This window comes from Corynebacterium sp. HMSC074C01, assembly GCF_001814605.1.
In the GTDB taxonomy this organism is placed as follows: Bacteria; Actinomycetota; Actinomycetes; order Mycobacteriales; family Mycobacteriaceae; genus Corynebacterium.
The window spans coordinates 57,672-114,506 of record NZ_KV817260.1 but is presented as its reverse complement, the minus strand read 5'-3'; the positions used below and the strand labels follow the sequence as shown (position 1 = coordinate 114,506).

At 61.4% G+C, this 56,835-nt stretch carries 52 protein-coding genes (2 of these 52 running past the window's edge); 21 read left to right on the top strand and 31 right to left on the bottom strand.

Annotated features, from left to right (window positions below; all coding sequences use genetic code 11):
- Nucleotides 1-583, bottom strand: partial view of an SOS response-associated peptidase gene (locus tag HMPREF2978_RS02175; RefSeq protein ID WP_070743884.1) — the 5' portion only. The gene continues 80 nt to the left of window position 1, outside the view; only the first 583 of its 663 coding nucleotides appear in the window; the start codon lies at nt 581-583; its stop codon lies off the left edge, out of view.
- Here HMPREF2978_RS02175 and aroA point away from each other — a divergent pair.
- Together aroA and rsgA are read left to right on the top strand one after the other, a co-directional pair.
- The gene (gene aroA / locus HMPREF2978_RS02170) at nt 582-1,886 is read left to right on the top strand and encodes a 3-phosphoshikimate 1-carboxyvinyltransferase (protein ID WP_070526216.1); all 1,305 of its coding nucleotides are present in this window, start codon (nt 582-584) and stop codon (nt 1,884-1,886) included. The genes HMPREF2978_RS02175 and aroA overlap by 2 nt on opposite strands.
- The gene (gene rsgA / locus HMPREF2978_RS02165; RefSeq protein WP_070743882.1) at nt 1,879-2,901 is read left to right on the top strand and encodes a ribosome small subunit-dependent GTPase A; all 1,023 of its coding nucleotides are present in this window, start codon (nt 1,879-1,881) and stop codon (nt 2,899-2,901) included. The genes aroA and rsgA overlap by 8 nt, the downstream gene beginning before the upstream one ends.
- 84 nt (nt 2,902-2,985) lie before the next feature.
- Here the strand turns inward: rsgA and HMPREF2978_RS02160 are convergent, their stop codons facing one another.
- The 4 genes from HMPREF2978_RS02160 to HMPREF2978_RS02145 form a co-directional block, all read right to left on the bottom strand.
- The gene (locus HMPREF2978_RS02160) at nt 2,986-3,591 is read right to left on the bottom strand and encodes a hypothetical protein (protein WP_070526220.1); all 606 of its coding nucleotides are present in this window, start codon (nt 3,589-3,591) and stop codon (nt 2,986-2,988) included.
- 53 nt (nt 3,592-3,644) lie between these two features.
- A complete protein-coding gene (locus HMPREF2978_RS02155; protein WP_070526223.1) occupies nt 3,645-3,950 on the bottom strand; it encodes a hypothetical protein in 306 nt (101 codons plus the stop codon).
- An 85-nt stretch (nt 3,951-4,035) separates the two neighbouring features.
- On the bottom strand, nt 4,036-4,542 hold the full coding sequence (locus HMPREF2978_RS02150; protein ID WP_210383625.1) for a DUF6912 family protein: 507 nt from the start codon (nt 4,540-4,542) through the stop codon (nt 4,036-4,038).
- A gap of 12 nt (nt 4,543-4,554) precedes the next feature.
- A complete protein-coding gene (locus HMPREF2978_RS02145; RefSeq protein WP_010189184.1) occupies nt 4,555-4,965 on the bottom strand; it encodes an HAD-IA family hydrolase in 411 nt (136 codons plus the stop codon).
- Nucleotides 4,966-5,185: 220 nt separating this feature from the next.
- Between HMPREF2978_RS02145 and HMPREF2978_RS02140 the strand changes: the two genes are divergently transcribed.
- Nucleotides 5,186-5,590 carry a hypothetical protein gene (locus HMPREF2978_RS02140; protein ID WP_070526227.1) on the top strand — a complete coding sequence of 135 codons (405 nt, stop codon included), beginning with the start codon at nt 5,186-5,188 and terminating at the stop codon, nt 5,588-5,590.
- An 82-nt stretch (nt 5,591-5,672) separates the two neighbouring features.
- Here the strand turns inward: HMPREF2978_RS02140 and HMPREF2978_RS02135 are convergent, their stop codons facing one another.
- The 9 genes from HMPREF2978_RS02135 to HMPREF2978_RS02095 all read right to left on the bottom strand — a co-directional run bounded on the left by HMPREF2978_RS02135 (nt 5,673) and on the right by HMPREF2978_RS02095 (nt 15,665).
- The gene (locus HMPREF2978_RS02135) at nt 5,673-6,032 is read right to left on the bottom strand and encodes a hypothetical protein (protein ID WP_070526233.1); all 360 of its coding nucleotides are present in this window, start codon (nt 6,030-6,032) and stop codon (nt 5,673-5,675) included.
- A 133-nt stretch (nt 6,033-6,165) separates the two neighbouring features.
- Nucleotides 6,166-8,718 carry a preprotein translocase subunit SecA gene (secA, locus tag HMPREF2978_RS02130; protein WP_070743880.1) on the bottom strand — a complete coding sequence of 851 codons (2,553 nt, stop codon included), beginning with the start codon at nt 8,716-8,718 and terminating at the stop codon, nt 6,166-6,168.
- Between the two features lie 273 nt (nt 8,719-8,991).
- Nucleotides 8,992-9,636 (bottom strand): ribosome hibernation-promoting factor, HPF/YfiA family, encoded by a 645-nt coding sequence (gene hpf, locus HMPREF2978_RS02125; protein WP_010189188.1) that lies wholly within the window; start codon nt 9,634-9,636, stop codon nt 8,992-8,994.
- Between the two features lie 171 nt (nt 9,637-9,807).
- Complete coding sequence (locus tag HMPREF2978_RS02120) at nt 9,808-10,488, bottom strand: ComF family protein (protein ID WP_070743878.1); 681 nt, start codon at nt 10,486-10,488, stop codon at nt 9,808-9,810.
- A gap of 21 nt (nt 10,489-10,509) precedes the next feature.
- A complete protein-coding gene (gene lpqB, locus HMPREF2978_RS02115) occupies nt 10,510-12,219 on the bottom strand; it encodes an MtrAB system accessory lipoprotein LpqB (RefSeq protein ID WP_070743876.1) in 1,710 nt (569 codons plus the stop codon).
- A complete protein-coding gene (mtrB, locus tag HMPREF2978_RS02110; RefSeq protein WP_070526242.1) occupies nt 12,216-13,868 on the bottom strand; it encodes an MtrAB system histidine kinase MtrB in 1,653 nt (550 codons plus the stop codon). Before mtrB ends, lpqB begins: the two co-directional genes overlap by 4 nt.
- A 90-nt stretch (nt 13,869-13,958) precedes the next feature.
- The gene (gene mtrA, locus HMPREF2978_RS02105) at nt 13,959-14,645 is read right to left on the bottom strand and encodes an MtrAB system response regulator MtrA (protein WP_010189192.1); all 687 of its coding nucleotides are present in this window, start codon (nt 14,643-14,645) and stop codon (nt 13,959-13,961) included.
- Between the two features lies 1 nt (nt 14,646).
- Nucleotides 14,647-15,267 (bottom strand): dTMP kinase, encoded by a 621-nt coding sequence (locus HMPREF2978_RS02100; RefSeq protein ID WP_070743874.1) that lies wholly within the window; start codon nt 15,265-15,267, stop codon nt 14,647-14,649.
- Nucleotides 15,268-15,311: 44 nt separating this feature from the next.
- The gene (locus HMPREF2978_RS02095) at nt 15,312-15,665 is read right to left on the bottom strand and encodes a DUF4259 domain-containing protein (protein WP_070743872.1); all 354 of its coding nucleotides are present in this window, start codon (nt 15,663-15,665) and stop codon (nt 15,312-15,314) included.
- Between the two features lie 369 nt (nt 15,666-16,034).
- Here HMPREF2978_RS02095 and HMPREF2978_RS02090 point away from each other — a divergent pair, with 369 nt between their 5' ends.
- Nucleotides 16,035-16,982 (top strand): DNA-directed RNA polymerase II, encoded by a 948-nt coding sequence (locus tag HMPREF2978_RS02090; RefSeq protein ID WP_070526252.1) that lies wholly within the window; start codon nt 16,035-16,037, stop codon nt 16,980-16,982.
- A gap of 77 nt (nt 16,983-17,059) precedes the next feature.
- On the opposite strand, the gene manA is transcribed toward HMPREF2978_RS02090, so the two are convergent.
- Together manA and HMPREF2978_RS02080 are read right to left on the bottom strand one after the other, a co-directional pair.
- Nucleotides 17,060-18,289 (bottom strand): mannose-6-phosphate isomerase, class I, encoded by a 1,230-nt coding sequence (gene manA / locus HMPREF2978_RS02085; protein WP_070526254.1) that lies wholly within the window; start codon nt 18,287-18,289, stop codon nt 17,060-17,062.
- A gap of 9 nt (nt 18,290-18,298) precedes the next feature.
- Nucleotides 18,299-19,252, bottom strand: a complete 954-nt coding sequence (locus HMPREF2978_RS02080) for an exopolyphosphatase (protein WP_246818714.1) — start codon at nt 19,250-19,252, stop codon at nt 18,299-18,301.
- A 29-nt stretch (nt 19,253-19,281) separates the two neighbouring features.
- Here HMPREF2978_RS02080 and cobA point away from each other — a divergent pair, with 29 nt between their 5' ends.
- Nucleotides 19,282-20,010, top strand: a complete 729-nt coding sequence (gene cobA, locus HMPREF2978_RS02075) for a uroporphyrinogen-III C-methyltransferase (RefSeq protein ID WP_070526259.1) — start codon at nt 19,282-19,284, stop codon at nt 20,008-20,010.
- 23 nt (nt 20,011-20,033) lie between these two features.
- Here the strand turns inward: cobA and HMPREF2978_RS02070 are convergent, their stop codons facing one another.
- The 4 genes from HMPREF2978_RS02070 to HMPREF2978_RS02055 are packed head-to-tail and all read right to left on the bottom strand — an operon-like array spanning nt 20,034 to nt 23,647.
- On the bottom strand, nt 20,034-21,029 hold the full coding sequence (locus HMPREF2978_RS02070) for a sulfite exporter TauE/SafE family protein (protein ID WP_070517835.1): 996 nt from the start codon (nt 21,027-21,029) through the stop codon (nt 20,034-20,036).
- On the bottom strand, nt 21,022-21,714 hold the full coding sequence (locus tag HMPREF2978_RS02065) for a sirohydrochlorin chelatase (RefSeq protein WP_070517834.1): 693 nt from the start codon (nt 21,712-21,714) through the stop codon (nt 21,022-21,024). Before HMPREF2978_RS02065 ends, HMPREF2978_RS02070 begins: the two co-directional genes overlap by 8 nt.
- An 11-nt stretch (nt 21,715-21,725) precedes the next feature.
- Nucleotides 21,726-21,980 (bottom strand): hypothetical protein, encoded by a 255-nt coding sequence (locus tag HMPREF2978_RS02060; protein ID WP_010189207.1) that lies wholly within the window; start codon nt 21,978-21,980, stop codon nt 21,726-21,728.
- Nucleotides 21,977-23,647, bottom strand: a complete 1,671-nt coding sequence (locus HMPREF2978_RS02055; RefSeq protein WP_070517833.1) for a nitrite/sulfite reductase — start codon at nt 23,645-23,647, stop codon at nt 21,977-21,979. Before HMPREF2978_RS02055 ends, HMPREF2978_RS02060 begins: the two co-directional genes overlap by 4 nt.
- A 229-nt stretch (nt 23,648-23,876) precedes the next feature.
- Here HMPREF2978_RS02055 and HMPREF2978_RS02050 point away from each other — a divergent pair, with 229 nt between their 5' ends.
- A complete protein-coding gene (locus tag HMPREF2978_RS02050; protein ID WP_070743870.1) occupies nt 23,877-25,229 on the top strand; it encodes an FAD-dependent oxidoreductase in 1,353 nt (450 codons plus the stop codon).
- Nucleotides 25,230-25,368: 139 nt separating this feature from the next.
- Here the strand turns inward: HMPREF2978_RS02050 and HMPREF2978_RS02045 are convergent, their stop codons facing one another.
- Both HMPREF2978_RS02045 and HMPREF2978_RS02040 read right to left on the bottom strand, forming a co-directional pair.
- Nucleotides 25,369-26,736, bottom strand: a complete 1,368-nt coding sequence (locus tag HMPREF2978_RS02045) for a phosphomannomutase/phosphoglucomutase (protein WP_070644141.1) — start codon at nt 26,734-26,736, stop codon at nt 25,369-25,371.
- Between the two features lie 67 nt (nt 26,737-26,803).
- The gene (locus tag HMPREF2978_RS02040) at nt 26,804-27,247 is read right to left on the bottom strand and encodes a DUF3499 domain-containing protein (protein ID WP_012714896.1); all 444 of its coding nucleotides are present in this window, start codon (nt 27,245-27,247) and stop codon (nt 26,804-26,806) included.
- 93 nt (nt 27,248-27,340) lie between these two features.
- Here HMPREF2978_RS02040 and HMPREF2978_RS02035 point away from each other — a divergent pair, with 93 nt between their 5' ends.
- Entirely contained in the window at nt 27,341-27,811 is a 471-nt protein-coding gene (locus HMPREF2978_RS02035; protein ID WP_070644146.1) for a metallopeptidase family protein, read from the top strand.
- 83 nt (nt 27,812-27,894) lie between these two features.
- On the opposite strand, the gene HMPREF2978_RS02030 is transcribed toward HMPREF2978_RS02035, so the two are convergent.
- The 3 genes from HMPREF2978_RS02030 to HMPREF2978_RS02020 form a co-directional block, all read right to left on the bottom strand.
- On the bottom strand, nt 27,895-28,143 hold the full coding sequence (locus HMPREF2978_RS02030; RefSeq protein ID WP_005528147.1) for a WhiB family transcriptional regulator: 249 nt from the start codon (nt 28,141-28,143) through the stop codon (nt 27,895-27,897).
- A gap of 534 nt (nt 28,144-28,677) precedes the next feature.
- Complete coding sequence (locus HMPREF2978_RS02025; protein WP_070743868.1) at nt 28,678-29,772, bottom strand: mannose-1-phosphate guanylyltransferase; 1,095 nt, start codon at nt 29,770-29,772, stop codon at nt 28,678-28,680.
- A 56-nt stretch (nt 29,773-29,828) separates the two neighbouring features.
- The gene (locus HMPREF2978_RS02020; protein WP_210398330.1) at nt 29,829-30,740 is read right to left on the bottom strand and encodes a glycosyltransferase family 2 protein; all 912 of its coding nucleotides are present in this window, start codon (nt 30,738-30,740) and stop codon (nt 29,829-29,831) included.
- Between the two features lie 53 nt (nt 30,741-30,793).
- On the opposite strand from HMPREF2978_RS02020, the gene HMPREF2978_RS02015 reads away from it, so the two are divergent.
- The 3 genes from HMPREF2978_RS02015 to HMPREF2978_RS02005 all read left to right on the top strand — a co-directional run bounded on the left by HMPREF2978_RS02015 (nt 30,794) and on the right by HMPREF2978_RS02005 (nt 33,996).
- Nucleotides 30,794-32,446: an LCP family protein gene (locus HMPREF2978_RS02015; protein WP_210398327.1), complete on the top strand. Its 1,653-nt coding sequence runs from the start codon at nt 30,794-30,796 to the stop codon at nt 32,444-32,446.
- A 92-nt stretch (nt 32,447-32,538) separates the two neighbouring features.
- A complete protein-coding gene (locus HMPREF2978_RS02010) occupies nt 32,539-33,249 on the top strand; it encodes a TIGR03089 family protein (RefSeq protein ID WP_070743864.1) in 711 nt (236 codons plus the stop codon).
- A 24-nt stretch (nt 33,250-33,273) separates the two neighbouring features.
- Nucleotides 33,274-33,996 (top strand): sulfite exporter TauE/SafE family protein, encoded by a 723-nt coding sequence (locus HMPREF2978_RS02005; protein ID WP_070743862.1) that lies wholly within the window; start codon nt 33,274-33,276, stop codon nt 33,994-33,996.
- An 88-nt stretch (nt 33,997-34,084) separates the two neighbouring features.
- Here HMPREF2978_RS02005 and HMPREF2978_RS02000 read toward each other — a convergent pair whose 3' ends face one another.
- Both HMPREF2978_RS02000 and HMPREF2978_RS01995 read right to left on the bottom strand, forming a co-directional pair.
- Nucleotides 34,085-35,137 carry an endonuclease domain-containing protein gene (locus tag HMPREF2978_RS02000; protein ID WP_143342256.1) on the bottom strand — a complete coding sequence of 351 codons (1,053 nt, stop codon included), beginning with the start codon at nt 35,135-35,137 and terminating at the stop codon, nt 34,085-34,087.
- A gap of 60 nt (nt 35,138-35,197) precedes the next feature.
- The gene (locus HMPREF2978_RS01995) at nt 35,198-36,079 is read right to left on the bottom strand and encodes a LysR family transcriptional regulator (RefSeq protein ID WP_246818713.1); all 882 of its coding nucleotides are present in this window, start codon (nt 36,077-36,079) and stop codon (nt 35,198-35,200) included.
- Between the two features lie 129 nt (nt 36,080-36,208).
- Between HMPREF2978_RS01995 and HMPREF2978_RS01990 the strand changes: the two genes are divergently transcribed.
- The 5 genes from HMPREF2978_RS01990 (at nt 36,209) to HMPREF2978_RS01970 (ending at nt 42,567) form a co-directional block, all read left to right on the top strand.
- Nucleotides 36,209-37,855, top strand: coding sequence for a thiamine pyrophosphate-dependent enzyme (locus tag HMPREF2978_RS01990; RefSeq protein WP_070526291.1), 1,647 nt, complete (start codon nt 36,209-36,211; stop codon nt 37,853-37,855).
- A gap of 12 nt (nt 37,856-37,867) precedes the next feature.
- Nucleotides 37,868-39,205, top strand: a complete 1,338-nt coding sequence (locus HMPREF2978_RS01985) for an aromatic amino acid transport family protein (protein ID WP_070526294.1) — start codon at nt 37,868-37,870, stop codon at nt 39,203-39,205.
- Between the two features lie 13 nt (nt 39,206-39,218).
- Nucleotides 39,219-40,259, top strand: a complete 1,041-nt coding sequence (locus HMPREF2978_RS01980) for a histidinol-phosphate transaminase (RefSeq protein ID WP_070526297.1) — start codon at nt 39,219-39,221, stop codon at nt 40,257-40,259.
- 148 nt (nt 40,260-40,407) lie between these two features.
- Nucleotides 40,408-41,784, top strand: coding sequence for an NAD-dependent succinate-semialdehyde dehydrogenase (locus HMPREF2978_RS01975; RefSeq protein ID WP_070512293.1), 1,377 nt, complete (start codon nt 40,408-40,410; stop codon nt 41,782-41,784).
- Nucleotides 41,785-41,793: 9 nt separating this feature from the next.
- The gene (locus HMPREF2978_RS01970) at nt 41,794-42,567 is read left to right on the top strand and encodes a nuclear transport factor 2 family protein (protein ID WP_070743860.1); all 774 of its coding nucleotides are present in this window, start codon (nt 41,794-41,796) and stop codon (nt 42,565-42,567) included.
- A gap of 193 nt (nt 42,568-42,760) precedes the next feature.
- Here HMPREF2978_RS01970 and HMPREF2978_RS01965 read toward each other — a convergent pair whose 3' ends face one another.
- Nucleotides 42,761-43,990 carry an aromatic amino acid transport family protein gene (locus tag HMPREF2978_RS01965; protein ID WP_070743858.1) on the bottom strand — a complete coding sequence of 410 codons (1,230 nt, stop codon included), beginning with the start codon at nt 43,988-43,990 and terminating at the stop codon, nt 42,761-42,763.
- 68 nt (nt 43,991-44,058) lie between these two features.
- Nucleotides 44,059-45,387, bottom strand: a complete 1,329-nt coding sequence (gabT, locus tag HMPREF2978_RS01960) for a 4-aminobutyrate--2-oxoglutarate transaminase (RefSeq protein ID WP_070743856.1) — start codon at nt 45,385-45,387, stop codon at nt 44,059-44,061.
- Nucleotides 45,388-45,503: 116 nt separating this feature from the next.
- Between gabT (HMPREF2978_RS01960) and HMPREF2978_RS01955 the strand changes: the two genes are divergently transcribed.
- Nucleotides 45,504-46,949, top strand: a complete 1,446-nt coding sequence (locus tag HMPREF2978_RS01955; RefSeq protein ID WP_070743854.1) for a PucR family transcriptional regulator — start codon at nt 45,504-45,506, stop codon at nt 46,947-46,949.
- A gap of 15 nt (nt 46,950-46,964) precedes the next feature.
- Here HMPREF2978_RS01955 and HMPREF2978_RS01950 read toward each other — a convergent pair whose 3' ends face one another.
- On the bottom strand, nt 46,965-48,377 hold the full coding sequence (locus tag HMPREF2978_RS01950; RefSeq protein ID WP_371326353.1) for a helix-turn-helix domain-containing protein: 1,413 nt from the start codon (nt 48,375-48,377) through the stop codon (nt 46,965-46,967).
- A gap of 225 nt (nt 48,378-48,602) precedes the next feature.
- Between HMPREF2978_RS01950 and gabT (HMPREF2978_RS01945) the strand changes: the two genes are divergently transcribed.
- The 4 genes from gabT (HMPREF2978_RS01945) to HMPREF2978_RS01930 all read left to right on the top strand — a co-directional run bounded on the left by gabT (HMPREF2978_RS01945) (nt 48,603) and on the right by HMPREF2978_RS01930 (nt 53,816).
- The gene (gabT, locus tag HMPREF2978_RS01945; RefSeq protein ID WP_070743850.1) at nt 48,603-49,928 is read left to right on the top strand and encodes a 4-aminobutyrate--2-oxoglutarate transaminase; all 1,326 of its coding nucleotides are present in this window, start codon (nt 48,603-48,605) and stop codon (nt 49,926-49,928) included.
- 36 nt (nt 49,929-49,964) lie between these two features.
- On the top strand, nt 49,965-51,413 hold the full coding sequence (locus tag HMPREF2978_RS01940) for a flavin-containing monooxygenase (protein ID WP_070743848.1): 1,449 nt from the start codon (nt 49,965-49,967) through the stop codon (nt 51,411-51,413).
- A gap of 13 nt (nt 51,414-51,426) precedes the next feature.
- A complete protein-coding gene (locus tag HMPREF2978_RS01935; RefSeq protein ID WP_070743846.1) occupies nt 51,427-52,407 on the top strand; it encodes an alpha/beta hydrolase in 981 nt (326 codons plus the stop codon).
- A 98-nt stretch (nt 52,408-52,505) separates the two neighbouring features.
- Nucleotides 52,506-53,816 carry a YkvI family membrane protein gene (locus HMPREF2978_RS01930; RefSeq protein WP_070743844.1) on the top strand — a complete coding sequence of 437 codons (1,311 nt, stop codon included), beginning with the start codon at nt 52,506-52,508 and terminating at the stop codon, nt 53,814-53,816.
- Nucleotides 53,817-53,880: 64 nt separating this feature from the next.
- Here HMPREF2978_RS01930 and HMPREF2978_RS01925 read toward each other — a convergent pair whose 3' ends face one another.
- Nucleotides 53,881-55,347 (bottom strand): helix-turn-helix domain-containing protein, encoded by a 1,467-nt coding sequence (locus HMPREF2978_RS01925; RefSeq protein ID WP_070743842.1) that lies wholly within the window; start codon nt 55,345-55,347, stop codon nt 53,881-53,883.
- A gap of 191 nt (nt 55,348-55,538) precedes the next feature.
- On the opposite strand from HMPREF2978_RS01925, the gene HMPREF2978_RS01920 reads away from it, so the two are divergent.
- Nucleotides 55,539-56,835 carry the 5' portion of a hydantoinase/oxoprolinase family protein gene (locus HMPREF2978_RS01920; protein ID WP_070526335.1) on the top strand. Its footprint extends 761 nt past the window's final position, so the window shows 1,297 of its 2,058 coding nt (coding positions 1-1,297); the start codon lies at nt 55,539-55,541; its stop codon lies beyond the right edge, outside the window.

Here is a 56,835-nt window from a genome sequence, read left to right as displayed (position 1 = left end):
GGCGTGCCTGAAAGCCGCGCACGGAGCTCGGCTCCAGCAGTGCCTCTCCCGCCAGCCAGGGCGCGATCTCTTCTGTAGACAGAAACTTGGGCAGGCGGTGGTGCAGCCACGCCATCTCCTCCGTGGCATCCGTGGTCACCATAGTGGCCGAAAGCCTATCCATCCCCGTGGCCCACAAACCAGCCGCCCACAGCAGACCATCGGGCCCGGTCACATAGTAGGGCTGCTTCTTGGCTTTCTTGTCCTCTCCAGCCTTCCACTCGTAGTAGCCATCCAGCGGGATGACACAGCGCTGCGCCTTGAAGGCATCGCGGAAGGAAGGTTTCTGCGCCACAGTTTCCGCGCGGGCATTAAACAGCAGCGGGCCATCGAGGTCTTTCTTCCAATGCGGGATAAGCCCCCAGCGGGCTGGCTCCACGCGGGCGGTCTCCTCCGCAACCCGCACGATGGCTATGGGCTGGGTCGGAGCAATATTATAGCGTGCCGGCGGCAGGCCTTCCGGCGCGTGGACCTCCGTGATGGACTCCCACGCTCCGATTTCCTCCAGTAGGGACTCGGTGAACAGAACAAATCTTCCGCACATGCCCTTTATTATGGACTACATGTCTGCATTCTGGAGTGCTCCCCAACCCACCGGCCCGCTGTCCTGGACTCAGGAAGTTCCCGGGTCAAAGTCGATGACCAACCGCGCCCTCATCCTCGCTGCGTTGGCTGACTCACCTTCTATCATCTACAACCCGCTGGTGTCCCGCGATACTGACCTGATGAAAGAAGCTTTGAAGGCCATGGGCGTAGGTATCTCCGAGTGGGGACCGCACCTGCGCGTGACGCCGGGTCAGCTCCATGGGGCGACCGTGGATTGTGGCCTGGCTGGCACGATCATGCGCTTCTTGCCTCCGGTGGCAGCGCTGGCGGATGGGCCTGTTGTCATCGACGGTGACCCTTATGCCCGGAAGCGCCCCATGTCCACGATGACCACGGCCTTGCGTGAGCTGGGGGTCGACATCGAAGGCGATAGCCTGCCGCTTAGCATCACGCCTCATGGCACTCCGGAGGGCGCCGAAGTCACCATTGATGCCTCCGCTTCTTCCCAGTTCGTCTCCGGGCTGCTTCTGGCCGGGGCGCGCTACCGCAACGGAATCAGCGTGCGCCACGAAGGCGGCACCGTCCCTTCCCAACCGCATATTCTCATGACCATTAGCATGCTGCGTGAGGCCGGCGTGCACGTGCTCGCGGGCGACGACAATTGGGTCGTCCGGCCCGGGAAGATTAAGGGACGCGAGTGGTACATCGAACCAGATCTCTCCAACGCCACTCCGTTCCTTGCCGCTGCCGCCGTCTCAGGCGGCAGCGTGAGCATTCTGAATTGGCCGGAGGAAACGACCCAACCAGGTGATGCTTTCCGCGGCATCCTGGAGCAGATGGGGGCACAGGTTGAGTACGTCCCGCAGGCCCCTCGCCAGGATCCCTACCTGCAGGTCACCGGCCCGCAGGAGGGTCTAGCAGGCCTGCGCGGCATCGATCTCGATATGGGAGATATCGGTGAGCTCACCCCTACCGTGGCTACGCTGTGCGCTCTGGCTTCAACGCCGTCGACGCTGACCGGCATCGCGCACCTGCGAGGCCATGAGACGGACCGTCTGGCGGCCCTCGCTACGGAGATCAACGGCCTTGGCGGCAACGTCACCGAGCTTGACGACGGCCTCCGCATCACCCCTGCCCCACTCCACGGCGGCCAGTGGCACTCCTACGCCGACCACCGCATGGCCACCGCTGGCGCCATCATCGGCTTGGCAGTCGACGGTGTCGAGGTCGAGGACATCGACACCACGTCCAAGACTCTGCCCGGCTTCGCCAAGATGTGGGAGGCCATGATCCATGGCTAGGCGCGCGAGCAGCTACGACGAATCAGATGTCCGCATCCGGCCGGGTAAAGGCTCGCGCCCTCGCACGAAGGACCGTCCGAAGCACAAGGATGCCAAGTTCGGCATGGTCATCACCAAGGACCGCGGGCGCTGGGGAGTTGCCCTTGATAATGATGGCCCGGTTGTTACCGCCATGCGCGCCCGCGAGATGGGCCGCACGCCCGTAGAGGTCGGTGATCGGGTCGGCGTCGTGGGCGATACTTCTGGTAAGAAGGACACCCTCGCGCGCATCGTGAAGCTAGAGGAGCGCACTTCCGTCCTTCGGCGCACCGCGGATGATACGGATCCTTATGAGCGCATCGTGGTGGCCAATGCGGACCGCCTCCTGATCGTGAGCGCCGTGGCGGATCCACCGCCGCGCTCCGGATTCGTGGAGCGTGCTCTCATCGCGGCCTTCGCCGGCAATATCCAGCCCGTCCTGTGTCTGACGAAGACCGACCTCACCGACCCCACTCCGTTCGCCCAAGAGTTCGCGGACTTGGATGTCACCGTGGTGGAAGCTGGCGTGGACGATAGGCTGGAGCAGGTCTGTGCCGCAATTGATGGACATGTCACGGCCCTCATCGGCCATTCGGGCGTAGGAAAATCCACGCTGGTGAACCGGCTGGTACCGGATGCCAACCGCGAAACCGGCGAAGTCTCCGCTGTGGGCAAGGGCCGCCATACATCGACGCAGTCGGTGGCGCTGCGGTTGCCTGCTGAAGGGAGCACCCCGCATGGCGGATGGATCATTGATACCCCAGGCATCCGCTCCTTCGGCTTAGCCCACATTGATGCGGAAAACGTCATTGAGGTCTTCGATGACCTTGCCGAAGCAATTGAGGATTGTCCGCGTGGATGCACCCACGCCGGGCCACCCGCGGACCCCGAATGCGGATTGGACCTCAGCATCGAAGAAGGAACGGCGTCTGCGCGCCGTCGCGACGCAGTGCGGGGCCTTTTGGCTTCCCTGCGCACCAACGTCGATTGGGCCTAAAGCCTAAAGGCCTTAGGCGTAGCGCTGGAAAGGCCTTACGCGTAGTACAGGAAGAGCTTTACGCGCTCTAATGGCACCTAAGTTTTAGAGCGGAAGCATTGCCGCCAGCTGCGGCGGCAGAACGGTCTTAAGGAAGGGACCAGCCGCGCGGAGAACCATAAGGATCACGGCCAAGCCGCCGGAAACGCCGAGGATGATAGCGCCGCCGGTATCGATATTGGAGGAGGTGTTGCCACCGGTCTCCTCTTCCTTATTGAACTCTTCTTTCTTCGCACAGGCGTTGAGGGCCTTGACGTAGTCCGGCGCAATCCCACGGAAGGCCTCTACCACCGCAATGTTGTTCTTTGCGCGCTTGACGGCGTCCTCATCACCGAGCTCGACCTCTGCCTCATAGCCAGCCAGAGCACGGTAGAGCTCGTCCGATTGGTTCTCTACGTCGCGAGCACGCTTCTCCGCGTCCTTGGGCGAAATCTTCAGGCCATTCTTCAGCAAGCTGCTGTCGACGTCATTATCCTTCGACTCCGCATTCTTCAGGTCGCTGGCTTCCTCTTCGTTCAAGGTGATGGTGCACTTATCGTTCTTGATGGAGGTGGTCACTGCACCGGCAGTCGGGGCAACGACACCGCCAGCCACAAGCGCGACGGACAAGGTCGAGGTAGCCACCACACGGCGAAGACGGGAGGAAGACATACTGAGTAAACCTCTCGATAGAGCTGAGTTTTACCCCCGCAGAATATCAGCAATCAGCCCAACTTGGGCAGGTAATCACCAAACTCCTTGTAGGCGGCGAAGCCAATGCTGATGATGCCGAAGAGGATGGCGATAACGACGGCCACTGGCCCCTGCGAGGAGCCCTCGAGGATTCGCAGCCATGGGGTCGTTACACCCATATCAGGATCCGGATTTTTGGGGTCTGGGTTGCTGCGCTCCGCGTGCTCCTGCACGATCGGCGCTGCAGGCTCCTCTGCGCCGGCAACTGGTGCGGCGACAAGCGCAGCGGTGCTCAGGGCAGCGGCGGTGACAAGGCTAGCAAGACGGGCTCTCTTCACGGTGGTGCTCCTTCTTAAGCGATGGCGTTAGAGGCTTAGACTAGCACCACGCGTGAGGCACCGGTGATTGTTGGCAAGAAGATCCCTAAAGAAGCTCCACAAGGATGGGTAGTTCGGTGGGGTCATAAAAAGCCATGAAATTATCCAAAGCATCACCGACTACGAGCTCAGCGTCCTCATCCCCGAGATCAGCGTTGTCGATAGCGTTAATAGCCTTGGCCGTAGCGGCTTCGGATTCCTCGATATCCACGTGGATGGCCTGCAGGTTAGCCTTCGTGATCGTGGCAGGATTGAGGGCCACGACAGGCTCGCCCATGTCCGGTTTCGGAGTCACCACGGACTCATCCACGTCGACGGAGATGACCACGCGTCGGTGGGGAAACTCTTCTTCATCCCCGACAGCCAACAGGCGCAATGAAGCCATGGACGCTTCAAGGAAGGCAGAGTACTCAATTTCTTCCTCGTCGCCTTCGGTGTAGAACTCACGCAACGCGGGCGTTAACGCAAAACCCCAACCACTGCGGGCGGCGAGCTGGCCGGTCTCCTCAAGCTCAGCCAGCATGCCGAAGGTAGCCGGCAGGAAGACGCGCACATCCTTCGACACTTAGAACTCACCTTCAATGTCGAAGACTGCCTGGACCTCAACGCTTGTGCGATCGAAGACCGTGTAGAGCATGCCCACCATGCCGTTCTCCACAGCAGCGCGCACGTTAACGATGGAATCATCCACCATGACGCAATCATTAATCGGCAGGTCGATAGCATCTGCCGCGGCTTGGAAGGCAGCACGGTCCGGCTTCTCAGCGCCAACCTCGCCGGAGAGCACCACGGCATCCACGATGCCGCGGTATTCCCACTCACGGATGTGCTCCGCGCCTGGGCCGCCCGGATCGTTGGAAAGGATAGCGGTGGCAACTCCGTTGGATTTCGCGGCGGCGAATAATTCCCTCCAGCGCTTGACGTCCTCCTCGGTGCCGTCAAGCACGCCTACAAAATCGACGATGAGTCCACGCATTTTATCTACCCTTCGCATTGAACTGTGTTTATCGTCCGAAAGTATAGCGAACATACCGCCCGCCTGCTCTCACCGGCCGATGCGCTGCAAAGCTCTAGCCGCAGACGGGGCTGCCATGGCACAATGAACGTGCATCCAGCTTCCTTCTCTGTGCCCTTTCCCATTCGTTGCTTCAGCGCCTTCCTCCGTACCGCGCATTGCGGAAGAGGACGCGATTGACATGTACACCCCCATCCCCGGCATGAGCCACCTACAACTGTATGTTGCCCCGCAACGCATCCGCTACGAGCGCGAGCCCACAGCTCGCGACCTAGCCACGCGGGAAGAGATCCGTGGTCTCGTTGTCATAGTTCTCGAAGTCGCCGCCGCCTTGCGGCCTTTGAGTCATCTCAATAACCCGCGCTTTGCCCCGGAAATCACTAAGCATGTGCGCGCCTGGAGGAAAGCCCAGGCAGCGGCGGAATCACACGGAGGAATGACGCTGCGCAGCTTACACGCGCGCTCAAATGGTGAGTTCTTCGGTTCGGTGCTCTTAGGCTCAACACGGCGCGCTTTTACCGGCGCTGCAACCGGCCGATACCTGCGGTCATTCCGCTTACTTTCGGGCGGCCTGCAAACCCACTGACTCAAGAGAAAGAGGTTCTGAGGACGAGGTTCTTGAGGTTTTAGAGAGGATTAGAAAGCAAACCTATGGCTTAGCCTTGGTCTTAGAACAGCGATCCCAGCTTGATCAGGATGGGTGTCCAATCGATTCCGGCGAAGGCCGCAGAAGCGCTCACCAAAGCTAGGCTGATGCCGCCAAACATGGTGGCCCCAACCACGGGAAGCTTCGCAGTAGCTTCATCAAAGCTTTCCGGTTCAGGCACCGCGCCACACTGAGTGGAGACAACATCCTGTGAGCTAAGTGCAGCGTCCTTCAAGGAGTCATCGCTCTGAGAGTCCAATACGGAGGCCAGCTGACACTGCTCTTCCGGGGTTAGTTCCAAAGCCGAAGCAGCTGCGCCGCCACCCAGCAGGGTGGCAGATGCGAACACGGATAGACCTACTCGCAGAGACAAGCGACGCATACTAACTCAACCTCCGAAGAAAAACAATTAACGTTCTGCCAGTATATACCTAACTACTTCCAATAAAAAGACGCCGTGGGGAAAGATTCCCACGGCGTCTTGCGTTGGCTAACGCTGGCGCTTCAGTGTTGTCCTATGCTTCCGCTTCACCCGCGGCATTCGCCTCTTCCTGCGCCTTGAACTGCTTGCGCAGCATAAACAGCTGGCGCACGGTTTCTTCCTTGACCGCGTCATTCATGGCATTGAACATGTCGCCGCCTTCCTTCTGGTACTCCACCAGAGGATCGCGCTGCGCCATGGCACGCAGACCGATACCTTCCTTGAGGTAATCCATCTCGTAGAGGTGCTCGCGCCACTTCTGGTCAATAATCGGCAGGATGATCATGCGCTCGGTATTGCGCATCTGGCTTTCGCCGCCGATGGCGCTCACGGCTTCTTCGAGTTGGTCATACTCAGAGTTCGCATCAACCAACAGTGCATCGCGCAGCTGCTCCGCAGAGATCTCGCCGGCGGAGCCGTACTCGGTACCGTCGACAAGCTCCTCGTGCGTCATAGTCGGCCCGTAGAGGGACTCCAGCGCATTCCACAGCTCGTCTAGGTTCCAGTCCTCCACGTATCCGGTGGCTGTCGCGCCCGCCACGTAAGCAGACACGGTATCGTTGATCATCTCGCGGATGTTGTCCTTGATGTCGCTGGCCTCGAGGATGTCGTGGCGGGTGGCGTATACAACCTTGCGCTGCTCATTGAGTACCTCATCGTACTTGAGCACGTTCTTACGCATCTCAAAGTTCTGGTTCTCCACCTGCGCCTGTGCACCCTTGATGGAGTTAGACACCATCTTGGCCTCAATCGGCACATCATCCGGCACGTTGAGGCGGTTCATCATATTTTCCATGGATTGGCCCACGAAGCGCACCATGAGCTCATCACGCATGGACAGGTAGAAGCGGGTCTCACCCGGGTCACCCTGACGGCCGGAACGGCCGCGCAGCTGGTTATCAATACGACGCGACTCGTGGCGCTCAGTGCCCAATACGTACAGGCCGCCGGCCTCGCGGACCTCGTCGCCCAGGCGCTTGGAGCGTTCCCTCTCCTGATCGATCTCTGCGTCCCAGGCCTCCTGGTACTTTTCTTCATCCTCGAAGGGATCGAGGCCGCGCTCGCGCAGCTTCTCATCCAGGATGACCTCGGGGTTACCGCCGAGCACGATATCGGTACCGCGGCCGGCCATGTTGGTGGCTACGGTTACGGCGCCGGGGCGGCCGGCACGGGCGACGATCTGACCCTCTTCCTCGTGGTGCTTCGCATTGAGCACCGAGTGCTTGATTCCGCGCTTGCTCAACAGCTGCGAGAGGTACTCGGAGCGCTCCACGGAGGTGGTACCTACCAGCACCGGCTGGCCTTCGGCAACGTGCTCCTCGATGTCATCCACCGCCGCAGCGAACTTGGCTTCCTGGGTCTTGTAGATGCGGTCGGAGTGGTCGGTACGCTGGTTCGGCTTATTAGTCGGAATCGGCACCACGTCTAGCCCGTAGATGGAGTGCAGCTCAGCAGCCTCGGTCTCTGCAGTACCGGTCATGCCGGAAATCTTGTCGTAGAGACGGAAGTAGTTCTGGAGCGTAACGGTGGCGAGAGTCTGGTTCTCGTTCTTGATCTCCACCTCTTCCTTTGCCTCAATGGCCTGGTGCATGCCTTCGTTGTAGCGACGACCAGCCAGAACGCGACCGGTGAAGCTATCCACGATCAGCACTTCGCCGTTGCGGACAATGTAGTCCTTATCGCGGGTGAAGAGCTCCTTCGCCTTCAAAGCATTGTTGAGGTAGGACACCAACTGGGAGTGCTCCGGGGCGTAGAGGTTTTCAATACCCAGCTGATCCTCGACGAATTCGACGCCCTCCTCCAGCACACCAATGGTGCGCTTCTTGTGGTCCACCTCGTAGTGGATGCCCTCGCGCATCTTCGGCGCCAACTTGGAGAAAACGCCGTAGAACTGGGAGGAGCCGTCGACCGGTCCGGAAATAATGAGCGGGGTACGGGCCTCGTCGATCAGGATGGAGTCAACCTCATCCACGATGCAGTAATTGTGGCCACGCTGGACCGTGTCATTGAGCGAGCGGACCATGTTGTCGCGCAGGTAGTCAAAGCCCAGCTCATTGTTAGTGCCGTAAGTGATGTCGCAAGCATAAGCTTCCTTGCGCTCCGCAGGGCGCATTTCGGAGAGGATGACGCCAACAGTGAGGCCCAGCCAGCGGTGGACACGGCCCATCATCTCGGCGTCACGCTTGGCCAAGTAATCGTTGACCGTCACGATGTGTACGCCCTTACCCTCCAGCGCATTGAGGTAGGCCGGCAGCAGCGAGGTCAGGGTCTTGCCCTCACCGGTGCGCATCTCAGCGACGTTGCCGAAGTGCAGGGCGGCACCACCCATAATCTGCACCTTGTAGTGCTTCTGATCAAGCACACGCCAGGCGGCCTCACGCACGGTGGCGAAGGCTTCGAGCAGGATGTCATTCATCTTTTCGCCATCCGCCAGACGCTTCTTAAACTCATCAGTCTTAGCCTTGAGCTCGTCGTCCGACAGCGCCGCGAATTTATCTTCTAGGGCAATAACATCATCTGCAATTTTGGCCAGGCGCTTGACGGTGCGTCCCTCACCGGCACGGAGCAGCTTGGAAAGTCCAAACACGTCTAGATAGTCCTTCTTGTCGCGACAAATAAGTTAACTCGTCGCCATTGTACTCACTAGCTTTTCCCTTACAGTTCGCCACCCAGACCAAAGCGTAATTCTGCCCCCCACCCCGGCGTTTGCAGGACGCCCCCTCATCCGTCACGAAAAAGAGAAGATCAAAGATTAACAATGCTTAATAGAGAAATAAGAAGGCTCCCTGTCTCGCTGCGCGTGTGCGCTGCGGGGCAGGGAGCCTGTGCACTAGGCCCCAAGGCCTTTAAGGCTTAGGCCTTAAGCATCAGCATCCGTGAGGGAGATGAGACCGTAATCGAATGCGTGACGGCGGTAAACCACGGAAGGCTTGTTGTTCTCCTCGTTGATGAAAAGGTAGAAGTCGTGGCCGACCAGCTCCATCTCGCTGAGCGCATCATCGACAGACATCGGGGTTGCCGGGTGCTCCTTGAAGCGGACGACCTGGCCCGGGCGAACATCCTCGACGGTCTCGGCGTAGGGATCGATGTAGCGCTCTTCCTTAGCAGGCTTAGCTGCCTCAGCTTCAGCGACCAGCTCAGCAGCGATCTGGCCAGTACCCTTCTGGGCGCGGTGGCCGGACTTCACGTTCTCACGGCGCACCTTAACCTTGCGCAGGGAGCGCTCCATCTTGCCCAGGGCAGTCTCGAGTGCCGCATAGAAAGAATCTTCCTTCGCCTCGGCGCGAGCGATGTGCCCCTTACCGGTAGCGGTGATCTGCAGACGCTCTGCCTCGGACTCGCGGCGCGGGTTCGGCTCGTGCTGCAGCTCCACGTGGAAGAAGGTCAGGGTCGGATCAAGGCGCTCGATCTTGGCTAGTTTTTCAGTGACACGTTCCTGGAAGTGCTCCGGAACCTCCACGTTACGGCCGGTGATGGTGACCTGAGCGTTGGTCTGCTGGGACATGAAATGCCTCCCTATACTCGTGGGGACTGAATGACTGCACATTCTGCGGACTTCCACAAGCCTGTGATGAGGGGCCGAAAGCCCGCTTCCCTGTGACACCCCTCATGCTACCACTGGTCATAACCAACGCGGTGACTGGCCCCCTCCACCTAAGCTCGATAGCGGCCCACCCTACGCATCTGCCAGCACAATCGCGCCCGCAACGTCACCCCCGATAGCCCACACACGCGCGGCGCTGGCGCGCAGCGTTGCGCCGGTGGTGATGACGTCGTCGACAAGCAGCACGCTCTTCCCCACCAGTTCGCGGGCGGCGGGACGCAACAGCACGGCTGTCCGCATGTTATCAGCGCGCTCCACGGCGCTGAGCTCCGATTGGTCCGCGCTGCTTTCAGCCGTACTCAAGGCATTGACCACAGCCCAGCCCGGAAGTCTGGCAGCCGCTGCCTGGCACAGCGAAGCAACAGGATCGCCACCGCGGCGACGCGCCGAAGACACACGCGTCGGCGCCGGCACAAGCAACCCGGTCTCCGGGATATCACCTCGGGCGCGCAAGTAATCGATGCCGGCGGCGAACACCGCCCCGAGATGAGCACGCACTGCGCGGTGCCCACGTTCCTTCATGGCAATGATGACCCCGCGGCGAGTATCGGAATAGGGTCCAAGAGCCCATGCCGGAAACCCCAAAGGTTGCGGCCGTTCCACCCGGCGCGGAACCTGCCGCAAGTGTTCCTGGCAGGACGTGCACAACACCCCGCCCGCAGCTGTTTCTCCCCCGCACCCGGCGCAGGGACGTGGCAAGAAAAGCTCCACGAGAGCGACCGTGGCCTCCCCTATCCCCCGATTCTTCGGCATGCACCCCACTGTAGCGCGACTCTAGCGCGCGATAATGGGGGAAGAGCGCACTCCCTGCAGACCTTCGACTTCACGCCAATACGAGCGTTCAGATCCGCCTGCGGGAAGCTGCAGTAGGGCATGCGCATCGGTGACGTAGTGCGTCGACGGTGAGGAAGCCACCGCCACCACAGGCGCGGTGATATTTCCGGTGGGCAAGGTGGTAGCAGAAGAACCGTCTTGCTCGATACGCCACACGGGCGAGTTCGACGCCGAGGTACCCACGAGCAAAGAACCATCCGTCTGCCACTCCACGGACAAGGCCGAGCCAGTCAGCTCTGGGCCAACTTGGTGGATGTTGACGATGCGCCGCTCGCCCGAAGTCGCGCGGGCCACCACGCCGGTATAAATGCTGCCGTCGATGATCATGGCGATGCGGGCTCCCGTGAGGGACAGACGGATGACCGAGATTTCTCCCTCTACGTTCTCCAGTGCGGAGGTGTCAACCTCGGCAGTGCTCAGTTCGCCAGTCGCCGGCGAACGCGTCACACGGACTACATGTTTGCCATCGACGACGGTCCACGCCACCTGGCCGCCCACCTCGAAGGTGGGGCGGGCTAGGGTTTCGCCCTTGACCGAATCCTTGAGTTCGTGGCCGAGCTCGCCCATCGCCAGCTGCGATTCCTTCTCAGAACGCTTACGCACCGCGGCCACCATCCCCTCATCCGAGATATCGGCAGACTGGATGTCGTGGATCTGGCCGGCCATGCCCTGTACCTCGGTGCTACCTTCGCCCTTGACTTCCAGCAGCGAGCCGTCGTTGACGGCGTAGAGCTTGGGCACGGATTGGGCAGCTACCTCTGGGTTAAACTCGGCGAAATCATCGATGGTCATCTCCTCCATGTTGTCAACCAAGGGGCTGCCATCGATGGTGGCGCGCACCGAACTAGTGATCTCCGCATTGTTGAGAGTCCAGACCAACTGGGAGGCAAATTTGAGGCGCTCCTCCTGGCTCATTGCTGACATACCACTGAATTCATACACGCCATCGTTGATGCCTAAGAAAGTGGCATCCTTCGGGATCAGGGTGGACGTCGCCGGAGCAATATCGGAAGACGGGCCCTGTAGCAAGAGGGTGACCAGCTCTGAAGCGATCGAGTCCTTCCCTGAGTAGAGCCACCTGCGGTCCGCCACTAGTAGGCGCTGGGCTATACCGAAGAAGTACAGCGACTGCGGGCGGTAGCGGTTGCGCAGTTCCGTGCGCTCGATCACCGCGCCGGTGGGCAGGTCCGTAATGCGCCATTGCCCATTGAACTGGCGCAGTCGGACAGTCGCCTCAAGGCGTGAGTTATCCGGGACATAGGCCCCGCCATTCGCCAGACGGCCGATGATGTTGCCGCGCACCGAATACTCGAGGGCACCGTCTTCCATGTTTGAGGTCACAAGGTCGATGGAGTCCACGACGAGCACGGTATCCGTGGGATCCCAAGAATTAGCGATTTCGGAAGAAAGGAAGGTGCGGGCAGCAGCGTAGTTACCAGTGGGAATCGCCACGGCCGAATAAAAGTCACGGACTAAAAGGTCCGGTTCGCTATCGGTGCGGGGCTCCACGACGGCATCATCTGCCCGCTCATGCGGTTCAAAGGTGCCGATCACCTGGGGTTCGGTGTTATGTGGCAAGGTCGAGCACCCGACGAGGGTAGTAAGCGCAACGCAGCTGAGTACTGCGAGTGGGCGGCGGGCCGGAATCATCGCTGGGCCTCCTCGTCGAAATCGGGGACGATGTCTTGATTGAACGGTGCTTCCGCGCCACGCGCTTCGCGCTCCGAGGGCCACACTATCCCGTTATCTGGCTCTGCCTTTACTGCAAGGGCTCCTGGTTCAGTGCTCACCTCGAACGCAGACTGTTCCTCCGCTTCGACGGGCTTCGAAGCACCGGGGACCTCGAGGGCAATGGGCTCAGATTCCACCGCTTCCCCCGGAGTGCGTGGCAGGATCAGACGGAAGCGCGAGCCAACGCCGAAGTAGCCGATGGCATCCAGAGTGCCTCCATGGAGCACGGCATCCTCGCGAGCGATGGCTAAGCCCAAGCCGGTCCCGCCTGAGTGGCGCTTGCGCGAGGAATCCGCGCGCCAGAAGCGGTTGAACACCAGTTCCTCCTGGCCTTCTTTGAGTCCCACACCAGAATCGGTGACGGCGATGCCAACGGCATCCTCAGTCGCCCCGATATCCACGGTGACGGGGTTGCCTTCAGAGTGATCAATGGCGTTCGCGAGAAGGTTACGCAAGATGCGCTCGACGCGGCGCGAATCGCATTCCACAGCCACGGGTTCCTCTGGGGCATGAACGATTACCTCCACCCCCAACTCTGCGGCGAGGTGCTCCACCTGGCTCAGTGCGGAGTCCACGCAGGAGCGAATATCGATGGAGGCAGTGGACAAATCAGCAACGCCTGCATCGTGGCGAGAGATCTCCAACAGGTCCGCGAGCAAGTCTTCGAAACGATCCAGCTCCTTGATGAGCAGCTCCGCCGAACGTTTGGTGTAGGGATTGAACTCTTCTGCGTCTTCCGCGATGACATCCGCCGCCATGCGCACCGTCGTTAGTGGCGTGCGCAACTCGTGAGAGACATCGGACGTGAATTGCCGCTGGAGGTTGCCGTACTCCTCCAGCTGGGTAATCTGTTTTGACAGCTTGTCTGCCATGTCATTGAAAGAGGAAGCAAGGCGGCCCATCTCATCATCCGAGTTGACCACCATGCGCTCGCGCAGGTGGCCGGCGGCAAATCGTTGCGCAATGCGGGATGCGGAACGAATCGGAACGATCACCTGCTGGGTGGCCAGCCAGGCAATGCCGACGAGGAGGACCACAACCACCACTCCGGCGGCCGAGAGCAAACCCCGCATAAGCGCCATCGTGGATTCCTCGGATTCCATGGACAATACGAGGTAGACCTGGGTATTCGGGATATCACTTTCGATGGGCGTGCCCACCATCAACGCGTTATAAGTCGCCCCCGACTGCTGGTCCACCGTGGCGTATTGCTGGACAACCTGACCGCGGCCGACGAGCTCGCGCATGCCATCGGGAATGCGGTAGCCCTCCGGCGAGGTCGTGGCCGTGCCGTCTGAGTTTTCAACGACGATGACCGGCTCATACACAGCTTGGGCATCGGGTTGCTGCGCCGACATTTGGCCCAAGGCGGCGCGAGCAGAGTTGATGCGCACCTGCGTTGAATTTGCTGTGCCGGTGGCGTCGATCTGCTGTTCCACGGCCACGCGGGCGCGGTCGAGCTCCTGCAGTGCAGTGTCTTCCTTCTGGCTCACCAGCTGTTGTGTCAACACCGACACCAGCGCATAAGCCAGGATGATCATGACCACCGTGGAGGCGACCAGCATCATGCCCAAGACGCGTGTCTGCAGGGACGTGCGCCAGCGCTCGACGACGCCATCCCGGGCTCGCCTTAACCAACCAAAAATAGCGGTAGTCCTTTACTCGGCGACTTTTCCAGTCTTGTATCCCACACCGCGTACCGTGAGCACGATGTGCGGATCCTCTGGGTCATGCTCGATCTTTGCGCGCAGGCGCTGAACATGCACGTTGACCAGGCGAGTATCGGAAGCGTGGCGGTAGCCCCAGACAGATTCGAGCAACGCCTCGCGGGTGTGCACCTGTCCGGGCTTTCGAGCCATTTCCAGCAGGAGGTCGAATTCCAGCGGGGTCAGCGAAATCTCCTCGCCGCCCTTGCGGGTGACGGTGTGCTCGGGGACGTCGATAAGCAGGTCCCCTACCTCGATAATTTCGCCTGTACCTCCGTCAATCCGGCGCAGGCGCGCACGGATGCGGGCGATGAGCTCTTTCGGCTTGAAGGGCTTGGTGATGTAGTCATCCGCCCCTGATTCGAGGCCAAGGACCACATCGACGGTATCGGTCTTTGCGGTCAGCATCACGATGGGCACCGAGGACTCGGTACGGATGGCACGGCAGATATCAACGCCGTTCATGCCCGGAAGCATGAGATCCAACAGGATCAGATCCGGGTCGTGCTCGCGGAAGGCCGGGATGGCCTCATTACCATCGTTGACGGCAATAGGCTCCAGCCCTTCTGCCTCGAGCACGATGGTGAGCATTTCGGCAATTGCCGGGTCATCATCCACGACCAAGATTTTCGGTGCCACGTTATTGTTCTCCTACAAGCTCCTTGACAGCTTGGATAATCATATCGGCATCCGCTGTAGCGATCCACCGCCCTGCCCACTGTTGCTCTGCCAAGCGGCGGTAGGCAGCCGCCGTGCGTGACTGCAATGCGGCATCGCGCTCATAGCGGTCGCGATTGCGTCCTTCACCCTCGGCTGCACGGGCCACGGCACGCTGGCCGGCAAGGGCAACGTCGGTATCCAAAAAGATCTGCAGTTGCGGCACTGGTAGGCCGAAGCGCTCGAATTCGAGCTCATAAATCCAATCGACGATGAGCTCCCCTCCCACTCGCGCGGAGGAGTACGCGGCGTTGGAGGCCACATAACGGTCCAAAATGAGCAGAGTATCCGTGGATTCAGCGGCGGCGAGGAGCTGCTCCTTGGCGCCCCGCCGATCCAGCGCAAAGAGCGTGGCCATCCCGTAGACCGAATCGGTGAGGTCACCCATACGCCCGTAGAGTGCCTCCTGCGCGAGCTGAGCATGGATGGAGTCTTCGTAGCGTGGGAAGCTTAAGACTTCGACATCGCAGGCTAGTTCTTCCCGCAAGCGCTGGGTGATGGTGTTTTTACCCGCGCCGTCAATTCCTTCAATACTGATCAGCATGTTTGGTGTATCTGGTGCTCGAGCTGTGTCTAGGAAAGCTGCCTCTACGACAGAGCCTCAATGAAGGGCTCGAGATCATAGTCTTCCTCCACGCCTTCGATGAGCTCGAGGGCATTTTCGTTCAGGTTCTCGCTGCCGGATCCGGCGAGATCCCGGATGAAGGGGTAGTCCTCAACGACCTCCCCGGCGCTGAACGGAGCACCTGCCCAGATGGCGGCGATCGTGGCCGCTGCTAGGGCGTTGCGCTGTTCCTCCTCAGTCTGCGCCTCGCCTGAGACCGCGAGCGCGCAGGCATCATCGACCGCAGCAACGATCTCTTTATCCTCTAGATCAGCCAGTTCATCCAAGAAGTCGACGTTGGCCTCGTCAGCGAAGATGTCTTCATCCCATGAGCTCATTGTTTTCTCCTTAATGCTCTGGTGAATTAGGGGTCTGTGTTCTTTTATCCACGGTTGCCGGTGCGGATTCGCGGGCGGGGCACGCCGCGCAGCCGCTATCTAATCCAATTTCTACCATTCTTTAGGCGCACGTATGCAAGGCTTGGTCCTGCAGTCCCGTTTTATTACAGAGCTACCTATTTACCTTTCCTTCCTCTTTCACATTTCTCTCCTTCTACAGCGCTCCGAATACCGGCTTGCATAAGAAATGCACGGGGATTATTGCCCAGCCCATTTACTATCCTCAGTTTCGTGTTATCGTTGTTACCGTCTTGTGACATTTGAGCAGGCTTTTGCGCAGCATTTTAAGTAGGAAGGAGAGCGCCCCGCATGACGAGCACCCCTCGCCGCATTGTGGCTTTCGTCGTGGTAGGCCTCCTGTGTGCCGTCGCCGTTGGCATCGCAGTGTGGCGCATGAGCGCGCCGGATTCCGTGGTCTCCAAGCCCTCCGCCGCCACCGCTGCGTCGAGCGCTCCGGCCACGTCATCCTCGGCAACGCACTCCTACACCACCACGGCCTCCCCGAGCTCGACGCGCTCCAAGCAGTCCCAGACCCAGGTTGCCGCACCCGCGGAGGACCCGTACTTGGCACCGAATGCCGTAGTAAACCGCACGGAACCGGCTGCACCCACGGCTGTCTACCGCCCTGACAATGTCTCCTCGCTGCAGAACCAACAGCCACAGGTAACCCCGAACACTCAGTACCCGCAAGCGCCGCTCAGCACGGCGCCCACTGCGCCGCCATCCGAGGGTTCCGCTACGACTGCCCCTGAGTCGCCAGCACCGGGTTCTCCTCAGCCGAGCTCAGAGCCGACGCAGCCGCCGACCACACCGGAATCACCGACCGTCGTTCCGCAGGAGAGCCCAACGGAGGACCACCACGCTGGCCCGCAGTCCTCCGGGCAACCTCAGCCACAGCCTGAGGAACCCACTCCCCCGCGATCAGAACCTTCCGACTCCCCTGGAACCTTCAATCCGCGGCCAGCTGGGTTCACCCACGAAGCTCCCGCACCTTATGAGGAGCGGAAGGATCCCGCAGACCCCCGCGAAGCTGGCAAGAAGCCGTGGGAAGGAACCGCCCCACAAGGCGGCAATGGTGTGAAAGCGCTGGGGCGCGAAACCGAAACCCACCGAAGCAACGAGGCTCCCACCCCAGCTGCACCGACGGATGATGCCCCCGTTGCCGAGGAACCTTCTGCAGCAACCCCCTCCGCCACTGCTCCAGCTGAAAGCTCCCCCGAGCCAACTGCCAGACCGGCGTTCACAGAGTCTGCTTAAATTCCCCCATAGCTGCCCAGGCGCAAACAAAGCCTGGGCAGCTCTGCAGTTTTAAGGCTTGCCGCCCCGCCGCGGGCTTAGACGCGGGCGATGAATACCTCAGTGTCCTCGGCACCGGCAGCGCGGACGGTGGCTGCCGGGTCGCTAGCAGGGATCCACGCAGCGTGGCCCGCGCTTAAGCTGAGGCTCTCTCCCTCTGCGTTGCTCAACGCAGCTGCGCCGGAGGTACACAACAGAATCATCGGGCCATCGCTGTCGACGTCGACGCTCTCCTCGCCGGAAAGCTCCACACGGTCCAGCAGGAATTCCTCAATCGGTACCGGATAAGACCATGCCTTAGCACCCTTCACGTTTCCGGTTTCGGAGGCATCCACCAGGTCCACGCGCGGGTCTTCAGCCGCCTCGTAGGTAAGGACCTTGACCAGTTCAGGAACGTCAACGAACTTCGGGGTCAATCCGCCGCGCAGCACGTTATCGGAGTTGGCCATGATCTCCACGCCTAAGCCGGAGACATAGGCATGCAGCTGCCCGGCGTCGAGGTAAATCGCCTCTCCCGGCTGCAGGACAATGTGGTTGAGCAGAAGCGCTCCCAGAACGCCGATATCACCTGGGTACTGTTCATTGAGCTTGGCCACGGTACCCATTACGGTGGCCATCCACGGCTCACCAGCCTGGGCGCTGCGGAGCCGCTCACCAGCGGCCACTACCGCGCTGATCAGCTCCTTGCGCTTGGCGCCAGGAATAGTAATCCACGTGGTAAACAGCGCACGGAGGCTATCGCCTTCGGCGGCTGGATCCGCGTCGAGCATGCCTTCATAGTGCGCTAGTTCTTCGCATTCCAAAGCCGCGAAGAGGCTACGGGTCTGCGCGAGGGGGCGGAAGCCCGCCATGGCATAAAACTCGGTGAGCGCCACGATGAGCTCCGGCTTGTGGTTGTCATCCTTGTAGTTCCGGTTGGCTGCCGTGAGTTCGATTCCCGCCGCGTTCTCACGGGCAAAACCTTCCTCGGCCTGCATCTTCGAAGGATGCGCCTGCAGCGATAGCGGCTCAGCGGCCGCCAGAATCTTCAGCAGGAAGGGCAGGCCGGCGCCGTATTTATCCGCCACCCGCTGCCCCAGCTGTCCTTCGGGGTCGGCCGCGATGATCTCATCCAGCTTCTCCTCCCCAATCGTTGAAGGGTCAGCCGGATGCGCACCGAACCACAGCTCAGCTACCGGGCTGTGGGCTTCTGGTTCGCCGAGCAGCGTCGGGATAAGCGTGCGCGAACCCCACGAATAATTGCGGGCAGCGCTGGTGAGCAACTTCATTGAAATCCTCTATTTCACGTCGTAGGCGGTCGCGGCATAACTGCGCGTAATCAGCTGCAGCGCGCGGGCCAATTCCCCACAGGAGGTGTCGGCGCTCGCTGCTGCGAAAGAGTGGGGAAGGTTCGCCTCTTCCTGTCCCCATAAAACAACTTTCAAGGGTACCAAAGGCTCTTCCGTTTCAAACGGGTCATAGAAGATGTCAGTCGGGTCTGTCTGCAGAATCGGCCCTAAGCCTTCCGCATCAACAACGGTCCCTCCCAGCCCGTGGGCTGCCCACAGCGCGCCAGCCATGCGGGCAACAAGCGCGTCGAGGTGCACGCGCGTGCGCTCCTCCGACAGCGCATAAGGATCGGGCCCACAGCTGTGGATGACTCGCCCGCCCTCTACGAATTCACGCAACGCGCGCCCAGGGTTCGTCGTGGAGTCACGTTGCGGGGATAGTGCTTCCAGCTCACGGTCCACGGCATCGGCGATGTCCTCCACGCGGCGGGAAACGAGAACTGGGTCCTCACTCAGCACCGCGTACACGGCGTGCACAGCTGTAATCACGCGCACCGGGGAAATCCCTTCGGCGGTGGGCAAGGTGTCGATGACGATGGTGTCCTCGGGAGCATCCTCGATCTCATTGAGAAGGACTGTCGTGGCACCCCGGCGCGCAGCAGTATGCAGCGCACGCTCCGCCCACGGGCTATCCCCCGCCACCACCACGACATCGAGTGCACCAGTAAAGTGCGGCAGTGATTCGCTGACCATGATGGGGACTTCAGCGGGCTCGGCTAGGCCCACAGCAACATGCGCGGCGGCGCGCGAAATCTGATCCGCGGCCAAGATGACGAGGCTGCGCGGGCGCAGCCCACCCAGGAGCCGGGCCAGCTCCGGCACGGATGCAGCCACCACGCGCGCTTGGGCGCCTTCGTGGGCGATGTCAAAGAAGCCCACGGTTTCGGGGTCATAGGAAGTCATAGGCCCGAGCATAGCTAGGATTAGTGGCCATGAGCATTCATCCGGTAGTCCTTGTCGGCGGCGGCCCCGGCGCGTGGGATCTGATCACCGTGCGTGGCATGCGGGCGCTGCAGGATGCTGAGGTCATCGTGGCAGATCACCTCGGCCCTACCGCCCAGCTGGATAAGCTGTGCGATATTGACGCCAAGGAGCTTATCGACGTCTCCAAGATCCCCTACCGCGCCCAGGTGGCCCAGGAGCGCATCAACGAGATTTTGGTTGACAACGCCCGCCAGGGGCGCCGCGTGGTCCGCCTCAAAGGTGGGGACCCTTATGTGTTTGGGCGTGGTTTCGAAGAACTCACTGCGCTCACTGCGGCAGGCATCCCGGTGGAAGTCGTCCCCGGGGTGACTTCGGCGGTCGCGGTGCCCGCACTGGCGGGGACGCCGGTGACGCACCGCGGCGTCGTCCATGCCTTCACGGTGGTCTCCGGGCACCTGCCGCCAGGCCACCCCAAGTCCTTGGTGGATTGGGCAGCACTCGCGCGGTCTGGGGCCACGCTTTCGGTCATCATGGGTGTGAAGAACGCGGCGGCCATTGCCACCGCGCTGATCGACGCCTCCCTCTCCCCCCACACCCCCGTGCGCATCATTCAGGAAGGCTCCCTCGATGGCGAGCGGGCATTCCAGTGCGAGCTGGCTGAGTTAGGGACCACGATGGAGGAGAACTCAGTGGCTCCCCCAGCGGTCATCGTCATCGGTGAGGTTGCCGGGCTCTAGCCCCGAGTTCTAGTCAACTCCTTCTAATCAACTCTGACGCGCTCTTCCTCGGATTCCGCGGAGCTGCCTGCATGGGCGCCCTCGCGGCCAGTCGGCTCCGTCGTTTCGACGACACGGCTGCCAGTGCGCTGCTGCGAAGTGCTATCCCCCTCCTCGCCCTGTGCGGATCGAGCCCGGCGTTGGTTCGCCCATACCGTGAGAGCAACTCCGAGGACCAGCGCAGCGACCTGCAGAAGAAGGATCTGCTGATGCGCCAGCGCCCACCCTAGGGCCTTAGGAATGTTGAGCGTCACGATAGCCGTGCCCACGAAGCCGCCAAGGAGCGTGGGGTTGATGCGCGAGATGAGCCACGCTGCAATCGGTGCGGTGATGACTCCGCCGATAAGCAACGCTACAACCGCGGCAGCGTTAGCCACGATCTCTTCCCAGAGGCCAACGATGAAGCCTGCCGTGGCTCCAAAAGTAACGAGGAATTCTGCGGTGTTAACAGTGCCGACGATGCGCCGCGGCTGCTCGCGGCCGACCGCCATGAGCGTCGAGGTGGAAATCGGCCCCCAGCCACCGCCGCCCGAAGCATCGACAAAGCCTCCCACCACGCCAAGCCCCGCGAGGAAGGGAGTGGAGTGCTGTCGAGTCTCCTGCGATGTGCTGCTCCGTGGGCGCGAGAAGCGCCAGACGAGGTTGATGCCTAGGACTAAGAGAATCGCGGAGGTCACGGGTTCGGCGGCCTCGAGCGAGAGGTTAGACAGAATCGTCGCTCCGATGAAGGCCGACAGGCCTCCCGGCACACCGAGCTTGAGCACCGTGGGCCAATGCACATTGCCAAAACGCCAGTGGCTAATTCCGGAGACCAAGGTGGTGCCTAGCTCCGATGTGTGCACCACGGCGGAGGCCGTCGCAGGCCCCAATCCCGCCAGTAGCAGGATGGTGGTGGAGGTAACGCCGAAGCCCATGCCGATGCCGCCGTCGACAAGCTGCGCGGCGGCACCCGCAATCGCGATGAGGATGAGGCTACGCATGGGCCACCTCCGTATAACGGTGGGAAACAATGCCGGCGAGCGCCTCACCCAGCGGAGGGAGAACCTGCCGGGGCTCCCCGCCGCCGTGCTCCGCCTCCTCGTCGAGGCGATCTAAAAGCAGGCCGGGGCTCACAAAGAGTGGCACGACGACCTCCTGATTGCCATCTGGCTCAACGGGCTGGCGCTCACCGCGCGTGGCGTAGGCAACCTTCGCCGTGCAACCGGCCAGCTCGCCGACGCGTCGCGCTAGATCAGCGACAGCGGCGTTGGCACGCTCATCGGAGGAGCCGACAGAATAGAGGACAACGGTATCTGTTCCCTCGGGAACTCGCTCTGCCAGCAGACGCGCCATGTCCTCGCCGGTACCGAGTCCACGGGCTTGGTGAAGGCGCACTCCCGACGCCGCAGAAGCCTGGGCCAAAGCTTCAGGAACGTCGATGCGCTGGTGGTAGCCCTCGGTAAAGAGCAAAGGCACAACGACCGCCTCGCGTATTCCTTGCACTGCTAGGCAGCGCGCCGCCTCATCGAGTGGCGGGTCATTGAATTCTAAGTGTGCGGCGGTGGCCGGCACACCAGCAAGCTCACCAGCGGCATGGGTCAGCGCCATAACGTTTGCTGCAGCTTCGGGGTGGCGTGAGCCGTGTGACAGGGTTAGTAATGCAGTGGTAGCGGTCGGGGCGGTCATGGTGGGTTTCCTTAATCCTGAGTTTTCGCGGTGGAATGGCCGCGGCGAGCGAGAGAGCGCTGCAGCGCCTCCGCGGAGGAGACCGCCGGCGCGGGCGCTACGGGGGCATCGTCTTGGCCGTGGAAGCGTACGGAAAAGATGCGGAGGCATTCTTCGCACTTCCAGGCAAAATCATCTTCCTCATCTGGAAATAGGTTTGTTCCGGCGCAGTAGGGGCAAAAGGCTGGGTGGTTACGGTTCGGGTTAGGCTGACGACGAAAATTCACTGCAGGTCCTCCTCGTCCGCGCGCAGGACCCAGTGGCGGAACTGCTCGCCGTCTTCGCGCTGCTCCTTGTACTTGTTGACCAAGCGAATGACATAGTCCGGGACCTCATCCGCCACCACCTTGTGTCCGCGCAGCTTGCGGCCCCAGTCCGGGGAGAGGCCAAGGGCGCCGCCAAGGTGGACCTGGAAACCCTCGACGCGGTTGCCATCAGCATCGGTCACGATCTGCCCTTTAAGGCCGATATCTGATACCTGCGAGCGCGCGCAGGCATTGGGGCAACCGTTGAGGGCGATAGAAATCGGGACGTCGAGGTCACCGAGGGTATCTTCCAAGATGTCGACGAGCTCGATGGCGCGGGCCTTGGTGGTCACGTGCGCGAGCTTACAAAATTCCAGGCCGGTGCAGGAGATGACGCCGCGACGGAATTCCGAGGGCTGGGAGTACAGGCCCGTCTCATCCAGGGCGCGCGACAGCGCAGGGATGTCCTCTTCTTCCACGTCGAGGAAGAGCAGCTCCTTCATCGGCGTCGTGCGGATGCGGCTGATGCCGAACTTCTCGGCCACGTCCGCGATGGCGATGAGCTGCTCGCCGGTGGCATGCCCGACGGTGGGCTTGACGCCCACGTAAAACTTTCCGTCCTGCTGGCGGTGCACGCCGAGATGGTCACGGTTGCCGGGAGCGACGGGAAGCGGGAGGCCGTCGAGAAGCGGTGCGTCGAGGTATTCCTCTTCCAGTACCTTTCGGAATTTCTCAATGCCCCACTGCGCCACCAGGAACTTCAGGCGCGCACGGTTGCGGTTGCGGCGGAAGCCATAGTCGCGGAAGATGCGTGCGACTCCAGCCCACACCTCTGGGACGCGCTCGAGCGGGATCCACGCGCCGAGGGATTGCGAGAGCATCGGGTTGGTGGACAGACCTCCGCCCACGAAGCAATCGAAACCCGGGCCATACTCGGGATGCTCCGTACCAACGAAGGCGACATCCTGAATCTCGTGGGTCACGTCCTGACGCACATTGCCGGAGATGGCGGACTTGAACTTGCGCGGAAGGTTATGGAATTCATCGCGCAGGAGGTAGTCATTCTTGATCTCCTCGATGGCCGGGGTGGCGTCGATAATTTCGTCAGCAGCCACTCCCGCTACCGGTGAGCCCAGGATGACACGGGGGACGTCGCCGCAGCCCAGTAGAGTATCTAGCCCCACGGAGCGCAGCTTTTCCCAGATGGCGGGGACATCTTCAATCTGAATCCAATGCAGCTGGATGTTCTGGCGGTCCGTAAAGTCCGCGGTAGAGCGCGCATAATCGCGCGAAATCTCTCCCACCGCGCGCAGCTTAGCGGGATCCGCGTGGCCGCCATCGAAGCGCACGCGCATCATGAAGTACTCATCCTGTAGCTCGGTGTTGCTGAGCTTGGAGGTCATCTCACCGCCTAAGTTCTGGTTGCGCTGGGTATACAGGCCCAACCACTTGAAACGTGGGGCGAGGTCCTCTGCGGGAATCGAGGAAAATCCTTGCTTGGAGTAGATATCGATAACGCGCTGGCGCACTGCTAGGGCATCATCGGCCTGCTTAATCTCCTCGTCGGAGTTCAGCGGCGCGGTGCCATCAATCTTCCACTGGCCTTCTGGCTTCTTTGCGCGGGGTGGTCGCTTCGTCGCGGTGGTCATAATCTGCTGCCTTTCGTCGGTTAGTGAAAACCTACCGGTCTAGCTAAAACAGACAAAGCAGTCTTTTTTATTTTCTCCCGAATATGCAAAGCACGCTGGGTTTATGCCACAATGTTCTCCGAATGTAATTAGGCCCAGTTGCCCTACAGCAGACAAGCCGGTTCAATGAAACCCACGCTTGTTTAGACCTAAGCTTTCGTTAGTTACTACAACATTCCGAAAGGCCATCATGACCCAGCAGCCCCTGAAAGTAGCCGTCATCGGCGCCGGCCCAGCCGGCATCTACGCCTCCGACATCCTGGTGAAGAAAACCGGCGGCAACGTTCAGATCGATCTCATCGAGCAGATGCCCGCCCCCTTCGGGCTCATCCGCTACGGCGTGGCTCCGGACCACCCGCGCATTAAAGGCATCGTCAACTCTTTGCACCGTGTGCTCGACACCGAGCAGATTCGCCTTCTCTCCAACATCAACGTGGGCCGCGATGTCACCGTCTCCGAGCTCGAGGAGTACTACGACGCCATCGTCTTCGCCACCGGCGCCGTCGGCGACCTAGGCATGCAGATCCCCGGCTCTGACCTCGAAGGCATTCATGGCGCCGGCGAATTCGTTGGCTTCTACGACGGCAACCCTCGTTTCGAGCGCTCCTGGGATCTTTCCGCTACCGACGTCGCGGTGATCGGCGTGGGCAACGTGGGCCTGGACGTGGCCCGCATCCTGGCCAAGACCGGCGATGAGCTCAAGGAATCCACCGAGATTCCCGACAACGTCTATGAGTCCCTGGCCAAGAACCAGGCCACCACCGTGCGCGTCTTCGGCCGCCGCGGTCCGGCGCAGGCGAAATTCACCCCGCTGGAGCTCAAGGAGCTCGACCACTCCCCGACCATCAACGTGGTGGTGGACCCGGAGGATATCGACTACGACGAGGCCTCCCTCAAGGCCCGCGAAGAGGCCAAGTCCTGCGACCTGGTGTGCCAAACTCTGGAAGGCTACGCCATCCGCGAGCCCAAGGATGCCCCGCACACCCTGCAGATTCACCTCTTTGAGCAGCCGGTGGAGTTCATCGGTGAAAACGGCAAGGTTACTGCCGTGAAGACCGAGCGCACCGCACTCAACGGCGATGGCTCCGTCTCCGGCACCGGCAAGTTCACCGAGTGGCCGGCCCAGGCCGTCTACCTGGCCGTGGGCTACCGCTCCGATGCCATCGAGGGTGTCCCCTTCAACAAGCAGAAGAACGTCATCAATAACGACGGCGGCCACGTCGTTGACCTCGACGGTGAGGTCGTGCCGGGCCTCTACACCACCGGCTGGATCAAGCGCGGTCCGGTGGGCCTTATCGGCAACACCAAGTCCGATGCCACGGAGACCATCGGCATGCTGCTTGCCGACGCCGAAGCAGGCAACCTCTCCCACTCCCGCGAGGAGGACATCGTCGAGCTCTTCGAGTCCAAGGGCCTGGAGCACCTGACCTGGGAGGGCTGGAAGAAGCTCGACGCCGCCGAGCGCGCACTGGGTGAGGCCGAGGGCCGCGAGCGCAAGAAGTTTGTCGAGTGGGAAGAGATGGTCAACCACTCGCGCGACTAAGCCGGCTCGTCCCAATTAAAACTGCCCTATCTGACGAAGTTATCGCTCCCGCCGCAATGAACGCGGGGAAAATCGTCAGATAGGGCAGTTTTCGTCTCAAGGCTCGAGGCCTTCGTGTGAAGGCACGTGCCTTCACACGCTAGGCGCGGATGATGCCGAGGACCTCGTCGACGATGGCCTGCACCTCGTCTTCAGTCTTAGCCTCAACGTTGAGGCGCAGCAGCGGCTCGGTGTTGGAGGCGCGGACGTTGAACCAGGCCTCGGTGCCCTTCAACTGTACGGTCACGCCATCGAGCTCGTCGACGGACTCAATCTTGTCCGCCAGCTCATCCAGCACGCGCTGGGTCGTTGCCTTCTGATCCTCCACGGTGGAGTTAATCTCTCCCGAGGCTTCGTAGCGCGAATACTGGGCCATCAGCTCGCTCAGCGGCTTGTCCTGCTCACCCAGGGCTGCCAGCACGTGCATGGCCGCGAGCATGCCGGAGTCCGCATTCCAGAATTCCTGGAAGTAGTAGTGAGCGGAGTGCTCACCACCAAAGACCGCCTTCTCCTTGGCCATCTGGGCCTTAATGAAGGAGTGGCCCACGCGGGTGCGCACGGCCTTGCCGCCCTTCTCCGCGATGAGCTCCGGAACCGTCTTCGACGTAATCAGGTTGTGGATGACCGTGGAGCCTGGGAACTTGTCCAAGTAGCGCTCCGCCACCAGTGCACAAATAGCAGACGGCGGCACCGGCTGGCCCTTCTCATCCACCACGAAGCAGCGATCCGCATCGCCATCAAAAGCCAGGCCGATATCCGCCTTCTGCTCAACGGTGAACTTCTGCAGGTCCACCAGGTTCTTCGGATCTAGCGGGTTCGCCTCGTGGTTGGGGAAGGTGCCGTCCAGCTCGAAGTAGAGGTCACGCACGTCGAAAGGCAGCCCCTCAAAGACCGCCGGGACGGTGTGTCCACCCATGCCGTTCGCGGCGTCGACAGCCACGACCAGTGGGCGGGAGTTCTCCAGCGGCACCAAGCCGCGAAGGAATGCCGCGTAGTCCGGCAGAACCTCACGCTCAGTGACGGTGCCCGGCTCGCCGTCGAAGGCCGGGATGCCGTCGATCAGCATGTCCTTGATCTGCTCCAGACCTGTCTCCTGGCCCACCGGAACAGCACCCGCGCGGCACAGCTTGATGCCGTTGTACTTCGCCGGGTTGTGGGAGGCGGTAAACATAGCGCCCGCGCAGTTCAGGTGGCCGGCGGCAAAGTACAGCTCATCGGTAGACGTCAGACCGAGATGGATAACATCGAGGCCCTGCGCAGCAGCGCCCTCCGCGAAAGCAGCGGCCAGCTGCGGGGAGGAAGGACGCATGTCATGGCCCACCGCCACGGTGCTCTCCCCTTCCCCACGGAGAATCGCGGCAAAGGCCGCACCAGTATCACGCACGAGGTTCTCATCGATGTCCTCGCCCACGACACCACGGACGTCATAGGCCTTGATCACTGCATTGAGCTGTTCACGAGTTCGCATAGCCCACAAGCATACCCCCGTCGGACGCGGTGATCTGCGTCCGACGGGCTAGAAAGCGCCCGAATGGCTACTCTGCGTCCGGCACCACAGTCAGGTGAGCGCGGCGGCGCTGGCGGGCATCGTGCACTCGGCGGGTGCGGAACACAGGGTGGTTGGAGTTACGCGGATCGGCGCCGTCGAAGGTGGCGGAATAGTCAATGGGATCGGCACCGGAACCAGCAGTGGAATCATCCACCAAGCCCGTGGTCACGCGCCCGGCCTCGCGGACAGCTTCCGCGAGCGCGGTGAGGTCATCATCCTCATCGAGTTCGATGCGGTCAACGCGCACCATCTCCCAACCTTGCGGGGCGGTGATGCGGGCGCTGTGCTTTTCGCACAGGTCCCAGGCGTGGGGATCGGTTTCTTCAGACAGTGGGCCCACGACGGCGGTTTGCTGCGCGTAGGCATAGGTCAACGTCGCCACGGCGGGACGGCCGCAGCCGGGGCGGGAGCAATGGCGAGAGCTATTCACGGGCCCAAGTCTAAACCCTAACTTGAGATTTAGATAGTCCAGCGCGGCGCGTCTCGCCGCAAGCCCTGTTCCGGGCGGCTTAAACTAAGCCGCATGAGCACGCCCCGCCCGCATATTCGCCCGGCCCGCCACCGCCATGGCCGCGGTGCACGCGGACCCCTGCTCCCCCACAACACACCGCGCTATCGCAGCAGCGCTGAGCGCTTCGACATGGCCGTGCTGGAGGCCTACGCACCCATCCACAATGCTTTCGCGGAACAGCTCACCGGGCTCGATCTCGCGGTCGATACCGTGCCCCGAATGCGCCTATCCGTGGATATGACCGTGATGCCGGATGAAATCATCGCCGATGGCCCGGTTCCGCTCGGACGCATTGTCCCCGCAGGGGTCGATTCCGATGGGCAGCCCACACGCGCACGGTTGGTCATCTTCCGCATGCCCGTGGAGGAGCGTGTGCATTCTGCCCAGGAGCGCGAAGAACTACTGTCCACAGTGCTCACCGCGCTGGTGGCACATTATCTCAATGTCGATCCAGGAGATATTGATCCGCGCTTTACCTGGTAAAACCACTATTCCCCCTTACTGTTGAACTCTAAGCCCAACAACAAAGGGGAAGTAAGGTTGTTCGCTCGCGGTTGCGCTACGCTCTAACCAATTTCACGCTTGAGGCGGCGACGCTCACGGTCTGACAGTCCACCCCAGATTCCGAAGCGCTCATCATGCTCCAGGGCATACTCGAGGCATTCATCACGCACCGCACAGGCCTGGCAGATGCGCTTAGCCTCGCGGGTAGATCCTCCCTTTTCGGGAAAGAATGCTTCCGGGTCCGTTTGGGCGCACAGCGCCTGGTCTTGCCACTCCTGCTCGACGGCACCAAAGAGTTCATCGAGCGACATCTCTGCAGCAGCACCGCCACGGAGAATAGCGCCGTTATTCGTTGTATTGTCCACGCTGCTTCCTTTCTCCGAGGTCGTTTTTCTCTTAATTCGGTGGCACCGACCCTACACCGAAAAGATTTCTCGGTGCCGCGCCCGCCGTGCCGTTGATTACACTGATGTCATTTCACACCGAATCACTAAATATCGTCAACCTGTCGCGGAAGATTTTTGCGCAGCTCCAGCGAAAATGCTGTACAGAGTCCCCAACTTTCACATCAGTCACAGATCTCTTAGTCGGGGGGTAATCGTCGGGGGTACTACATGTAGTACCCTTCCCCTATCCTGTGAACAATTCCAAGGTTTCTTCGGCGTGTCGCCACCCAGTCCGGCAAAACACATGGATCTCATTCGCACCACGAAAACCACGAGTCACGGCCACGTGTATCGCTTAGCCTTCGGCGCCGTTACTCATACACAAGAAAAGGAAAGCGCCGAGAGACACCCCCTGCTCTCCGCGCTTTCCTATCGCTTTATTCCACTGCGCGGCAGCACCTAGGCGTCGGAGCTAAAACGCACGCCCGCGTCCGGAATGCTCACGCCCGGGAAGACGCGCATGCCCCCCTGCAGCTCACAGCGCGCACCAATGATTGCACCCTCACCAATGACACAGTTATCGATGTGCGCGTTCGCACCAATGTGAGCACCCGAGGCGATGATGGAGTTGTTGATGATGGCACCCGGCTCAATGGTCACGCCATCAAAGACCACCGTGCCATCCAAACGCGAACCCGCCCCAATGACGGAACCGCGGCCCACCGCCGTACCGGACAGAAGGAGCACGCCACCGGCAATGCCCGCGGACTCATCCACCACGGACTCACCCGTGCGGCCGACCAACAACGGCGAATGCGCAATACCGCGCACCAGATCGGAGGAACCGCGGACGAAATCATCCGGACGGCCCATATCGCGCCAGTAGGAGTTGTCCACGTGTCCGACCACAAGGCGGCCCGACTCCAGCAGCTGCGGGAAGGTCTCGCGCTCTACAGAAACCACGCGGTCAGCCGGGATGGTCTCAATGACATCCTTCTTGAACACGTAGCAGCCAGCATTAATTTGGTTCGTCGGCGGATCCTCCGTCTTCTCCAAAAAGGCCGTCACCCGGCCCTCTGAATCCGTCGGAACGCAACCAAAGGCGCGAGGATCAGCAACGTTGAGCAGGTGCATCGTCACGTCCGCATCCTTGGAGTGATGCGAATTGAGAATGCCGTTTAGATCCATTCCGGACAAAACGTCACCGTTGAACACCATGACCGTATCTTGGCGCAGCTTGTCATAGACATTGCGGATACCGCCACCAGTGCCCAGAGCGGTCTCCTCCACCACGTACTCAATCTCCAGGCCCAGCTCGGAGCCGTCCCCGAAGTACTCCTCAAAAACCTCCGCCTTATAGGAGGTGGAGAGCACCACGTGCTCAATCCCCGCGTCCTTGATACGCGCAAGCAGGTGCTGCAGGAATGGGTAGTTGGCCGTGGGCAACATCGGCTTCGGCGTGCCAATCGTCAGCGGGCGCAGACGAGTGCCGCGACCTCCCACCAGAATGACGGCATCGGCCGTCGATCCCCACTGGGGCGCTGATTCAGTCATATCGTTCCTTAATCTCTTTTCAGATAAGCCACCGTTAGTGTATAAGCGCCCCAGCCCTAGGAGCCGTCGCGGCACGCGCTTAAAACCAGCCCGCGCACCCGCAATCCCAGCCACAAAGCCGCGCGCAGTGGCGCTTGGTACCAGTGCGGGTGCCTATCCGCTTGGAAGCGATAGGCAGAATCATGGTGGGCACGCAGCATCGCGCCGCGATGGGCCTGCGTCGAATGGCCCTTGGCGTGGGTAATCACCGCCGTGGGACAAAAGATATTCCGCCAGCCGGCGCGAGTGAAGCGGTCGCCTAAGTCCACGTCCTCCAAATACATGAAGTAACGCTCATCAAAGCCACCGATCTGCTCAAAAGCCTCCCATCGCACCAGCAGGCAGGAACCGGATAGCCAGCCGGCGGGGCGCTCGCTGTCCATGTCGGCATCATCGCGGTAGGCACGCGACCACGGATTGGAAGGCCAGATCGTGCCAAAGAGCGCATGTCCCACACCCGTCAACAACGTCGGCACCGCGCGTGCAGAGGGATAGTTGCTGCCATCCGGCTCCACGATGCGCGGCCCCACCGCCGCGGCATCTGGGTGGCGGCGCGCGCACGCGATCAGCTCATCCAGAGAACCTTCGATAAACGTCACATCCGGGTTAGCAATGAGAAAGAACTCTTCATCGACGCCTTTCGCTCGAGCGAAACGCGCGCCGGCATTCATTCCGGCGCCATAGCCAAGGTTTCCCCCAGTATCGAGGAATTCCACGTCCGCGTGCTCCCGCGCGGCAGCTTCCGGCACCCCGTCGGTCGAGCCGTTATCGGCGAGGATGGTGAGGGTAGGCTGGGACGTCGCCAAGCGCAGCGATGACAAGAAGTCGCTAAGGTAACGGCCAGGAGAAAAGGTCACGGTGACCACGGCCAGGGGTTTCTGTATATTCTTCACGATGAATTTGAGCGTACCCAACGCCAGCGCGCGCACGCGCCCGCGACACTGCTTCACGTTTTTGCAGCGAGCTCACCTAAACTAGTCCCGTGACTTCCCCGAACTCCCCGCGCGCCGCCCGCCATATCCAGGCCGCGCCCTCGCAGTCCGCGCCCACCGCCCAACGAGGATCGACGCCGGTGAAAGCCATCGTCGCTTTCTTGTCCGCCGTCGTCCTCGTGGTCTCCGGCGTGGGCTACTTCACCGTGGGAAAGCTGGGAAATGATATTTCCTCCGCATCCAACCTGGCGCTGGGCAACCAGGGTGGTTTCAAGGACAGCAGTCTCGATGGCGCGGTCGATATCTTGCTCGTGGGCAAGGACTCGCGCACCGATGCCAAGGGGAATCCGCTTTCCGAACAGGAGCTGGCAGATCTGCATGCCGGCGTGGACGAAGGAGAGGAAAACACGGACACCATCATGGTGATCCGTATTCCCAACGATGGCTCGCGCGCCACGGCAGTATCCATTCCGCGCGATACCTATGTCCACGACGAAGACTTCGGTAACACGAAGATCAACGCCGTCTTTGCGCAACACAAGCTAGCCAAGATGGAGGAGCTGCAGCAGGACAACGCGGAGGCTGAGGCAGCGGGCGAGAAGGCACCTCACACGGACAAGGAGATCGAGAAGGAAAGCACGGAAGCCGGCCGTTCTGGTCTCATTTCGATGGTGCACCAACTCACTGATGTCAGCGTTGATCACTACGCTGAGGTGGGTTTGCTGGGCTTCGTGCTGCTTACCGACGCCGTCGGGGGCGTCGACGTCTGCCTCAACGACGCCGTCGATGATCCGATGTCGGGCGCCAAGTTCCCGGCCGGGCGCCAGACCTTGCAGGGCTCCGAGGGCCTCTCCTTCGTGCGCCAGCGCTATGATCTTCCGCGCGGTGACCTTGACCGCATCGTTCGCCAGCAGGCCTACATGGCATCGCTGACCTCGAAGGTACTGGACTCGGGAACGTTGACCTCCCCGGGCAAACTCAACAAGATCGCCGATGCCGTGGAGCGCTCCGTGGTCATCGATGACGGTTGGGACATCATGGGCTTCGTTACCCAGCTGGCTGGGCTGGCCGGCGGCAACGTGACCTTTACGACGATCCCGGTGACCTCCATTACCGGCGTGGGTGATTATGGCGAATCGGTGGTGACCATCGATACCGCGGAGGTACATCGCTTCATGGAGGATCTGGCCAAGTCCCAGGAAAAGGCCGAAGAAGACGAAAAGTCTGAGGATGCCGCCACGGACGAGGGCAACGACAATGGCGAAAAGCCCGTGGCTGAGGACCTCAATCTGCACGTCCTCAACGCCGGCAACGTCGACGGAATGGCCGGCGGAATCGGCGCATGGCTGAAGAACGTGGGCTACACCGTGGAGCGCACGGCCAATGCGCAGTCGGGCCTGTATACCGAGTCCCAGATTGTGGCTGCGGATGCTAACGATGAGCGCGCCCTGGCCCTAGCCGAGCAGCTCGGCGGACTGCCGGTCACGGCCAACGAGGAGCTCGAGCCGGATACCTTCATCGTGGTGGCCACTGATGATTACGCCGGCCCGAAGGATGATTCCGCACAGGAAGAAGAGGCTGCTGCGGAGCCTGACCAAGGCGGTGAAACCCAGCAGGTAGGTACCCCGGGCGATGACTTCGGTACCGCGGAGGTTTCGCCTGAGATCGACGCCGGCGGCGACGGCCCGCGCTGCGTCAACTAAACGTGCCGCGAGTGAAGCTCGCCGCGCGCCCAAAGGCCTAGTCACCGGCCGTTCGTGGCGGGCTGAGCGCCTGCCACCTACGATGGGCGGACATGGAACTCCTACAGCATCTCCTGTCCGCCGATGCCTCTGCTCCCCGGCTCAGTGTTTATAACGAAACTGACGGCACCCGCATGGACTTCTCGGCGCAAACGCTGGAGAACTGGACCTCCAAGATCGCCAACATGCTGCTGGAGGAGCTCGACCTCGAACCGGACACGGACTCCCGTATCCTCATTGACCTTCCGGTGTCCTGGCAGGCTGCCGTCATTGCGCTTGGGGCGCTAGCCGCCGGCATCCCCTTCGACGTAACAGACGGTGCGGCCGCTACCGAGCCGCACGCCGACGATATCGCCGTGGTTTTCACCTCTCCGGAGGCCTACCTCAAGGCTGCGGCGGACGCGGGCGCCGGCTCTGCATCAGCACCGCTGGTCGATACGGTGCTAGTCACCCAGGATCCTTTTGGCCGCGGCGTTGTCGAAAGCGGCGGCGAGCTGCCATTGGGCACCATCGACTTCGGCCCCACCGTACGCTTTTATGGCGATCACTTCTATGGCACCACTACCCCGCTACCGGAGCTTTTCCCCACGAATTTAGGCGCTGAGCGCGTACTTTCCCAAGGCTGGACGGACAGCCCCTCCTTCGAGCGGGCCGTCCTTGAACCACTGGCTGCGGGCGGCTCCGCCGTCATTGTGGCGGGCTTGTGCTCAGCCGACCGTTTGCAGGAAATCGCAGACAACGAGAAGGTCACCGTCCGCTCCTAAAGCTTGCCGTGAGATAGTAGAGCAATGTTCAGCTGGCTCTACGTCTTCATCGGCCTGCTCATCCTCGTGGGCACAATCTGCCAAGGAACCATCGGTTTCGGCCTAGGCACCATCGCCACCCCGATCTTGGCGCTGATTAAGCCGGAGCTTGTTCCCACGCTCATCCTCCTGCTGGCCTTCGTCATTTCCACCACGACGATGCTCAAGTCACGCTCGGCAGTGTCGTGGGACATTGTGGCCATTTCCTCCATCGCACGAATACCCGGCTCACTCGCGGGTGCGTGGGCGATTGCCTCGCTCTCCCATCGCGGGCTCTCCCTTTTCATTGGATGCGCCGTCATCTTTGCTATGACCTTGTCCAGCCTCGGCTGGTCACCCAAGCGCACTACGACCAACATTGCTGTCGCGGGCGCTACTTCCGGATTCCTGGGCACGTCGACCTCCATCGGTGGCCCGCCCATGGCGTTAGTGCTCAAGGGATACGACCCCACCCGTGTGCGCGGCACCCTGTCGGGCACATTCATCATCGGCTCCACCATCTCACTGGCCATCTTGGCCTTGAGTGGACAAATCACCAGCCTGCAGCTCACTGCCGCCGCGGCCTACCTGCCGGTGGCCATCGTGGGCCTCATCGCCGCCAGCTACCTCAACCGTTTCATCAACGCCACGGTGCTCAACCGCATTGTCATCGTCGTAGTTATCAGCGCGGCATTGGCGCTCATTGTTGAGGGGCTGGTTGCTGCCTAGCGTCCGCGACCTGCTGCCAGGACCACGCTCCACACTGTCCGTTCTGCCAAAGTTCGCGGCTCCGATTCAAGATCTGGCAATAATTTCGTCATCTAGGGCAGTTGGGTGGCCCCGGAAAGTCTGGCGGTTCCGGCGGCACAGGCGGCAGATACCCCAAATGCTCGCTGTACTCCCAGGGCTTTGGTTTGGGCGGCAACACTCCCTCGTGCCAAAATCCGATGAATTTGAAGTAGCGCTTCTCAAAGTCCGGATTCCTGGCATTAGCTATCTGGTCGATTACATAGTCCAGATGATGAGCCACGCAATGACCTGTGTAGCGCAGCGTTAACCACCCAATCAGAGCACCTTCGTTGTTCTTCCAGTGGTCCCGCAACCATGACTCTTGCTGGGAATGGAATTTCATCCCGTTGATTTCTACCGCGATCTTGAGCTCTGGGAGCACGATATCCCAGGTGTAGTGACCGATAACAACGTTGCACTCGACCTTGAGCCCACGCCTTTTCAGCCCCTTCGCCACTTTCACCTCCGCACCAGAATCGGTGAATAGCGCGGCTTGGTCCAGCATGCGTTGGCTTACCACAGGGATAACATTGAGTGCTTCGCGGTGACTATCCAGTCGGGCTCGTCCGGCTTTCGAGGAATAGATGGACTCAAAAACGCGAATCCCCATTTCAGGGCTCACGGACTTCATAGCGACAAGAGGATTAAGAATCCGGATCCCAGACGAGGTAACAAAGCTTTCGACGCTCACCCGCGAGTGCACATAAAAAGTCGATGCCGGCATTCTCTCCACACTGGCGAGCTTCAGTGGAAAAGTAACTGTCTCTCCAAGAAGCACCTGGGCAGCCGTTGTTCCTGTCGCCTTAAGGAATGGCCGGTGCTCCTGTAGCAGCTTCAACAGTTCTAATGGCTCGGGCCTGCCCCAGACATAGAGCCCCTTGGCCAGTCGCGTTACTTCTCCTCGGCGCACGCGAGTTGCAAGCACACCTTTAGACAGATCGCGCACAATGCCATGTCTCATGTCATTTCCCCCCGGAAGATTAAGCCCCAAGGTAACACGGTTCACCGCTGAGTGTTGCGCAGCTGCCATTGCTGCCAAAGTTATCGCTTCTGATTCAAGATCTGGCCAGAACTTTGGCAACTGGGGCAGTTTTATCCACCGCACACCAAGCGCACACCGCCCAGCGCCCAGAAGCAGACCCTAGCGAAGCGAACCCTCAATAAAACTCCGGAACCGCCGCGCAATCTGTGCAATCTCCTGCCCCGCGAAGTGCCCCGGGGACCAGGCCGCGACCAGCGGCACCCCGCCCAGGGTCTTTTCACCATCGACCACGTCGAAGCCCACCAGCCGCGGAGGCTGCAGCTCTGTCATCAGGGCCACGGCTCGGCCCGAGCGGGCCAAGGCACTCAAGGTTGCGGTGTCATCGCACTCGGCATGCGAGCCCAAGGCACAGCCGGCCGTGCCCACGAAGGAATCCACCACCCCGCGGGACACGCTGCGCCGCGAGGGCAGAGCCACCTTTTCTTGCAATAACCGTCTAACCTCCACGCTGGTCGAACCCGCACACTCCAATGCCATTGGGTGCGTCGGCGGCACCCAGGCACGCACCGGAATCGTGCCCAAAGCCAGTGAGGCCACGTCATTGCCTGGCGGGATGGTGGCAATCACCACGTCGGCGGAGCCTTCCAGCGCGTCAAAGACGTCGTAGTGCGTGACCGGGGTCGTTGTGAGCAGAGGGATAGTCTGGCCAGCGGCCTCAATAAAGGGCGCAAGCAGAGTCGAAATCGTCGTCGGCGTAGCAGCCACACGCAGTGCCGGGATACTGCCCGCGCGAAGTGCCTCCACTGCCTGCCCGGCGCGCGCAGATTCGGCGAGGAGGCGGCGGCAGGTCGGGATGAGGGCATGTGCAGCGTCGCTAAGCACTAGTGAGGACCCTGCCCGCACGAAGAGTTGCAGGTCCAGCTCTTTTTCAAAGCGCCGCAGCTGGCGGCTCAGCGCCGGCTGGGTAATACCCAGGCGCGCCGCGGCAGCGGTCACCGTGCCAGCCTCAGCCACCGCAAGGAAATATTTGGCCTTCACCATGTCCATTCCCCCACTTCTACCACGGCACATGCCTTTAGGGTATGGGTTTCCAGCTTTCTAGACATTAGACAACATGACATCAGCAAAGAATAATGAGACCACCACCACAACAACACCAGGGAGGTTTCCATGTCACATGTCGGCGCCGCTATTGCCGAATCCCTCGCCGCGCACAACGTCACCCGCGCTTTCCTCGTGCCCGGCGAAAGCTTCCTTCCCGTCCTCGACGGCCTCTACGATTCCCCCGTTAAGGCCATCGTCACCCGCCACGAAGGCGGTGCCACCTACATGGCCGAAGCCCACGGCAAGGCTACCGGCCAACCGGGCGTCGCCATGGTTACCCGCGGGCCCGGGGCGGCCAACGCCTACGTGGGCATCCACACCGCCTGGCAGGATGCCACCCCGCTCGTCCTCTTCGTGGGCCTCATCCCCACCTCCGACCGCGACCGCGAGTCCTTCCAGGAATTCGACCCCAAGGCCTGGTTCGGCACCCAGGCCAAGCAGGTCTTCGTCCTCGATGATCCCTCGCGCGCCTCCCGCGTCGTGGCCGAAGCTTTCTTCCAAGCCCAGCAGGGCCGCCCCGGCCCCGTCATCGTGGGCCTGCCGGAGGATATTCTCCACCAGGAGTACACGGGCACCATCCATCCGCCCATCCCGGTTGCGGAAGGCGCGCTTTCCGACGATCACCTGGACCTCCTCTCCCGCGAGCTGAGCCGCGCAGAGCGTCCACTCATTTTTGCCGGCGGTCCGCGCTGGACCCCGGAGGCCGCAGAGAAGATCACTCGCTTCGCCGAAGAGCACCGCATCCCGATCATTCAAGACTTCCGCGCCGCTGACCGCGTGCCTTTCGACTCCCCCGCCAACGCCGGCTGGCTCGGCTATGGGCGCGACCCACGCGCGGCACAACTTTTGGAAGCCGCCTCCCTCGTCATCGAAGTCGGTGCCGTTCTCGGTGATGTTCCCACCGATGGCTATACCTTGCGCCAGTCACCTCAGGCACGCAACATCGCGATCAATCCTGATACCAGCCTCCGCGGCCACTCCGTGGCGCTGCTAGAACACATCGTGGCGAGCCCCGTAGCCTTCGCTAACACCCTGGACCGCTTGAGCATCGAGGGCAAGGACAAGCGCGGCGAGTGGTTTGATAACGCGCACGCGAACCACCTCGACTTCGCCACTCTCCCCGAGCCAGCGGACTACCGTCCCGGAAAAGAAGGCACCGCCCACATGGAGGCCATCCTCGCAGCACTCCACGAACAGCTGCCGCAGGATCCCATCTACACCTTCGGCGCCGGAAACCACTGCATCTGGGCCCAACAATTCCTGCGCTCGCAGGTCTACCCCTCCCAGTTCAGCGTGCGCAACGGCTCGATGGGCTATTCCATCCCGGCCGCAGTAGCCACCAAACTGCAGTTCCCGGAGCGCACCGTCGTCACCATTGCTGGCGACGGCGAATACCTCATGAACGGCCAAGAGCTGGCCACCGCACTGCAATACGGCGCGCCCTTCCTCATCATCGTCATGTCCAATGGCGAATTTGGAACCATCCGCGACCACCAGAAGAAGCACTTCCCTGATCGCGTCTCCGGCACCCAGCTGGTGAACCCAGATTTCGCGGCGGTAGCCCGCGGCTTCGGCGCTCACGGTGAGCTCGTTACCGACGACTCGCAGGCACAAGAGGCAGTAGCCCGGGCCCTGCGCGCCATCGCCGAAGACGGCGTACCAGCTCTCATCAACGTCATCACTGACCAGGACCACTCCCTACCCATCGACTAGAGGAGGCTCACCATGAGCTCTACCAATACTCCCTCAACAACATCCACACCGCCCACCAGTGACCTGAAAGAGGGCGAGCACATCGTGGGCGATGGGGTCGTCGCCAAGCAGCGCCCCGCCGCCTCCACCGCATCGTGGATCATTACGCTCTTCGGCACCGCCGTAGGTGCCGGCATCCTCTTCCTGCCGCTTAACGCCGGCGGATTTGGGTTCTGGCCGCTCGTCTTCGCTACGGTTTTCATCCTTCCGCTGGTGTACTTTTCACACCGCACCTATGCGCGCATCGTTGCCGGCGCACCCAAGGAGGACCACGGCAAAGACATCCTCGAGCTGGTTTCGCAATACCTGGGCAAAGGCCAAGGAATTGGCTTCGCGGTGCTGTACTGGATCACGGTCTTTTCCACCGTCCTGATCTACGGTGTCTCCATCACCAACGCGGTGGATAGCTTCATCGTCAACCAGCTGGGCGGGCCTTCCATCGACCGCTGGCTGCTGGCCACCATCTGCGTCGGAATCATGACCGGTGGTTTCGCCATCGGCCGCAAACCTATGATTTGGCTGGCCCAAGTGCTGGTCTACCCGCTGATTATCGCCCTGGCCATCACGTCCATCTACCTCATTCCGCGCTGGGACCTGCACAGCTTCATCCATTTTGACGATGGTGCCGATGGCTGGGGCCAGATGCTCAAGGGCATCTTCCTCATCCTTCCGGTGCTGGTCTTTTCCTTCTCCCACATGGCGGCGCTTTCGCAGTTCGCCATCGACATGCAGCCGCAGTACGGCGAGAAGACCGAGAAGCGCGTCTCCCGCACGGAGTTCTACACCGCCATCCTGCTCGTCGTCTTCACCATGTTCTTCGTGTGGTCCTGCGTCCTCGCGCTCGGCGCCGACGGTATGAATGAGGCACTCGAGCAAAACATCCCGGTGCTCTCCTATTTCGCCAACGTCACGGGCACTCCGTTCATGGCTTACATGGCCCCCATCGTGGTCATCTGCGCCATCGTCTCCTCCTACTTCGGCCACATGCTCGGTACCGAAGAGGGAACGGAATACCTGCTGAAGAACGCCGCGCCAAAGCTGGCGGAAAAGGTCTCGCACCGCACGCTGCTCAACATCATTTATCTCATCGCCTTCGTGTGCACCACGCTCGTGGCGATCTTCAACCCCTCCATTATTTCGATGATTTCCGTGGTCTCCGGTGTCTTCGTGGCGTTCATCGTCTACCTGGTTCCGGTGTACATGTTCAAGAAACTGGACGTGTACAAGCAATTCCGCAATGACCCGTGGAACTACTTCGTCTTCGGCATGGGCCTGCTGATTATGGCCGTGACCATCTGGGACATGATTTAGAAAGGACGTGATTATGCTTCGTAGTGATCTCTCAAGCTTCCCCGAGTACAAGGTGGGCAAGGATTTCCCCAATGCCTTGAAGCTCTCTTCCAACGAGGTCCCCTTCCCGCCTGCCGAGGACATCATTGCCGCGGTTGCCGACGCCGCCCGCACCACCAACCGCTACCAACAGCCCGGCAGCCTAGAGCTCACCAACGCCTTGTGCAATTACCTAGATGTCCCGGCGGAAAATATCTTCGTCTCGGCGGGTTCCACGCCCATCCTGCAGGCCACCATCTTGGCTTCTTGCCAGACGGGTGATGAGGTCATCGTGCCCTGGCGCAGCTTTGAGGCTTACCCCCTCTACGTGCGCATGGCCGGCGCGGAACCGATTCTGGTCCAGCTCACGGAGGATTACCGCGTCGATCTGGAGGCAGTCCTTGCCGCCCTGACGGAGAAGACCAAGCTCATCATCCTGTGCAACCCCAATAACCCGACGGGCACCGTCATCACGCGCGGTGAATTCCGCGCCTTCATGGACCGGGTGCCCAAGGACGTCGTCGTACTGCTGGATGAGGCTTACTGGGAATACAACGACGCCCCCGATACCCCGGATTCAGTGGAGGAATACCAGCGCTACCCCAATTTGCTCGGTGTACGCACCTTCTCCAAGGCATGGGGCCTGGCCGGCATGCGCGTGGGCTACGCGGTGGCTGGCCCAGAAATCATCAATGCTCTGCAGCTGCTCTCCCTGCCGCTAACGGTGACCGCCATGGCAGAAACTGCCGCGGTGGAGGTGCTCAAGCGCCATGACGAGCTTGACGACGCCGTCGAAATCACCAAAACACAACGCGACCGCGTCTGCGCAGAACTAGGGGCCGAGAAGTCCTACGGCAACTTCGTGTGGCTGCCGCGCGCGGATGCCGCGGAGGTGGAAACGAAGATGCTCGATGAAGGCGTGGTCATCCGCCGCTACCTCGATGAGGGCGTGCGCGTGTCCATTACCGATGAAGCCGAGACTACCCAGTTCTTGGAGGCCTGGCGCCGCGCGGGCATTCAGCCCTGGCGGGGCTAAGTGGCCTCCTTTCACCCCCTCAGTCCAAGTACCCCATAAGCCAATACTGAGACAAATGACATAAAGTGCAGAACCCTTGCAATAAGTCACAATCCGCCCCATAATGGGGTGCAACCCATACACACTTCAATCATTGGAGGATGAAGCAATGTCCGGATTTCGCGTAGAAAACCCCGCTACCGGTGAGGTTCTTGAGACTTTTGACCACGCCACTGACCAGGAAATCCTGGCCGCCGTTGATGGCGCGCACGAGGCATTCCTCAGTTGGCGCGATACCCCGATCGAGGAGCGCGCCAAGCTAGTCACGCGCGTTGCCGAGCTCTTCGAAGAGCGCAAGGATGAGCTCGCTGAGATCATTGCAACCGAAATGGGCAAGCCGGTCTCCGAGGGCCTCGAGGAGGCTGAGTTCAGCGGCGCTATCTTTGCCTACTACGCCGACAACGGCCCGAAGTTCGCCGCCGACGAGGAAATCCCCGTCGAGATGGACGGCAAGGGCTACATCCAGCGCCTCCCTATCGGCACTCTGCTGGGCATCATGCCGTGGAACTTCCCTTACTATCAGGTCGCGCGCTTCGCCGCACCAAACCTGATGTTGGGCAATACCATCGTCTTGAAGCACGCCACCATCTGCCCGCGCTCCGCGCTTGCCATCCAGAAGATCATGGATGACGCCGGTGTGCCCAAGGGCGTCTACACCAACATCTTCGCAACCCATGAGCAGGCAGAGAAGATCATCGAGCACAAGGAGCTGCGCGGTGTGTCCCTCACCGGCTCCGAGCGCGCAGGTGCCGCGGTGGGTTCTCTGGCTGCGAAGAACCTCAAGAAGGCAGTACTCGAGCTCGGTGGCTCCGATCCTTACGTCATCCTCGACACCGATGACGTCAAGCAGGCAGCCAAGGATGCGTGGGAGACCCGCATGTACAACACCGGCCAGGCGTGCAACTCCAACAAGCGCCTGATTGTGATGGAGGATATCTACGACGAGTTCGTCGCTGAGCTGGTCGAGCTCGCGAAGGCCATGAAGCCGGGTACCCCGCAGGAGGCTTCCGAAACTGTCTACACCCCGTTGTCTTCGCGCAGCGCGGCAGAAAACCTCAAGGATCAGATCGACCGCACCGTGGCGGCCGGCGCCACTCTGCACGTCGGCGGCGAGCTCGTCGATGAGAAGTCTTCCTACTTCAGCCCCGCCGTGCTGACCGATGTTCCGGTTGGCTCTGATGTCTACTACGAAGAGCTCTTCGGCCCGGTGGCCACCGTGTTCAAGGTCAGCAGCGACGAAGAGGCGCTGGAGCTGGCCAACGACACCCAGTACGGCCTGGGCGGTTGCGTCTTCTCCAAGGACGTCGAGCGCGCCGAGAAGATTGCCCAGCGCCTGGAGGTCGGCATGTCCAACGTCAACACCTACGCGGCGGAGGGCGCCGAAGTCCCCTTCGGTGGCGTGAAGAACTCCGGTTACGGCCGCGAGCTCGGCCCCTATGGCATGGATGAGTTCGTCAACAAGCGCACCTACTTCGTGGCCAACTAAGGAGATTCCATGACTTCACTAGGAAACTTTGTCCTCGAGGTTCACACCGCGCTTTTCGACGGCCACGATACCTCGGTCCTGGACAAGCACTTCGCCGATAACTTTGTGGAGCACTCTCCCCTCATCGCTAATGATGCAGAAGGGCTCAAGAAATTTGTCGCGGATCTGGGCGAGGGACTGAAGTACACCAACGCCCGCGTGATTACGGATGAAGCCAACGGCCTCGTTGCTTTGCATGGTCGCTTCGACGGCATCGAGGATGAGCCCTTCGTCGGTTTCGATATTTACCGCGTCGAGGGCGACAAGATTGTCGAGCACTGGGACAACCTCGTTCCCTTGGCAGAACCGAACGCAAGCGGCCGCACGCAGCTCGATGGCGCTACCGAAATCGGTGATGAGAGCCTCACCGAGCAGAACCGAGAGTTCGTCATCGAGTTCTTCACCCGCTCGCTCATCGGCGCTGATTACTCCGGTTTCATCGAAAACACCCGCGATGATCAGTTTGCCCAACATTCCCCTGACATCGCCGATGGTGCCGAAAACTGCGTCGACTTCCTCACCAAGCTGAAGGAAGATGGCGAGGGGCTGGAGTATGAGCGCATCCACCGCACGATTGCGCAGGGACAGTTCGTTCTGACCCATTCAGAAGGCAGCATCGCTGGTGCGCGCCATTCCTATTGCGAGCTGTGGCGCGTCGAGGACGGCAAGCTCGTCGAAATGTGGGATGCCATTTCTGAGGTCCCCTCCGATGACGAGGCACTTCATAACCACGGCATCTTCTAGGCCGTAACCTCGGTTACATCATGCTGAAAGGCTGGGCCGCTCCCGACATGGAGAGCGGCCCAGCCTTTTTTTCGGCACGAACTAGAGCCAGGTCCGGGCTACAACTGCCCGTTCTGCCAAATCCCTCGCTCCTGACTCAAGATCTGGCCCGAACTTTGGCAAGTAGGCGGGGTGTCGCGTCGAAAAGCCGGATCTAAGCCCAGCCTGCCGGCACCAACCCGAGGATGGAAATGATCGAGTAGATGAAGGCCAAGACGTAGACCACGATGATGGTGCCCTGAATTAACGGGTGTGCGAGTCCGCCCACGTTCCAGCCTGGATCGCGGTCGCCCTTCTTTCGGGAGGCATGCAACAGCATCACCGGGATGACGGACATGATGGCGCCCGCAAAACCACCAGCATAGGACAACGCCGCAACGAAGCCACCGAGACCAGCAATGGAAATCACCAGTGGCGGAACAACCGTCAGCGCCACTGCCACAATGCGCTGTCCCTTCAGGCCTTCCCAGTGGAAGATGTCCAGGACGTTGCGCATGGTGGTAAAACCAATCGCCAGGAAGGAGGTCAACATGGCCGCTAGGGCAAAGATGTTGGCCAGGTAGTAGGCCACCGGACCGAGTGCCTCTCCCCAGGCGATGGTCACCACTTCGGTGACCTCCATGCCAAGGAGGCCAAGCGCGGCAAAAGGTACCAACGCCAGGGTAAAGCCGGTGATGACCATGCCCACAACGATTGCCCGCGCGGTCTCCTGCGGCTTAGCCGGATCCATACCTTGTACGAGCTCCGGAACCACATACTGTGCCAAGAAGGAGAAGACCGCCAGATTCAGAATCGGGACGATGAAGAACGGGTGCAGAACCAAAAGGTTGTCAATCTTGATTCCAGGGCCCAGAATCGTCCATCCGCAAAGGACAGCGATGATGATAGCCATTCCGGCCGTAATCGCGCCCTCGGTCCTACCCGTGGTGTGCAGACCGCGGTACATCACCCACGAGCCGAAGCCGAAGAAGATCAGCGTTCCGAGGAGTGGCGGCAGACCGAAGATGTTGTTGATCAAGTCGCCGGAACCGGCGGCATAGGCAATGAGCGCGCCGATGCCGTTAACGATGATGGCAACGAAGACCAGCCACCTGCCCCACTGCCCGAGGTAATGTTCGGCCAGTCCGGAGACTTGAAGCGTGGACTTGGTGCGCATGGCGGACTCCGCCACGTACAACATGGAAATGGTCGTGAGAGTACCGGCCACGAGCAGGGCAATGACGAGCGCAAGGAATCCGCCGTTGCGAGCGGCATAAGGAATGGAGAGGACTCCAGCGCCGATGTTGGTGCCAAAAATGAGGGCAACGCCCTGCGCAAAAGACAATGCAGGTTTGAATTCCGCCGCGGATTCATCCCTCTGCGGCACAGAAATTTTGTTGGACAAAGACTTCTCCGATGATTACTAAAACTTGTGCTCACCCAGCCAGCGCTGGGTGAGCACGTGATCTTGCCTTACTTGTATTCGTTGAACTGCTTGACAACGACCTGCAGCGCCTCACGCCACAGGTCCTCCGGGATGGCCAGGGAAGGCAGGAAGCGGATGACGTTGTGGTCCAGGCCGCAGGTCAGCAGCAGGACGCCCTCGGCCTTGGCGGCGTCGGCAATCTTGTGCACCAGCTCGGAGTCCGGCTCACCCTCAGCGGTAACGAATTCGAGGGCAATCATGGCGCCGCGGCCGCGGAACTCGGCCACGCGCTCATCGCCCAGAATGGGCTCCAGCTCCTCGCGGGCGACCTTCTCTAGGTTCTGGGCACGCGCACCGAAGTCCTTCTCTTCGAATTCCTTGAAGGTTGCCAGCGCAGCAGCACAGGCCACCGGGTTACCGGTGTAGGTACCGCCCAGGCCACCCGGCTGCGGGGCATCCATGATTTCCGCACGGCCGGTCACTGCGGACAGCGGCATACCGGAGGCAATACCCTTCGCAATGGTCACCATGTCCGGAACAATGCCCTCATGGTCGGAGGCGAACCAGGTGCCGGTGCGCATCATGCCTGCCTGAATCTCGTCGACGATGAAGACCACGTCGTTCTCGTTGCACCACTTCTGGATTGCTGCGAGGTAGCCCTCGGCCGGGACGACGAAGCCGCCCTCGCCCTGAATCGGCTCAGCAACAACGCAGGCCAGATTAGCTGCGCCGACTTCCTGCTCAATCATGGTGATGGTCTTCTTGGCGGCCTCGGCACCACTCAGGCCATCGCGCAGCGGGTAGGACATCGGTGCGCGGTAGATTTCCGGTGCGAAGGGGCCGAAGCCGTTCTTGTAGGGCGACTGCTTGGCGGTCATCGCCATGGTCAGGTTGGTGCGGCCGTGGAAGGCGCGGTCCATGACCACGACACCGCGCTTGCCGGTGTAGTTGCGGGCAATCTTCACGGCATTCTCGACGGCCTCAGCGCCGGAGTTAAACAGCGCGGTCTTCTTCGGGTGATCACCCGGGGTGACCTCGTTGAGCTTTTCTGCCACGGCCACGTAGGACTCATACGGGGACACGGTAAAGGAGGTGTGGGTGAAGTGCGCGACGGCCTCCTGAACCGCGGCCACGACGGCCGGGTTCGAAGCACCAGCGGAGGTCACAGCGATGCCGGAAGCGAGGTCGATGAAGCGGTTGCCGTCGGCGTCGGCAAGAATGCCGCCATCGGCATCCACTACGTAGCCCGGAAGTGACGGTGCCATGCCCGCGGGGAGGGCGTTCTTGCGGCGCTCATCCAGGGCGGCGCTCTTCGGGCCCGGGACCTGCTGACCCAGGTGGCGGGACTGCTCAATGTGGTACTGAAGTTCCTGCATGGTCTTCCTTTTGTGTTCGGATGAATAAGATGCCCCTTAGTGTGGCCCCAACACGCCCCGAACACTATGGACACTATGTATAAATTTTGCTCCCACTACTGTGTAGTCTGTCCACCATGTGTGAGATTTCCTTCCATTGGCTGCTCAACCAGCGCTCTCTGAGCTTGCGGAGCGTCCTTAGCGCTAAAGCCTCCTTCAACACCATCCACGCCTCCGAGCTCGCAGACCCCAGCGAGTTCACCTCCCCCGGCGCGCTCATGCTCACGTTGGGGCTTGCCTTCCAGGAGGCAGCCGAAGGATTCGAGCGCTATGTTGCGGCCCTCGCCGCGGCCGGCGTGCAGGGCATCGGCTTTGGCACCGGACTGGCCTTCAGTGAGGTTCCCGCAGAACTTATCCGCGCCTGCTCCCAGCACGACCTCACCCTCTTTGAAGTCCCGCGCGCCACCCGATTCGTTTCCATCACCACGGCCGTGGCTCAAGAACAGGCCCGCTTGGACAACAACGCGCACTTTGCACTCCACCGCCAGCAAGAGCGCCTCAACCAGGCGGCGGCCACGAGCATCGGCGCACTTATCGCACAGGCTGGCAAGGAACTTGGCGCCGCAGTGGCGGTGGCCAGCTCCTCCGGGGCCGTAGTCAGCCGCAGCGATCGCGGCCAGCTCAGTGCGGCCGACGCCGCGGTGGAGGCCACGGAGCAGACGGGGCGGGAAACGGGGACGTCGACAAGCACTGGCGCTACCATCACCAGCATCTTCGGCTCGGCGGGACGGCGCTGGGCCATCGCGGTAACGCGTGCAGAAAAATTCGATTCCTACTCTCGGGCGCTCATTCGGCACCTCGCGGGTCTGGCCAGCCTGCTCTTGGACCACCCAGACACCACTGCGCACACAATCCTCGGCGCTTTGGCACTCGACGCCCAGCTCGCCGGTGTGAACTCCCCCGCTCTGCAGGCGGCCTTTCACGTGGTCGATAGCCATGACCTCGTGGATGTTCTGTTTCTCACGGCGCCGTCCCCCGCACGCCTCGCCCGCGCATTGAATGAGATCGGCAGGACCGAGCCGCTTAGCTTTGTCCGCCCGGAACATGATTCAGCGCTCGTCGTGCTCCCACCGGGCACCGCGCACTCGGAGTTCCTCGGGAAGCACACACGCCACCTCCGGGCATCCCATCTGCGGCACATCCAATGGCAGGCGCTCACCCCGGCGCTTATATCCTCGCTCCACAACCACGCACGCAGCCTCCCACTCGGCACGGTGGCGCCTTTTGACTCCGCCGCCCCCACGTGGTTGGCAGAACCCGGAGTACCCGAGGCTCTCGCCGCTCGGCGCACCGCCACGGTCAACCGCTTGGCCGAACACGATGCGCAGCACAATACAGAGTTGCTCGCTACTTTGCGTGCCTTCCTCGTGGGCAACGCCAACCTGGCCACCGCCGCCGCGGAGCTGGGGGTTCACAGGCACACCGTGCGCGCTCGGCTGGATAAAGTGGAGCAACTCTGCGGTGTGGACTTGGCCAACCCTGTAACCCGCGCGGAGCTTCTCTTACTCAGTATTGACTCTTAGCTGAGCTTTAAGGCCTCAATCCGGAACGCTGACCCCGAGGATGAGCAGCTCCGCCGCCACGAGAGGATCCTTGAGGTCGACTTCGAGGAGATCCTCCAAGTCCGCGATGCGCTTGCGCACGGTATGCCGATGCGATTGCAGCTCCTCAGCGGTACGGCTCACGTGCCCACCCGCACGCAGATAGACCTCCAGGGTTTCCGCCAATTCGGTACCGTGCTCCGCGTCGTACGCGCGCACCTTGCCCCAGGTTTCTTCGGCGCGGTTGTGCACCGCCCCCTTGACCCTGGGATCCCTGGTCCAGCTCAACGTTCGCGATTCTGGCCCCGCCAACATTCCTGGCTGCAACCCAAAGGCGAAGGATTCTAGTTCACGGACAACTCCCACTCCCAGCTCGGCCCATGGCATGGGTTGCCCCACGACGATGCGCTTGCTTCCGCGAATATCACGCAACAAGTCTTGCAAGTTCTTCATCGAACGGCTTCCCCTAAAGAGCAGAAGGCTGGAGGATTTATCCAGCGCGTACTCGAAAAGCAAGCGCCCGTGATCCTGCAGGCGGGCATCCAACGCCTGAATGAAGCGCTGGTGGGCACGCTCCCCCTCAGATTTCACCAACACCGGCCGCACCCTTCCCTGTGCGTCTCCCACCATATGGAAGATTCGGCGCATAGGATCTTCCGGTTGATCCATGCCTAACTGAATAGCCATGGCCATGGAGTTGAGTTCGTTTTGGGTGCGCCGCAGCTCCTGCGGGCGCTTCACCATAAGTTCTGCGAGACCTGCGGCTTGCTTGAGCAGCGCACGCTCGTTCACACCGAAACTCTCACGCGCCACCGCCAGCAGCCCGAAGGAGCGCGCACCGTGGTCGGCCAAACGCTGGGCCAAGACATTCCATCCTCCCACGCGGCGTGCGGCGTAGAAGTTCTGAGCGCGGGTATCGGCAATCACCGGAGCCCAGTCCACTGGGGGCAGGCCGGGGTGACTCGACTGCGCGAAGACCCGCCCATCCTTATCCACGAGGCAACAGTGCGCACCCAAAAGTCGGCCGGTCTTGTCCACGAGGGCGTCCAGGCCGGCCACGGCGGCGTCGTTCAGCGCACCCTGCTGGGCAATGAAACGCTCCAGCCCTTCCTCGCGCTGTCGTTGCAGCTCGTCGTGCAAGCGCGCGAGCACCGAGACGAAGGGAACGCGCAGCGCCACCGTGAAGAGCGAAATATCGCATTCCCGGGCGGCCTCCACCATGGCAGGCGGAACCTCGGCGAAGGCGAGGCCAACGCCGAAGCCCACCCCCGTTACCCCGCCTTCGGCCACCCTGTAGATGTACTCCGACAGCTCTTCCGGCTTTCCTTCAAAGGCCATGCCGGTAAGCAGGATGACCACCCCGGAACCCACAAACTCAAGGGGATCGTGCAGCTCACACGGGTGCATCACAGAAAAAGGGCGCCCACAATCGTGGAGGATTTCTATCCCCAGATCGGGTTGATTAGCCAACCATCTCAGGGAAACGCTCCCCTCTTCCAGCCCGACCGCTACCCCCGTATCCATTGTGGACAATTTCTCACCATTCTTTCACCCAGTTGTCTATGGCCCTCATGAAGTTTAGCCGCCAGAATGACCCACGTCATAAAAAATTCCGAGTATTAAGGAGCAGACAGCATGCAGGACCTCAAGCACCGCCTCCCCCAGGAGCGGAATGTCTCCACCGCAATCCCTGGCCCCCGCAGCCAGGAGCTGAATGCCGCCCGCGAAGCAGACGTCGCCGCTGGCGTCATCCCGGGCTACCCCTCCTACATCGCTGATGGTGACGGTGGCGTGCTTGTCGACGTCGACGGCAACACCATCGTCGACTTCGCATCCGGCATCGCCGTGACCTCCGTCGGCGCCTCCAACCAGCGCGTTGCCAAGGCCGTCGCCGAGGCCGCCAGCCACCTCACCCACACCTGCTTCCTCAACGCTCCCTACCAGGGCTTCGTTGATGTCTGCAAGAAGCTCAACGAGCTGACCCCGGGCACCCACGAGAAGAAGACCTGCCTCTTCTCTACCGGCGCGGAGGCAGTAGAGAACGCCATCAAGATCGCTCGCCGCTACACCGGCAAGAACCGCGTTGTGGTCTTCGACGGCGCCTTCCACGGCCGCACCAACCTGACCATGACCATGACCGCCAAGAACAAGCCGTACAAGCAGGGTTTTGGCACCCTAGCCGCTGATATCTACCGCGCGCCGATGTCCTACCCGCTGCGCGACGGCCTCGACGGCAAGCAGGCCGCACAGCGCACCCTGCGCTACATCGAGCAGTACGTCGGCACCGAAGAGCTGGCCGCCGTCATCATCGAGCCGGTTCAGGGCGAGGGCGGCTTCGTTGAGCCGGCCAAGGGCTTCCTCCCAGCACTGCAGGAATGGTGCACCGACAACGGCGTCGTCTTCATCGCCGATGAAATTCAGGCCGGCATCTGCCGCACTGGCTCCTGGTTCGCCTGCGACGATGAGGGCATCATCCCGGACCTCATCACCACCGCCAAGGGCGTGGGCGGCGGCATGCCGCTGTCCGCTGTGACCGGCCGCGCTGAAATCATGGATGCCCCGGACCCGGGCTCCCTGGGTGGCACCTACGCCGGCAACCCGGTGGCCTGTGCCGCGTCCCTGGCAGCCTTCGAGGAGATGGAGGAACTGGATCTGGCTTCCCGCGCCCGCGAGATCGAGGCCATCATCCGCGAGGAGCTAGAGCCGCTGCTCGAGCTCACCACCGTTGCCGAGGTCCGCGGCCGCGGCGCCATGATCGCCATCGAGCTAGTCGACGACAACAACCAGCCCAACGCTGACCTCACCGCCAAGGTGGCCAAGACCTGCCGCGAGCAGGGCGTGCTCATCCTCACCTGCGGCCTCGACGGCAACGTCATCCGCCTTCTGCCGCCGCTGGTCATCAACGAGTCCACCCTGCGTGACGGCCTCCAGGTCCTGGCTGAAGCCATCCGCGCGAACTAACCCGAACCACCACCGTCTTAAAGGAGACACACCACTATGAAGATCTACGATTGCATCATCCTCGGCACCGGCTACGGCGGACTGGGCATGGGCGCCCAGCTGGTCCGCGACGAGCAGAAGGACTTCCTCATCCTCGAGGCAGCCGACGAGGTCGGCGGCGTCTGGCGCGACAACACCTACCCGGGCGCTGCCTGCGATACCCAAGCTCTGATCTACTGCTACTCCTACTTCCTCAACCTCGGCGTCTCCCGCATGTTCGCCGGCCAGGACGAGATGCAGGGCTATCTCAAGGCTCTCGCCGAGGAGTTCAACCTCTACGATCACATCAAGTTCAACCACCGCATCACCAACGCCGAGTGGAAGGAAGACCTCAAGGCGTGGGAGATCGAGGCCAACGGTGAGACCTACTACGGCCGCGTCTTTGTTGGTGCGTGGGGCCAGCTCTCCAAGCCGAAGATCCCGAACTCCCCGAACCGTGAGGCTTTCCAGGGCGTGCAGTTCCACTCCGCTGAGTGGAACCACGACGTTGACCTGGCCGGCAAGAAGGTTGCCGTCATCGGTAACGCGGCTTCCGCCGTTCAGCTGGTTCCGGAGGTAGCAAAGGAGGCGGAGAAACTCTCCGTGTTCCAGCGCTCCGCTAACTACATCCTGCCGCGCAACCAGGTCATCTTCACCGATGAGGAGCTCAAGGAATTCCAGGAGAACCCGGATTCCTACCGCGCCATCCGCCAGGAGATCCACGAGGTCCGCGAGGAGGGCTTCGACCGCACCCGCAAGGGCACCGATTCCGCTGCCGAGGGTGTCGAGCAGGCCATGGAGCACCTGCGCTCCCAGGTCAACGACCCGGAGCTGGTGGAAAAGCTCACCCCGACCTTCGCCTTCGGTTGCAAGCGCATCCTGCGCTCCGATGACTTCTACCCCACCTTCAACCGTGACAACGTGGAGCTCATCACCGCCGGCATCGAGAAGTTCACCGAGACCGGCATCCGCACCGAGGACGGCGTCGAGCACGACTTCGACGTGGTCATCTACGCCACCGGCTTCCACTCCCAGGAATTCCAGGGCGACCTGCCGATTGCTGGCCGCGATGGCGTCGACCTGCGCGAGCGCTGGGGCAACTCCCCGGAGGCTTACCTGGGCATGACCGTGGATGGCTTCCCGAACTTCTTCATGCTCTACGGCCCGAACACCAACCTCAACCACCACTCCGTGGTGGCCATGCTCGAGGCGCAGGACCGCTACATCTCCCAGGCAGTTGCCTACCTGCGCGAGAACCCGGAGGCGGCCCTCGACGTGAAGAAGAACGTCATCGACGAGTTCAACACCCGTATCCAGAAGGAACTCGAGGCATCTGCGTTCTCCGCTGACTGCTCCTCCTGGTACAAGAACGAGGAAGGCCGCGTCATCAACAACTGGTCCGGCAACGTCGCCGAGTACTACGAGCTCACCGACAAGCTCGAGCTCAACGACTACGAGCTGGTCTAGGAGGTAGTTCACAATGCACACTCTGCACGACGAATTTTCCGGGCGCCCCGTCGCTGAGGATGCGTGGAAGGCGCTGAAACCTTTCCGCGATGGTGGGGCAAAGTCCTTCCATAACTTCCCCATCCCGCAGGTGCGTGAGAACTACGTAGCCTCGGCCCACGCCAACCCGCTCCACGAAGAGAAGGAACCCGCGACCACGGATTTCCAGGTCGACCAGTTTCAGGTTCGCCTCTACGACCCCCGCCCGGAGGCGGAGCGCGGCCAGGAGACTCCCGCAGTGCTCTACATGCACGGCGGTGGCTGGCTTATGGGCAACCTGGAGACCCACCACTCTTCGGTACGCCGTATCGCGGTGTTGACTGGCCTCCCGGTCGTTGCTGTGGACTATCGCCTGGCCCCGGAGCACACCTACCCGGCAGCTATCGACGATTGCCGCGCCGCCTACCGCTGGCTGTCCGACTCCTCGGCTGAGCATGGCCTGACCGTGACCTCCATCGCGGTGGCTGGTGACTCGGCCGGCGGCCAGCTCGCAGCCACCCTGGCGAACGAGTTTGTGGGCGAGGAGAACGCTGCCAACCTCAGCTCCCAGATCCTGCTTTACCCGATCACGGATTGCTCTCGCGAGCGAACTGAGAACGGTGCCTCCTACAAGCGCCTGGAAGAGGGCTTCCCGCTGGCATCGGACACCATGCGCTGGTTCATCGATACCTTCGTCACGGAGGAATCGCAGCGTACGGCCACGGATCTCTCCCCACTGTTGCTGGAAGAGCTCCCGGAGGGTCTGCCCCCGTCACTCGTCATCACGGTGGATAACGATCCGCTGGCAGACGAGGGCATCGAGTATGCCGGCAAGCTGGCCAAGGCTGGCGTCGACGTCACGCACAAGCACCTCGTGGGCTACCATCACGGGCTGTTCACCTCCGCCGCGGTAATTGACCGCGGTGAGGAAGAGCTCGCAGTCGTCGCCGAGTTCATCAAGGCGGTAGCAAACTAAAAGCTTCCGCTCCATCACGCACGGGGCAGGCACCTTCCCAGGCCGCCTGCCCCATTTGCATAAGTAGCTATTTCTATCCACCTAAAGTTAGGTTCACCATGCTTAAACGCTCATTCGGCATCGCGATGGCCTTCATCGGCGTGCTCGCGGGTGCCTCTTTTGCTTCCGGCCGCGAGGCCCTCCAATACTTCGTTGCTTTCGGCAACATGGGCATCGTCGGTGCCATCGTAACGGCACTGGCCATGACCATCTCCGGTATCACCATTCTCCAACTAGGCTCCTATCACCGCGCCAAGGAGCACACCTCCGTCTTCAACGCGGTGTCCACCCCCATCGTGTCGAAGGTCCTCGACTTCGCCACGCTGACCTGTCTGTTCTGCATTGGCTTCGCCATGTTCGCCGGCGCCGGCGCCAACCTCAACCAGCAGTGGGGCTGGCCGGTGTGGATCGGCGCGGTCCTCATGCTCGTGCTCACGCTGCTAACCGGCCTACTCGATGTGGACAAGGTAACCATCGCCATTGGCGCTATCACCCCGTTCATCATCATTCTGCTGACCATCGGCACAGTCTACACCGTGCTCACCTCCAACCCAGATTGGTCGCATCTTAACGAGCAGGCACAGCAGCTTCCGACGACGCTACCGAACTGGTGGGTCTCTGCCATCAACAACCTGGGCCTGAACGTCATCGTGGTGGTCTCCATGATGATCGTCATCGGCGGCAACTTCCTCGATGCCAAGGAGGTGGGCTACGGCGGCATTCTCGGCGGCGCATGCTTCCTCTTCCTGCTGGCGGTCCTGGTCGGGGGACTCTACGTCTCCGTGGGCCCGATCACCGAGGCTGAAATGCCAACGCTGGCCATGATTGAGCAGATTCACCCGGTGCTCGGTATCGCCATGTCCGTCGCCATCTACGGCATGATTTATAACACCGCGATTGGTATGTTCTATGCCTTTGCCAAGCGCCTCACCCGCGGCAAGCCGCAGAACTTCTACAAGGTTTATGTCATCTCCGTGCTCATCGGCTTCGTGCTTTCCTTCATCGGCTTCTCCAACCTCATCGGCTGGGTCTACCCGATTCTGGGATACATGGGCATTGCCATCATGTTCATCATCGGCTTCGCATGGTTGAAGAACCGCAAGGACCTGCAATCTGAGGCCGACCTGCGCCGCCGCGCGCGTGAGCTACTCAAGAAGCGCTTTGAGAATGACAACCACCTCTCCGATGAGGAGGCTCGTGAGCTGGTGGCCATCGCTCGCAACTCCTCCATCCCGGAATCTGACTTCATCAAGGAGATCATGACCGAGGTTGATTCCGAGGACATTCCGGAAGAGCTGCAGATCGGTGACGGCAAGCTCCACGCACTGATTACCGGCAAGCCCATCCCGCGTACCAAGAAGAAGGTGTAGCCCTCTCCACTCCTCCCCCCACTCTCTACTCTCTCGTCTCCTCTGCGCCCCCGTATCCAGCCGCTTAGCGCTGCATGCGGGGGCGCAATGCTTTCCACAGCGCCCAGAGGACCAGGTCCGCATCGGAGAAGCGGACTCGTTCCCCCAGTGCTTCCAGCCGGTGCCGGACCGTATTGGAATGCACGCCCACGGCCTTCGCCGCCCGGGCCACGGAAAACCCTTCAGCCTCGTAGGCATTAAAAATCTCTTCGCCGTCCTTGATGGAGCCGATCGCGCGGTCGAGCTCCCCCACCGCATCTTCGAGGCCGCGCTGGCCCAGGTAGGCCGCTGCCTTCTCAATGGCGCTGCACTGAGAGAACTCCACGCTTTGCAGGTGCAAGGAGTGCTTCCGATCCACCACGACGGCAGCCAGCAAAGCCTGCCGCCACGCCTGCGGGCCCTGCTCGACGGTGTCGAAGGCATCGGAAAGCCCCACTGAGCCGAAGAGCACGTCCGCGATCTTTGGCTCGGTACCCGATTGCGTCGTCAGCACGCAGGTACGGCCAGCCACATAGCCCAACACCAGCGGCACGCCAGCGTCCTGGGCCACGGCGAAGGCCTTGTCGCGCACATCGCTGCGGTAGGAATCCTTCACAGAGTCGGAGACAATGAGCCGCATCTTCGCATGCTCTGAAAATCCCCGTCTACGCAAGGTCGTGGCCACCTCCTCCCTATTCGAGTTCTCATCACACAAGGCCACCAACAACGCGCTGGATTCGGCGACGTGGTTGCGCTGAATGTTTCGCTGCGCCAGCAAGGAGGCGGTAAGCAGCTCCTCCAATGCCGCAAAGCTAGGGTCATCGAAGTCTGCGTCCTGACTGGTCTGCCTCCCTCGGATCAACCAATAACCATGGTCGAAGGAAGGGCTTTCGCCAGCAATGTCGAGCCACCGGGCAAAGACCTTCCAGCGCCCGACGTGCAATGTAGTAGTGCTGTGGTTAGTGACCACCGATAGGGAACGGGCAATACTGCGCGCGGGAAGCTCGCCGGCTGCCGCAATGACCCGCCCATCGACGCTCAAGAGCAGCAGGGAATCCCCGCTAAACCGGGCAAAGCGCGCGAGAATCTCAGATTCCGGAGCCGGATTAACCAGACCCGGGCTTAGCTGCCCAATGGTGCTCAGCTTCCGCCAGGAGGCAAGGTTGGGCTGGCGCCGAAGCAGCTCATCCACGGCGCGGCGAATGTCTTGGCGCGTCACCCCTCCGGTGCCGTACAAGAGGGCCACGCTGCCATCCACCGAGTCCAGAATTTCCTGCTCATCAAACTCAGACTCAAGGAAGACCACACCGGCGGCATCCGCGAGACGGCGCTGAATGGCGCGGGGCGTTCCCTCCTCTCGGGGCAAGACCAGCCAGCCTGTCACGTCGCCATCGCCCTCAGCACACAATCCCACAAAATCTTCGCCTTCGGGAGCTTTATTAACGCGGCGCAACCGCGGCTCCATCACGACGAGATCGGCGATGCGCAACACCGGACCTTCTTGTGACGCCACTTAACCCTCCGGGAAATAGTGTCCTATCTTACTTTTAATCAGGTAATTCTAGCGGCCTTCAGCCTGGCTTTTTGGAGTTTCCTCCACCTATTTCCACCTCAATTCACCATTTCTCCATTGCCGGCTTCCGGGAAGCATATGAAGATTCCTTCCAACCGAATTCACTAGCCTTTGAAAGAGAGGTCCACACCATGACGGAGACCAAGCCATTTCGCGTATCCGTTGACGTCGGCGGAACGTTCACCGACGTCGCGATCGTTAACACCGACACCCACGAGCTGTCGGTAGCGAAGGTCCCCTCCACCCCGGATGACCCGATGAAGGCGGTGATGAACGGCCTCAAGTCGGCCGACGTCCAGCTCAACCAGGTCGAGGTGTTCTCCCACGGCACCACGGTGGCCACCAATGCGCTGATCCAGCGCCGCTTCCCACCCGCAGCGCTCATCACCACGAAGGGCTTCCGCGATGTCTTGGAGATTCGTGACGGCACCAAGGATGAGCTCTGGGACGCCTACAAGGACGTTGCCGAGCCCTACATCCGCCGCCGCGACCGCTACGAGGTAGAAGAGCGCATCGACTTCGATGGCGCGGAGGTCACCCCACTCGATGAAGCAGAGGCACGCCGCATCGCCGGTATTCTGCGCCGAAAGAAGATTGAGACCGTGGCGATCTGCTTCATCAACTCCCACGCCAACGCCTCCCACGAGGAGCGCATGGCGGAGATCCTGCGCGAGGAGCTTCCCGACGCCGCCATCTCCACCTCCTCCGAAATCCTCCCAGAGATCTTCGAGCACGACCGCTTCTCCACAACCGTCGCCAATGCGGTCCTGGCGCCGCTGGTCTCCGGCTACGTCAACCGCCTGTCCCGCCAGCTGGAGGAAGGCGGCTACGACGGCGACCTGCTACTCCTCCACTCCGGCGGCGGTTCCATGACCCCGGAGATGGTTTCCCGCTACCCGGTCCGCTTGGCCGCCTCGGGTATTGCTGCAGGCGCCATTGCGGTGCAGGACATCGCCACGCGCTGCGGCTACTCCAACGCGATCGGCCTGGAGATGGGTGGTACCTCCACCGATATCGCCTTGGTCTACGAAGGTGATATTCGCATTACCAAGCAGTGGCAGGTCGAGTACGGCTTCCCCATCTGCTTCCCGTCCATTGAGGTGGGCACCATCGGCGCGGGTGGCGGTTCGGAAGCTTGGATCGATGAGGCAGGATCCCTGCGCAATGGCCCACAGTCGGCCGGTGCGGATCCGGGACCGGTCTGCTACGAGCGCGGCGGCACCGAGGCCACGAATACCGATGCCAACGTCACCCTCGGCCGCCTCGGCACAGAGCTCATCGGTGGCGCGCTGAAGCTGAACCCGGATGCCGCGCGCGAAGCCGTCAACAAGACGGTCGCGGAACCCCTCGGTCTCGATACCGAAACCGCCGCGGAGAACATCGTGCAGGTGGCCAACGCCAACATGGCCGACGCCGTTCGCCTGCTGT

Excerpts from the sequence above, each read along its gene's own strand:
- aroA (WP_070526216.1), top strand. The coding sequence starts at position 582 with ATGCCCTTTATTATGGACTACATGTCTGCATTCTGGAGTGCTCCCCAA.
- rsgA (WP_070743882.1), top strand. The coding sequence starts at position 1,879 with ATGGCTAGGCGCGCGAGCAGCTACGACGAATCAGATGTCCGCATCCGG.
- HMPREF2978_RS02160 (WP_070526220.1), bottom strand. The coding sequence starts at position 3,591 with ATGTCTTCCTCCCGTCTTCGCCGTGTGGTGGCTACCTCGACCTTGTCC.
- HMPREF2978_RS02145 (WP_010189184.1), bottom strand. The coding sequence starts at position 4,965 with ATGCGTGGACTCATCGTCGATTTTGTAGGCGTGCTTGACGGCACCGAG.
- HMPREF2978_RS02140 (WP_070526227.1), top strand. The coding sequence starts at position 5,186 with ATGTACACCCCCATCCCCGGCATGAGCCACCTACAACTGTATGTTGCC.
- HMPREF2978_RS02135 (WP_070526233.1), bottom strand. The coding sequence starts at position 6,032 with ATGCGTCGCTTGTCTCTGCGAGTAGGTCTATCCGTGTTCGCATCTGCC.
- hpf (WP_010189188.1), bottom strand. The coding sequence starts at position 9,636 with ATGTCCCAGCAGACCAACGCTCAGGTCACCATCACCGGCCGTAACGTG.
- HMPREF2978_RS02120 (WP_070743878.1), bottom strand. The coding sequence starts at position 10,488 with ATGCCGAAGAATCGGGGGATAGGGGAGGCCACGGTCGCTCTCGTGGAG.
- lpqB (WP_070743876.1), bottom strand. The coding sequence starts at position 12,219 with ATGATTCCGGCCCGCCGCCCACTCGCAGTACTCAGCTGCGTTGCGCTT.
- mtrB (WP_070526242.1), bottom strand. The coding sequence starts at position 13,868 with ATGATGCTGGTCGCCTCCACGGTGGTCATGATCATCCTGGCTTATGCG.
- HMPREF2978_RS02100 (WP_070743874.1), bottom strand. The coding sequence starts at position 15,267 with ATGCTGATCAGTATTGAAGGAATTGACGGCGCGGGTAAAAACACCATC.
- HMPREF2978_RS02095 (WP_070743872.1), bottom strand. The coding sequence starts at position 15,665 with ATGAGCTCATGGGATGAAGACATCTTCGCTGACGAGGCCAACGTCGAC.
- HMPREF2978_RS02090 (WP_070526252.1), top strand. The coding sequence starts at position 16,035 with ATGACGAGCACCCCTCGCCGCATTGTGGCTTTCGTCGTGGTAGGCCTC.
- manA (WP_070526254.1), bottom strand. The coding sequence starts at position 18,289 with ATGAAGTTGCTCACCAGCGCTGCCCGCAATTATTCGTGGGGTTCGCGC.
- HMPREF2978_RS02080 (WP_246818714.1), bottom strand. The coding sequence starts at position 19,252 with ATGACTTCCTATGACCCCGAAACCGTGGGCTTCTTTGACATCGCCCAC.
- cobA (WP_070526259.1), top strand. The coding sequence starts at position 19,282 with ATGAGCATTCATCCGGTAGTCCTTGTCGGCGGCGGCCCCGGCGCGTGG.
- HMPREF2978_RS02070 (WP_070517835.1), bottom strand. The coding sequence starts at position 21,029 with ATGCGTAGCCTCATCCTCATCGCGATTGCGGGTGCCGCCGCGCAGCTT.
- HMPREF2978_RS02065 (WP_070517834.1), bottom strand. The coding sequence starts at position 21,714 with ATGACCGCCCCGACCGCTACCACTGCATTACTAACCCTGTCACACGGC.
- HMPREF2978_RS02055 (WP_070517833.1), bottom strand. The coding sequence starts at position 23,647 with ATGACCACCGCGACGAAGCGACCACCCCGCGCAAAGAAGCCAGAAGGC.
- HMPREF2978_RS02050 (WP_070743870.1), top strand. The coding sequence starts at position 23,877 with ATGACCCAGCAGCCCCTGAAAGTAGCCGTCATCGGCGCCGGCCCAGCC.
- HMPREF2978_RS02045 (WP_070644141.1), bottom strand. The coding sequence starts at position 26,736 with ATGCGAACTCGTGAACAGCTCAATGCAGTGATCAAGGCCTATGACGTC.
- HMPREF2978_RS02035 (WP_070644146.1), top strand. The coding sequence starts at position 27,341 with ATGAGCACGCCCCGCCCGCATATTCGCCCGGCCCGCCACCGCCATGGC.
- HMPREF2978_RS02030 (WP_005528147.1), bottom strand. The coding sequence starts at position 28,143 with ATGTCGCTCGATGAACTCTTTGGTGCCGTCGAGCAGGAGTGGCAAGAC.
- HMPREF2978_RS02025 (WP_070743868.1), bottom strand. The coding sequence starts at position 29,772 with ATGACTGAATCAGCGCCCCAGTGGGGATCGACGGCCGATGCCGTCATT.
- HMPREF2978_RS02010 (WP_070743864.1), top strand. The coding sequence starts at position 32,539 with ATGGAACTCCTACAGCATCTCCTGTCCGCCGATGCCTCTGCTCCCCGG.
- HMPREF2978_RS02005 (WP_070743862.1), top strand. The coding sequence starts at position 33,274 with ATGTTCAGCTGGCTCTACGTCTTCATCGGCCTGCTCATCCTCGTGGGC.
- HMPREF2978_RS01995 (WP_246818713.1), bottom strand. The coding sequence starts at position 36,079 with ATGGTGAAGGCCAAATATTTCCTTGCGGTGGCTGAGGCTGGCACGGTG.
- HMPREF2978_RS01990 (WP_070526291.1), top strand. The coding sequence starts at position 36,209 with ATGTCACATGTCGGCGCCGCTATTGCCGAATCCCTCGCCGCGCACAAC.
- HMPREF2978_RS01985 (WP_070526294.1), top strand. The coding sequence starts at position 37,868 with ATGAGCTCTACCAATACTCCCTCAACAACATCCACACCGCCCACCAGT.
- HMPREF2978_RS01980 (WP_070526297.1), top strand. The coding sequence starts at position 39,219 with ATGCTTCGTAGTGATCTCTCAAGCTTCCCCGAGTACAAGGTGGGCAAG.
- HMPREF2978_RS01975 (WP_070512293.1), top strand. The coding sequence starts at position 40,408 with ATGTCCGGATTTCGCGTAGAAAACCCCGCTACCGGTGAGGTTCTTGAG.
- HMPREF2978_RS01970 (WP_070743860.1), top strand. The coding sequence starts at position 41,794 with ATGACTTCACTAGGAAACTTTGTCCTCGAGGTTCACACCGCGCTTTTC.
- gabT (WP_070743856.1), bottom strand. The coding sequence starts at position 45,387 with ATGCAGGAACTTCAGTACCACATTGAGCAGTCCCGCCACCTGGGTCAG.
- HMPREF2978_RS01955 (WP_070743854.1), top strand. The coding sequence starts at position 45,504 with ATGTGTGAGATTTCCTTCCATTGGCTGCTCAACCAGCGCTCTCTGAGC.
- gabT (WP_070743850.1), top strand. The coding sequence starts at position 48,603 with ATGCAGGACCTCAAGCACCGCCTCCCCCAGGAGCGGAATGTCTCCACC.
- HMPREF2978_RS01940 (WP_070743848.1), top strand. The coding sequence starts at position 49,965 with ATGAAGATCTACGATTGCATCATCCTCGGCACCGGCTACGGCGGACTG.
- HMPREF2978_RS01935 (WP_070743846.1), top strand. The coding sequence starts at position 51,427 with ATGCACACTCTGCACGACGAATTTTCCGGGCGCCCCGTCGCTGAGGAT.
- HMPREF2978_RS01930 (WP_070743844.1), top strand. The coding sequence starts at position 52,506 with ATGCTTAAACGCTCATTCGGCATCGCGATGGCCTTCATCGGCGTGCTC.